Below are 57,671 nucleotides of genomic sequence, written 5' to 3'. Positions count from 1 at the left end.
CACTCGATCGACGAACTCCTCCCCTTCCTCGCCGAACTTCGCGCCCTGAGCGAGCGTGAGGTCGGCTACACCGAGGCGATAGCGGCGCTCGATGCGTGCTTCGGCGAGGGGACGGATGGCGCGCGCGACCTGCTAGCCCGTGCGGTGGAGGGCTCGCCGGACGCTCGCCTGACGCTGTGCCGGGCGCACGGTGACTTCGTGCCATGGAACATGCAGCTGCGTGGCGATCAGCTGTGGCTATGGGACTGGAATCGCGCCATGGATAGCGCGCCGTGGCCCTTCGACGCGATCCACTACTGCTTTCAGTCGCGGCGACATCGTGATGGCGAAACGCCAGAACAGGCTCTGCGCGGCACAGAGGAAGATCTCGCGCGGCTGGCGGAACGCCTAGGCGTGTCGGGCTCGGAGACTGAGGTGCGCCGAACGCTGATGGTGTACACGGCCTACCGGCTGGCCAACGAGCACCGTATCGAGAACGTCGGCGACGACACACGCTGGCTCGCGGCGCACGTCGGGAAGTGAGGCTCGGTCCTCCGCAGGCAGACCCCTGTTTCGCACAGAGGGGACGTACTCCCGTTCGGGATTCTCGGGAACTAGGGTGTACGTGGCCCCATTAAGGTCCCTGAACCCACATGAGCACCAGTAAACGGCGGAACCATGGGATAATTCGCCGCGAGCCGGGGAGGGCCATTGTCAAGCAAGGGGGAGCACCGAGTGTCATCGTTGAAGCGCGCGCTGGCTTGGGTGCTCGCGTGCGCTTCCGCCTCGTGCGCAGTGGTTCTGATGGTCTTGGGAGGTCCGCCCGCACCTGACTTGGTTTCCGCGACCGCCGGCCACTTGGAGAATCGTCTCGAGTGGTGCGCTGTCTCAGGGGCTTCCCGCTACGTCGTGTACCGTGCCGGACCGGGCGAGAAGGCGTTTCGCAAGGCGGCCGTGACGTCCTCGACGCACTACGTCGACCCAGTGCCAGAGACGGCCCTTGGGGTCTACCGCTACCGAGTCGCCGCAGCTTCAGGCGTATTGGTCGGCGACCGGGGCCCGGTGGTCAGAAACGACGACATCTGGATCACGAAGCTGGCCTCAGCGTCCTCGCCCACCGAGATCATCGCGGCGAACGGTGAGGTGCTCCTGCGCGTGCCTGCACGTGCACTCGCGAGCGCCACACGCCTCACGATCGAGGAGCGTGTAGCGGGGTCGACAGGCTGCTCCTCGACGGCTTTCATGACGCCCGCCCTCGACTTCGGACCTGACGGAACCGTGTTCCGGAAGCCCGTCGAGCTGGAGATCGCCTACCGCGTCAACGGCGGGGAGCTGTTCGAAGAGAACTGGCTTGCGCGAACCGCGCGCCTCCACCTGAGGAATGAAACCGGCTCAAGATGGGACCGCCTCGGCGTCGACGTGACCCTCGACACAGAGCGCGACGTTGCAATGGCCCAGCTCGACCACTTCTCAACGTACGCCGTAGGCTACACTTCGATGCCGCACGGGCGGTACACGGAGGGCTCTCGCTCATGCAAGGCGTGCCACAGCTCCCACGATGCCATGGCGAGTCCCGCGCTGGCACGCGCGAGGTTCGATGAGTGCTTCTATTGCCACGGGAACGCGAGTGCATCGAGCCCTCCGGCCGGCGCCCACGGTTCGAACGTCCAAGCTGAGTTCATCGCCTGCGACGACCAGGCGCCGGACGTGTTCGACGACTCGTGGCACCCCTTCGTCGAGGAGACGCTCGACTGCGGCAGCTGTCACGAGGTCCACAACGACCCGTCCGTGAACCCCAAGCTCCTCTTCAACTGGCAGTCCGATGGCTCGAAGACATATCCGACCGCCGCGGCCGGTGGAGCCAAGAATCCCTTCTGTTTCGGGTGTCATGGATCGTTCCGCAACGCCTACATCTCCGATTCGCTCTACTACTCCAAGTCCGGGGGCGACCACCAGACCATCTACACCGGCCCCCATGCCGACTTGGCGTGGACGCCATCGGCGACGGTCGACGCCACGTGCCAGATCACCCCGTCCAGTGGCAGCGGCATCCAATGCCTTGTGTGCCACCAGCGTCACGGCGCGAAAGGGGCCGACTACCTGAATGCCTACGCCCTCGGAGCCGGCGCCCAGGACGCGGAACTGTGCTACCGATGCCACGGCTCGTCTGGAGATGCGAACACGTGGAACGGGCGCTTCATCGAGCGCGAATTCGCCCGCGCGAGCTCGCACGACATCTCCGGCACGACAGGAGCCGCGCTGTACTGTGCGAGCTGCCACAACTCACACACCGTCACGACGGGCACCGCCGAGTGGTCGCTTGGGCGCATGAGCGATCCGGACAATACCGTTAACACGCCGGCTAGCGTCGGGCAGTTCTGTTTGCGGTGCCACGACGGCAGTCCTCCGTCCAAGACACTGAACACCACGACCGTTGTGCCGTACACCGTGATTTTCCCGTCGGTTACCGCCACCTTCTTCCCGGGCTGGGACAAGTCCCCGATGACGACCGGCGGCCACTACGCCGTCTCGGGTGCAGGCGACACGAGTGTCGGCTGCGACAACTGCCACGATCCGCACGGCTCTGACAACGCGCGGCTTACGGCGTTCTCAGGTGGGCACTTCCCGCCCGTGTCGCGCCAGAACAGCGCGATCAGCCGCGAAGAGCGTCTGTGCTTCGGGTGCCACGGCTCCCGGAGCTCGTGGACCTCGTGCGACACGGGATGCCACGCATACATGCCTGACATCCAGACCGTCACGAATCAGGTGCCGGGCACCCAGCCGGACTGGTACAGTCGCCGGGTCGGCGGCGACACGGACATCACATACTCGGTCGCAGTTTCGGATATCGACAACGACGGGGATCTCGACATCGTGTCCGGGTCGAGGACTGGCGAGGTCTACGTCTATAAGAACTCCGCAAGCGGCTCTGTGTGGACCACGGTCACCGCGTTCACAAGCACCCTTCAGATCACCTCGGTCGCAATCGGTGACATCGACAACGACGGCGACCGGGACATAGTTCTCGGCGTGAGCGGCTCTGGGGCCAGCGTGCTGTGGTTGGACAACACGGCTGGCGACGGCAGCGCATGGTCGTCGAATGTTGTCATAACGTCCGGCTCAGGCGTTTCGGCCCACAGCGTCGCCGTGAGCGACTTCGATCGCGACGGGGACCTTGACATCGTCTCGGGACGGAATGACGGCAATATCCTCGTGCACAGCAACGCCGGAAACGGCGCAGCGTGGAACCACACCCTGGTGCACTCGGCCGGAGGCGCCATCCGAAGTCTTGCGGTGGGCGCGATCGACGGGGACATCGACATAGACATCGCGTCGGTAGGAGACGATCAGCGGGTGCGCTGGCACAGCAACCCCGCGATCGGTGGAGGCGGCTGGTCGACCGTGACGGTCGCCTATCCGCAGATCAGCCTGTGGTCCGTGGCCATTGGGGACATCAACGGTAGCGGCGACAACGATATCGTGGTCGGAGGGGGTTGGAAGGGGACCTCGCCCCAAGGCTACCCGATCTACTGGTACGACAACACAGCCGGTGACGGTAGCACCTGGACGACGCAGACGGTGGGGTGGGGCCCCGGCCAGAACAACTCGGCGGCTGTCGCCGATATCGACGACGATGGCGACCTGGATGTCATCTACGCCTCAGGGTCGCAAGTCAGCTGGAACGAGAACGCATCCGGCGACGGCTTGGTGTGGGCAGGCCATGCGATTTCTTCTCCGGGTGGCACGGTATACGGAGTGCGCGCGGCCGATATCGACGCGGATGGGTACACCGATGTCGTATCTGGGTCAGGCACATGGGGATCGGTCGGGCATACGCACGTTCACGAGAACCGTGTGTTCGACCTCAAGACCGGCGTGCATCCCATAGGCACGTACAGCAACCGCCACTCCGACGTGGAGACCGCGGGCGCCTTCGGCGTGGGCAACCGGCACGTCGAGTGCGTCGACTGCCACGAGGTGCACACGACCCGGCGCGGCAACCATGTGCCCGGAGAGAGCACCGCCGGGGCGGTCTTCTGGGGCAGCACCGGCGTGCGACCTTCGTCGTGGCCAGCCGCATGGACGACCCCCACAGGCTACGTGGCTGAGAAGTTCGACGGCCAGTCGACCGACTACGAGGCCTATGTCTGCTTCAAGTGCCACAGCGGTTACACCACGCTCCCTACGACGGGCGGGTCCGGTGGGTACGGCGCCACGGATGCCGCACGGGAGTTCAACCCCAACAACGCCTCCTACCACGCGGTGGTCGGTACGAGCAAGGCCAGCTCGGCCGGCGGCTACCTCAACGGCTGGACCCCCACGTCGCGAATGACGTGCTCCGACTGTCACACCACGAACCTCACCGGCGGTGCCCCCAAGGGGCCGCACGGCTCGGCATACCCGTTCATCCTGAAGGGCTCGTGGAGCGCAACGGTCACTCCGGACAACTACACGACATCGCTCTGCGGGATGTGCCACGACCTGAGCACGACCGGTTTCGCCAAGCCGGGAGGAGCGGATCCGAATCTCCACTTCTCGACGACGGGCGCGGGAGGTCTGCGACACCGCTACACCCCTTGCGTCTACTGTCACAGCCAGATTCCGCACGGCTTCAACCGCGCCCACATGGTCGTCTACTCCACGGAGGCGACCCCCTATTCGCAAGCAAGCGCGACCTACGGCATCACGAGCTACGCGCACCCCGCAAGCGGCAACTACAGCAAGGCGAGCTGCGGTACCGCCTCGACCGAGTGTCATTAGCCTCCAGCCCGTGCTCCGAACGCCACAGCAGGGGTTAGCGTCGGTCCGGCACCGCCTGCCCGAATGGGCCTTTGGACATCGACGAGATTGATGCGCCTACAGCAACCCTAGCCGAGGGGATCGGCATCACGGGAGTTCGCTTCCATGACCTCAGGCACGGACACGCCACGATGCTGCTGCGGCAGGGATTCGCCCCACACGTCGTCTCGCGCCGTCTGGGGCACTCAGACCCTGCGACCACCCTGCGCATCTATGCGGGCGTTCTACCTGGCCAGGAACGGGAAGCCGCGGATGCATTTGCGGAATCGCTCAGACGGGCGTCTGAGGGATGAACCGGCTCACTCCTCGCCGTCATCCACATTCGCCCTTTCCTGCTTTGCAGGCTGCCGCGGACTTTCGACTTCGCATCCACCACGATTCCGAGCCCAACACTCCGTCACTCGCGTTGAACCAAATAGCCGCACGATAGGGCGCTTCGCGCGGCTCGAGAGGCAGAGCTGCCGCGTGCGGTGGTGTAGTACCCTCACAGAAAGTTGTCGCGGCGAGCGGGGGACCAATGCTAGCGTCGAGAGTGGGCATCGCGGGCTTCTACTCGTGTTCTTTCGAGACCGTTGCCGCTACTCAGCTTTGGTACGGTGCGCATTTCGCGAACGAAGAGGGAGCCGACTTCCTTTCCGACTTCTTGATCGTTGCAGACACGCTCATTGTGCGAGCCTTTTCGCTCCTGCGAGAGAACGACCCAGATGTTGAGTGTCCAAACAACGACTGGCGTGTGTTCCTGTTGGGGTGGATCGACGACCTGCTGATTGAGACCAAGGGACGCATCTCCGGCGCGACCGCTCCAAAGCTGACGAAACGTGATCTCGTCAGTCAGCAAGAGGCGCTCGAGCAACTGCTTGCGAAGATACGGGGCACCGCGGCTTCGGGCTTCGACATGAAGGCCATCGCGGATTCCCCGGTCAATTTGAACAAAGTGCGTAGGCGCGAGCCCGATGCGTTTTCCGGGCAGCTGTTCGGCTTCCAACTTCTTCCTCTAAGCGAGAAGCCTCACGACGTCTACTTCCAGACAAAGACAGAGCTTGAGTTCTTCCGCCGCCTGATCGCGAATCGTGTTGAGTGCCTCCTGCAGATCGCGCATCTCCTCAAGGAAGCAGAATCACAGAGAACCGGCCAGTGGCATGGCTTTGATTTCTGCCTGGACGACCGGGGGCCTGATGATGAACGTGCGCTGACTTCCGAGTTCACCAAGCTTCGAGAGCTGGCGCTCATGACGGCCTCCGGCGACCTCGATTGGATTGACGCTGAAGACGAGCTCTTCGACCGGATGTTTGATGAGCGCTGGGACGACGGCTGGGGCTAGTCTTCGTCGGCAGGCAGGTACTTCGCATTGCGCCATCTTCACTGAGTACCACTCGCGGGCGGCTTGGGGAATGCCCGGCAGTCGTCCACGATCCGCCCCGACCTTGCTGCGTCCGCCGACAGCCGCGAGGGGCCAGCGTCAGTTCGATCCCCGGGGAATTCTATGTGCCTCTGTTGCTCAAAAAGAGCCCGTGCGGGCCACGTGGCTACTGGATGGCTATTCTGCTCGGTCGGGAGCGGGCAGTGGGCGCACCGACGATTCGTTGTTTACGCAGGTAGGCCCCCCGTTTCGAACAGAGGGGCCTACGTCGTTTGTGGTGCCCCCAAGGGAATTCGAATCCTGATTGTGTTGGTGACTATTGGGACTCGTTGGTATAGCGGAGCTGCGGTGAGTCCCAATAGGTGCCAACAAGTACCATGTATTTGGGCACCAAATCGGAGCTCTCGGCTAGCCGACTTGCCCTGAGTTCGGCGGCACGGTCGCCTCCACGCGATAGCCCATGGCCCGATAACCTCGAAGCCTCTTCTCCCACATGCGCGCAAGCACCGGCAAGAGCGGGTCGACGTAGTCGTAGATGACCACCTCGCTCTTCTCGTCGTGCAGGCGATGGAGCCTGCCCGCATACTGCTGCAGCGTCCCGCGCCACGAAATCGGCATCGCCAGGAAGAGCGTGTCGAGACGCGCGTCGTCGAAGCCCTCACCCACAAGGCGTCCCGTCGCAACGAGCACGCTCGGCTCGCCTTCGGGCACGGCCGCCATGCTCTCTGCTAGAGCGGCCCGCTTCTTCACCCCTATGCCGCTTGAAAGCGCGAAGACGTGGGGCGTCTGCTCAGCGAGCAGGCTCGCGAGCAGGTCGCGGTGCGCCGTGCGCTCGGTCAGCACGAGCGCCGAGCGGCCCTCCGAGGCTGCGGCTACCACATCCTCTACGATCAGAGCGTTGCGGGTCTCATCGCCCGCAAGCAGGCGATAGACCTCTTGGATTCCGTCTGCGGCCAGAGCCGCGACACCGAATCCAGTCTCGCGCGGCCGAACTATGTGCTCGAACGGCCGGGCTGCGGCTTGGCGTTTCAGATCGGTCTTGAACCGTACAGGCCCGCACTGCATCGTGATTATCGGATGATGGCCGTCCTTGCGAATCGGCGTGGCCGTGAGTCCGAGCACGAAGCGTGCGCGCGCCTGGCGCAGCACGGCCTCGAAGCTGAACGCAGAAACGTGATGGCACTCGTCGATGATGACCTGCCCGTACTCGGCGACGATGGGGTCGACCGAGCCCTTTCGGACCAGCGACTGCAGCACAGCGATGTCGATGGTCCCGGTCGGCTTGCGCTTGCCACCGCCGATGACGCCGATCGATCCCAGCGGAACATCGAGGAATGTGGAGAGCCGCTCTCACCACTGCTCCATGAGCCCGCGACGATGGACGAGAACGAGCGTGCTCACGCCGCGCTTGGCAATCACGTTGGCGGCCACCACGGTCTTGCCGAAGGCCGTCCCCGCGCTCAAGACACCGTCGTCGTGCCCCAATACAGCCTTGACGGCTTTCCGTTGTTCTGGCCGGAGGGTGCCCGAGAACCTTGCGAGCAGCAGCAAACCTTCGGTGCGCTCGTCTGTGACCTCGAGTTCGGAGGCGTAGCCCTCGATCACCTCTCGCAGGTCATCGAGGCATCCTCTCGGCAGCGCGAGATGCGCGTCAAACTCCTGGGCGCACGAGATGATTCGCGGCTTGTCCCACGTGGGCAGGCGCATGGCCTGTGCGCGGTGGAACTCAGGGTTCTCGAAGGCGGCGAGCCGGGCAATCTGGTCGAGAAGCGAGTCGGGAAGTCCAGCCTTCTCTACGAAGATGAGGTTCGCGCGCACGGCTCGGACGACCGCCGGAACATGCCCGATCAGCTCTGGACGCACGCGGGGTGGAGGGACCGGCAGCGCCCACGGTGTGTCGCCGCCACCGCCAGCCGGGTAGCTCCGGACACCGAGCGGGCTTCCATCCGCGACAAGCCGCGACAATGCGGCATCGACGACGGATCGTTCAAGTCGCACCACAGAGCTCAGATAGGCCCACTGGTCAGAGTACTGCCGCAGCTGCTCGTCGACGAAGACCGAACGTCCGGCCGATCGGGGTTCATGCTGGAGTGGCAAAGCGATGAGGTTGCCGAATCCTCCGCGCGGCATCGTGTCCTGGCTGGGGAAGAGCCGATCATATGAACGGAGCGACAGAGCGTGTCTACCGCGCGCAGCCTGCGTCAGCAGCGCTGTGCCCAGACGACGCGCCAGCGCCGCGGGCACCGGCTCGGCGAAGAAGAACCACGCGTGGGCACCACCCCCAGACCGCGACACCTCGACATGGCATTCGACACCGGAGGCGGACGCGGCCGAACGGAGCGCGGTCACATCGCCGCGCCAGCCCTCGTCGTCGAAATCGATCGCGAGGAAGTGGCAGGTCTCGTCCTCGAGCATGGCATAGATGCCAACCGTGCTGCGCCCGGTGAGATGATCTTCGATGGTCGACGCGCTGAGCGCCTCCAACTCTCGATCGGCACAATCGGCACACTTCACGCGCGGCTTGTCGCACAGTCCCGATCGCCACTCATTGGCACAGGCGGGCGCGTAGCCACTCCCGCCCGAGCGGCTCTCCCAGCGCCTGGCGAACACATCGGCGCGCCCGCGAAAGAGAGACTGGAACAGCTCGATCTTGGCGGCCGACGACGAACCCGTGATTCCGGAGATTCGAGCGATATCCGGCTGCATTGCAGTCGCGGCATCCCGTGCCTCGAGCCCCAGCATCTCCTTGAGCCGCGCGTTCTCTTCGGCAAGCAGGAGGTTCTGCCGTCGGAGCGCCTCGAGTTCGTCCGGCTGAAGCCGATCGTTCACAGGTACAGTCCCGCCGCCGCGATCGTCATTTCTCGCGACCAAGCGCTTTCCACGGCTCGCCGGGAAGGCGGGCGATGAGACGGCCGTGCACGAGTGACGCCGCAACTTCGACGTCGTATCCCTCGGGGTCGCGAAGCAGCGGAATCACGTCAGTGCGGAAATCGGGAGACGCCAGCTTCCCCGCCATGTTCGCCTCGAACTCGGCGCGCGAGATCGAACTCTCCGTTCGCGCAAGGTACTCGCCGAGACAGTCGATGATGCGCGCCTCGTCGGGGTCGAGGGTGGTCAGCCCGAGCCATAGGTCGTAGAGGTCGCGGCCCTTCCGCCGCTGGAAAAGCGCCCGCATCTTGGTGGCAAGCAGCTCTTCGAGCGTGAATGTGGTGATCAGCTCATCGGCAGAGTGCCACGGGCTGGCTACGGCGAACGGCACATGCTGAAGCCCGTCGACACTGAAGTGCTCCCGGGTGTTGATCTCGACCTTGACCCGCATCAACTGCACCGGCAGCGTGGTCGTCTCGAAGCGGTAGAGCAGTTTGGCGCTGGCGGGGCCCTGCCTCCATGCGGGCTCCCCCAACCAAGGATCGAGCGCCTCGCGAAGCTCCGCCAGCACAGGGCCGATCGGACCCGCCTCGACCTGTACGAGATCAAGATCCTCGGAGTAGCGGCCCGGAGGCTCGAAGTGAAGCTTGTGCAGTGCGGTCCCGCCTCGAAAGGCGAGCGCACGGCGCAAGGATGGCCGCGCGAAGATCGCGGTGAGAGCTCTCGACAGAACCAGGTCCTGCTCGACCTGCTCGTCTTGTGGCCATGGCGCAGAAGCTCTCCACGCCGTGATTTGGGCCCGCGGAATCACAGGTCGATCTCCACTTCCAGATTCGGGATCACACGCCAAGGGCTAACGACATCGGCTTCAACGCCAGACGCACTGGGAGCGAGCACAACGGGCCGATACCGCTTGGAGCCAAGGACTCGGAGCAACGGGTCGGCGAGCCGTGGCTGGCCCGTTCGGTCCAAGAGGTAGCCGAGGCGCTGGATCTCGGGAGTCTTGCGCAGCTGCGCAACGAAACACAGGGCCTCCGGCTCTAGGCGCTCAGCGAGTTCGAGCAGCACCGTGGCGACATTGCTCCAGCCACCGCAGGCCGCCGAGAAGCGCACGAGATCGAATGCCGTCGATTCAGGCGTGGACACGAGCATGGTCCCCGTCTCCGTCTGAACCTGGGTGGCGGGCGTCTCCACGACCTGACGACTCATGTGGAAGGTGATGTGCGCGCGTCCGGCCACGCCCTCGCGGGTGGGACGGTCGGTGACGACCTGAAACGTCATCGGCTGCTGATGAGAAGCGCCGTGGATGGCCGCTGCGGATAGCAAGCCCACGTAGTAGGGCTGGCCGAGAAAGCTCATCAGTCCGTCGATGAACCACGAAGGTGGTGGCGAGCCAGCCGTGATGTACTCGGTAGGCACGATCACGTAGAACCCGCGGCGCGGAGCCACTATGCGACCGCGCTTCTTGAGCCGGCGCAGGGCGTTGTCGACCGCTATCTCGGACATCGGGAGTGCGGCTCGCGCGTCCGCGTGAGAGAACGTGTAGGTCCCCGTTGCCTGAAGCTGGCCGACGAACGCCGAGACGTCTTCAGGGGCTGTCACTTCTTGAATCGCCATTTCACTTTCATAAGGTAGCGCTCAACGCTGCTTTACGCAAGTATATTGGCATTTTCAGAAGGAAGTTGAGACCTCGAGAGGGCACGATTTGGTGCTGGATTTCAAGCACGCGACAGGGATTCGCAAACCTCTGACCTGCGGTTTTATGGTGCCCCCAAGGGAATTCGTATCCTAATTGCGCTTGTGACTATTCAATAGTCACCATGTATTTGGGCGACAAATCCGGGGCGTGCTGCCCGTACGATTCCGAACCCCGCGAGTGCGCTGGAATGCTTGGCGTACAGACCGCCGAGCGCAGCGTCTGCGAGCCGTCGTCAGAGTCCGAGATATCTGCCGTTGACGATGATCGTCACGACCAACTCTTGCCCGGCACCCATTTCTGACTGAACGGCTGTCCGGCTGCCGCTGCGGCGGCAGGCAGCATGATGAATCCGTTGATGTCGTCGACGACCTCGACGAGACTGTCGGGCGCTTCGATTCCCGACACTCGGAGTCGTGATACGAAGGCCGCCCACTGCGTCATCCTCTCCGGACGCTTCGCATAGTCGTCGGAAAGCACGGCCGGTCGAACAGTGGGCACATCGGTACCGCGCCGCCCGAAGGTCGCCGCAATGCTGTCTACCATCTCGCCGCCGTCGAAGATGACGGAGTGCGAGAGCATCCAGATGTCGTAGTAGTCCTTCATGCGGCTGTTCAGGAGCCCTTTGCTGATCATGGTCTCGAACTTCTCGGCTATCGCAGTCGCGGGCTGGTACGCGAGGATGCGTGGCGCGTCCATGTCCAGCAGCGTCGGGTAATCCACCCATCCGGGCTCAGGTACGGCGATGTCCCCGACGCCGATGTCGAGTTGGAGACGCATCCGTGCGCCCGCCAATCTGGTTTCGACGAGCGCACGCACTCCTGGATACCGATCCTCGATGGTGATGGGTTCGACGGCCACATCGGCGGAGAACTCGACACCGTCGGCTGACTCGACGGCGAGGCACTCCCGCACCATCGCGGCAACGGCCTCGGGCGAGTTCTCGATGCGCCCGAGAAAGTCGATGTCTCTGGTCGGCCGAGCCACCGCACCGTCCCAGACGCGAAGCATCGCCGCGCCCTTGACGATCAAGCAATCCGCCCACTTGGTCTTGGAGAGGCGGTACAAGAAGCGCTCCATCGCGTAGTACTGGAGCACCTGGTTGAAGTCGAGGCCAATCTCGTCGGCCTTGTTCCTCAGGCGGGCACGGACCGATGCGGGGAGGTTCGTCGGGGTATCGGTGGTCACAGGAGTGCCGCCATGTAGGGAGAGATGACGGACTCGACCTTGTCGATACGCGCGAATTCCATGATCTCTGAAGGCGTGGCGGCCCGCTTCCTCACGACTTCCTGAAGTGCCTCCATCGCGATGTCGAAGCCGATCCTGTTGCGGTACTTGAAGCAGTCGGCCACGGTCTTGGCGACCCCATACACGCGAAACTGCGCCCCCGCCATCGAGTGCTCCTCCACGCCGGCCCGAAACGCTGCGTCGCTCATGCTGAACACCTGCACCCGCGGGTAGCTGAACTTGGGAGGCGTCACGTTGCGTGGCAGTGCGATCTGCACGGCACTTGGTATCTGCGTGCCGATGCCGTGATACTCCAGAGCGCTCACGAGGCACAGGACTGCTTTGGGGCTGCGGCGCATGACCGCAGCGACATCCGGACTCTCAGGAAGCGGCGCCGAGGCGAGAATGAACACGCCCCTGCTCAGGGTCTCAAGCTTCCCGTGATCCCTCATCCAGTACAGGGTTCGCCGGTGTATGCCGGCCTCGAGCGCTTCACCCGTGCGCATGACTCCTTCATGCGCGGCGAAGATGGCCTCGGCTACAGCAAGCGCGTTGTCACTTGGCTCTCTCATGGGACATATAGTACAGCACTTGGACTCAACTGCTATTTTATTTGTCCCATATCGGATCACGCAGGGGCGCGTAGCGCTGCTCAACCAAGTAGAATTTGCGTCTCAGAAGCAAGCTGAGAGCAACGGGAGCATCGTGTGCGATCAGGCACCAAATCGGGCAACAAATCGGAGGCCGTACCCCCTCTGACCTGAGGATTTGTGGTGCCCCCAAGGGAATTCGAATCCCTGTTGCCGCCTTGAAAGGGCGGAGTCCTTGGCCACTAGACGATGGGGGCGATATGTGGTGGGCCGTGTAGGTTTCGAACCTACGACCTTGGGATTAAAAGTCCCCTGCTCTACCAACTGAGCTAACGGCCCGGTCTGAACCTACGGGCATCGGCCCGGCTCTCGCGTTCAGGCGCGGAGCAGACGATAGTCTAGCCGCCGCATCGGGGTCGGTCAACGCACGCACATTCGGTGATAGCATAGCCGCGGGAAGGAGGGTGATCCGTGCTCGAGACTATCTTGGCCGCGCCCGAGGCGATCGCCGTGTTCATCGCGTGCGTCGCCGCAGGGCTGCTCGCCGATTACCTGCTTATGCGTGTCGTCACCGCGCGGGCCAAGGCGGCTGGCTCCTCGACGCTTGCCCAGCTTGCGGCGGGCCTGCGCGGAGCCCCCACCGCCATCGGTGCGCTCGTTGGCCTGTGGGCGCTCGAGCGCATGCTGCAGCTCGATCCCGCGATGCGGCGCACGTTCGACCGCGCCTTCGTCTCGCTGGCGATCGTCGTCGTCACCGCGTTCTCTGCCCGCATCGCCAGCCGCGTCGTGCGCGCAGTCACCGAACGCGAGGATGTGCCCCTGCCCAGCGGCTCGATCTTCGTGAACCTGACGCGTGCGGCCATCTGGCTCATCGGAATCATCTCGCTGCTCGGCACGCTGGGCGTGTCGGTCGCCCCGCTGGTCACCGCGCTGGGCGTCGGCGGTCTGGCGGTAGGCCTGGCGCTGCAGCCGACCCTCGAGAACGTCTTCAGCGGCGTCCAGTTGCTCGCATCTCGCCAGATCAAGCCCGGCGACTTCATCCGCCTTGAAACGGGTGAAGAGGGCACCGTGCTCGATGTCACGTGGCGCAACACCCTCGTGCAGCAACCCACCAACGACATCGCCATCGTGCCGAACTCGGTGCTGGCGCGCGCCACCGTGGTCAACTACTCCACCGTGGGCGAGTTCGTGCTGGTCGTGCCCGTGGCGTTCGCTTCAGCCGGTGACCCCGACGCGGTCGAGCGCATTGCGCTCGAAGTGGCACGCGAGGTCATCGCCGAGTGCGAGGGTGCTGTGAAGTGCTCAGAGCCGGGGGCGCGCTTCGCCGATCTCACACCGCCGGCCGCCGTGCTCAACGTGTCGCTGCGCTGCCGGACCTACCCCGAGCGCATCGGCGTGCGCCACGAGTTCATCAGACGACTCGCGCGCCGCTTCTCCGAGGAGGGCATCCAGGCGCCGCCGGTGCCGTTCTCTACGGCGAAGCGTCGGTAGGGCACGCTGCTCGCACGTCTTCCGGGCCGCCGAACGTCGCCTCGACCTCGTGCGCGACGCGCTCCCCCACGGCACCACCGCGACCGCGCGCAGCCACGAACCCCCCGTACGCGTTGCTGAACCAGACCTCGTCCGCCGCATCGAGGTCGGTCAACGTCAGCTCGCGTTCCTCCGCGACCACGCCGAGCGCTGCCGCCACATCGAAGACGAGCTCGCGACACACCCCGCCCACCGCCGGCGGCGCCACCGGAGTAGCAAGCCTGCCGTCGCGCACAAGCCACACCGATGCCGTTGAGCCGTCGATGAGCGCGCCGCCGCCCGTGTGCAGCACCGCCTGATCGGCGCCCGCGAGCCGGGCGCTGCGGTGCGCTCGGTCCCAATAGCGACGGCTTGCCGGCTTGGCTGCGCCCCTCGGCAGCTCGGGAGGCGCCTCGACCTCGATGGCCGCGAAGCGCACTCCCTCTTCAACCGCGAGCGAGGACGGCTCGTGCGTGAGCCCGGCACTCACCGCTCCGTCCGGCGTCACCGTCACGCCGAGACGCGCAGGCTCGACGAGCGCGTCAGGCGTTGCGAGCTGATCCGCCACCGCCACCCGCACGTCAGCGAGCACGCTGGGCCCCGCGCCACCGCGCGCGAGGCGCGCTAGGTGCCGGTCCAGCAGCGGCACGCTCGCCCCTACGACCCGCATCGTCTCGCGCAACGCGGTTTCCGGAGCCGTGTCTCCGGTGACCGGCGAGGCCTTGAGCAGCACTTCCAGGTATTCCGCCGCGGGGTCCGAGTCATGGGTGATTCCAGCGCCCGACCCCCACGACGCGCGACCGGAGTCCCCCAGGCCCTCGAGCGTGCGAATAAGCACCGACGAATCGAGTTCGCCGGGCATCGCAACGATCAGCGCACCGCAATAGACACGGCGAGCACCCGCCTCGAGCTCATCGATGAGCCGCATCGCCGCTCGCTTCGGCGCCCCGGTGACCGATCCACACGGGAAGCACGCCTCGAGCACGTCGACGACCGTCGCGTCGGCCCGTAGCGTGCCGCGCACGGTGGACACGAGTTGGTGGCAGTAGGGCGTCGTGACCACCTCGTACAGAGGCTCGACGTGAACGCTACCCGGTATGCAGCACACGCCGAGGTCGTTGCGCTCCATGTCGACCACCATGACGTGCTCTGCTCGCTCCTTGGGGTCGGACGCGAGCTCCGCCGCCAAGTCCGCGTCTGCCTGCGGAGTAGCACCCCGAGGTCGCGTGCCCTTGATCGGCTGGATCTCGACGCTGAGCGCTGCCGACGCATCGAGGCCCTCGCGTCGCACACGCACGAAACGCTCGGGCGAGACACTCGCGATCCACGGCGTCTGACCCGGCAGTCCGACCACCAACGCACCCATGTCCGCCGCGCACCGAGACTGCAGGGTCACGAAGGCCGTGTCGGGGCAGTCCGCACGAAGAACGCCTTCCAGTCGTGCGGTCAGGTTGAGGACGTACACGTCACCAGCGGCGATCCGATCGCGAACAGCATTTACCCCGGACCGAAACGCGCGGGGCGATGTGTCCCAGCCAGCGTCGTCGAGCGCACAGACTGCCTCGGGCTCAGGCACCCGCGCACCCCGCTGCGGCTCACCCCAGCGGGCGAACTTCACGACCGTGCACGAGCCGGCATATCCGGCCAGCACGGCGGTGAGCCCGGTGCCGTTGCCGGCGAACTCAGCGCCGAGCGCGGCAGCCGCCTCGGCCAGCGAGACCCCTGCCCGCACGTCGATCGGCTCCTCGGCGATGATCGAGCGACCGCCAAACCACCCACGAGGGGAAGCGGGATCCAGCCACAGCCGCGGTCCGCTACTTCCGGTGCCTCGCGTCATCCAGACCCCCTCTCCGGGGGTCGCCGGCTGCCGCGCAGACCTCGAGCGAATCCGGGAACGACCTGAACGCGTCGCTTGCAGCCACCGCATGACCTCCACGATCTGGCCGTTCGCATAGATTGCCTCGATGAGGGCCGCGGGCACGGTGCGGTTGCATGCCGTTCACCAGCGACAGCGAGCAGCATGTGCTGTGGGTCCCGTTGAGCGTCGATTATTGGCGAGGGGCGCCCTCATCCCTCGGCTGACTCCTGCGTCACAGCCGGAGCGGGACGGCCCACGTGGAAGCCCTGGGCGTAGTCCAGACCAAGCGAAGTGACCACCTCGAGGGTCTCCTTGTCCTCGACGCATTCGGCAAGCACCTCGACGCCCAAGCCGACGCACATCTCGCGGATACCCTTCACGAGGCAACGGTCCTCCTCGCTTTGCGCGAGCCCCCGCACATAGCTTCCGTCGATCTTGAGGCAGTCGATGGGCAGGTGCTTCAAGTAGTAGAACGAGGAGAAGCCCGTCCCGAAGTCGTCGAGCGAGAAGCGGCACCCCAGCTCCTTCAAGCTCCGGATGAACCACTGCGCCCGCGAGATGTCGGATATCGCCGCGGTCTCGGTGATCTCGAAACCCAGCCTGCTTGGATCGATGCCCGAGCGGTCAAGCTCCCGTGCGACGAGTCCCACGAGGTCACGGTCCCCGAAGGCCTTCGCCGAGAAGTTGACCTCCAGCGCGTGCATGACCGGGTCGTTCCTCTCGAGGATCGTTATGGCACGCCGCAGCATCCAGCGGTCGATCTCGGTGATGAGCCCCAGCCGCTCAGCGACCGGCAGGAAGTCCGACGGCGGGTACAGACCCTCATCCTCGCGCTGCATCCGAACGAGCAGCTCGTGGCGGGCGACCTCTCCGCTTCGCAGGTCGAGGATCGGCTGGGCGTAGACGACGAACGCGTCATTCTCGAGTGCGGAAGTGATCCGTTCGTTCCACTGCATCCGGGACACGTGCAGCTGCTCGTCGCGCCCGTCGGCGCGGCTCACCCACACCATCGAACGGCCGCCCTCCTTCGCGTGGTACATCGCAGCGTCCGCGTTCGACAAGACCTCCTGCACCGTCGACCCGTTCTCGGGGAAGAAGACGACGCCGACGCTCGCACCCAATCTCAGTGAGTGATCGCCGACCGCGAAGGTGTGAGCAACAATCGACGACAGGATCCTCTCTGCTGCGGCCTCCGCCTCATCACGAGTCACTCTGGGCAACAGGACGGCGAACTCGTCACCGCCCACCCGTGCCAGCGCGTTCGAATCGCGCGTGGCGCGCGACAACACGGCTGAAAGCCTTTGGAGCACCTCGTCACCGGCGGCATGCCCCAGCGTGTCGTTGACGTCCTTGAAGTCATCGAGGTCCAGCCAGACCACCGCACCGTGCTGACCCCCTCGCATCGCCTCGGCCAGCTCAAGCTCGAGGGCCGTCTCGAACGAGCGGCGGTTGGCGAGCCCCGTGAGCGCGTCGTGGGTGGCCAGGTGGACGAGTTGCACCTCGTAGCGTTGCCGCTCCGTCACATCGCGGGCGATCCACTGGGTACCCACCACGATGCCGTCGACATCCGCGAACGGTGCCGCGCGCAGTTCCACCGGCACCGGATTCCTGCCGGTCGCGATCAACTGCGCCTCGACCGTCCATGTCTTGCCCTGCTCAGGTGCCCCGCCCAGGTGCCTCTCGACATCACGTGCCGAACCAGCGGTGATCAGGTCGACGAACGGCGTTCCCACGAGCTCGGCTCGGGGGCGCCCGGTCAGTCCGACGGCCCGCTCGTTCACAAGCGTGATGCATCCCTCGAGGTCCACCGAGAAGACCGCGTCGGCCAGACGCTCGAGGAGTTCACGATGGCGGGCATCGGAGAGGTGCAGATCATGCGTACGTTGCTCGACCCGGACTTCAAGATCGTCGCGGGAACGGCGAAGCTCGTCCTCGGCCGACTCGAGCGACAGGAGCATGCCGTTCACGCTTTCGGCCAACTGGCCCAACTCGCCGCCGACCGTGTAATCGATCCGTCGTGAACTGTCACCGTGGGACCCGATCGCGCGCACCTGTCTTGAGATGCGGGACAGCGGATCGATCACCGACCGGTCGATCACCAGAAACATCGCCAGTGTGGCCAGCAGACACGCCAGAGCAAGGGAACCACCCGACATCGCGATCGCCGGCTGCATGCTCGCCCGGGCATTTCTTGGCAGTACCAGCTGAAGCTGGACGAGCGGCTCTCCGTAGACATCCTCCACGAGCAGGTTCGACCACATCGTCTTCGTGTCGGGGTACTCCCACCATACGGCCCTGATGTGGTCGGGGGTCTCGCCCTTGGCCTGCGGCGCCTCCGTCGGCGGATCGACGACATTCATGTCGTGCCCTGCCGCGTCCGATATCCGCTCGACCTCCGGCTCATCCAGGTAGCGTCCCAGCACGAGCGTCCCTGATGGGACCGCCGAAGCTTCACTTGAGATGATCGAATTCGCGGAGACTAAGGCGATGCCACCGGGAAGCCGCATGAGGCCCTTGACCGCCCCGCTGGAGCCCGCGGGCGTGCGGAGCATGCGGGCCGACTCGATCTCGCGGACCAGTCCATCAGCGGCTGGGACCCTCGCGCCCGCATCGAGATCGAACGAGTCGTGATGCGCGGCCTGACCGCCCTCGTCGATGAGGACGACGAAGTCCGCTCCGTGGAGCACGAGCGCGGATTCGCCGAAGTCGTCGGCGAGGAGAACGGGATCGCGCTCGATCATGAAGCGGTGAGTCGTGTCGTTCACCGCCAGCAGCGCAGCCATGTTCTCGATACGCTTGAGCTCGTCCGCGAGCGCCCTTGCTGCACGCTGAGCACATCGCTTGGCACTACTCTCCTCGAGCTCAACGTAGCGAGAGGTCAGTACCCCGACCGCGCCCGCGAACAGGACGGCGAAGGCGACGACCATGGTAAGGCCGACCACCAATATCGTCCTCGTACGAAGACTCACGTCACCCCCCGAACCCCACACCGGGCTCTCCCTGCCCGTACATAATACAGGATTAACCGAGCGTTCCCCGCCGGTGGTCCCCGAACCACCCGCGCTTAGACGCGGGCGCCAGCGTGAGATGGGGCTCGGTCACAGCACCGGGCAGTCCGCTAGTGCCTGAAGTGGCGGTGCCCGGTGAAGACCAGCGCCACGCCCAGCTCGTCGGCCTTCGCGACGACCTCGGCGTCCCGTACCGAGCCACCTGGCTGGATGACAGCGGTCACGCCGGCTGCCGCGCAGACCTCGAGCGAGTCCGGGAACGGCATGAACGCGTCGCTCGCGGCTACCGCCCCGACGGCCTTCTCGCCGGCCGCCTCGCACGCGATGCGCGCGGAGTTCACGCGGTTCATCTGCCCCGCGCCCACGCCGACGCTCACGAAGTCCTTGGCCAGCAGGATCGCGTTGCTCTTCACGCTCTTGCACACGCGCCACGCGAACAGGAGCTGCTCCATCTCCTCGGGCGTCGGCTGACGCTTCGTGGGGACGGTGAACGTCGCCGGATCCTCCACGACCGTGTCGCTCTCCTGCACGAGCATGCCACCCTCGACAGCGCGGCTCTCGTAGTGACCGCCGACGGCGCGCACTCCGCCCGTCTTGAGCACGCGGATGTTCGGCTTCTGGGCGAGCAGCTCGAGCGCGCTGTCCTCGAAGTCGGGAGCGATCATGACCTCCACGAACTGGCCGTTCGCATAGATCGCCTCGATGAGGGCCGCGGGCACGGTGCGGTTGAATGCCATCACGCCGCCGAACGCGCTGATCGGGTCGGCGTCGTGTGCGCGCTGATACGCCGCTACGATGTCCTCGCCGATCGCGGTACCACACGGATTCGTATGCTTGACGATGACCACCGCGGGCTGCTGGGAGAACTCGCGCACAGCGGTCCAGCACGCGTCGGTATCGAGGATGTTGTTGTAGCTGAGCTCCTTGCCCTGTAGCTGCTCGGCGTGCGCAAGCGTATGCGGTCTGGCGTCCATGAAGCGGTAGAACGCCGCGTCCTGGTGCGGGTTCTCGCCATAGCGAAGGTCCTGGACCTTCTCGAGGCGGAATCGCACCTCGTGCGGGAACTCGGTGGCGCGGTAGTCCGATAGGTACATCCAGATAGCGGAGTCGTAGGCGCTCGTGGTGCGGAACACCTCGGTGGCGAACGCACGCCGCGTCTCAAGCGTCGTCGCACCGCCGTTGGCGCGCATCTCCGCCAGCACGCTCTCATAGCATCCGGGGTCGGTCACGACCGTGACGGACGCGAAGTTCTTCGCCGCGCTGCGCAGCATCGAGGGGCCGCCGATGTCGATGTTCTCGATGGCGTCTTCCTCGGTGACTCCGGGCTTGGCGATGGTGGCCTCGAAGGCGTACAGATTCACGCACACGAGGTCGATCATGCCGATGCCGTGCTCGTCGGCGGCGGCCATGTGGGCCGGCACGTCGCGCCGGGCGAGCAGGCCACCGTGCACCCGCGGGTGCAACGTCTTGACGCGGCCGTCCATCATCTCCGGAAAGCCGGTGAGGTCATCGATGGGGCGAACGGGCACGCCGGCTTCCGCGAGGGCCTTGGCGGTGCCGCCGGTCGAGACGATCTCGACGCCGAACTCGGTGGACAGCGTTCGACAGAACTCGACGACGCCGGACTTGTCGGTCACCGAGACGAGTGCGCGGCGGATGACGGATTCAGACATGAAGACGACCCCCTGGAAGCGACGACACGGGCGAGAAGTGCCGACATTGTAGCGTGACGTCCGCAGCGCGCGCCGACTGTTACTCGCATACTCGAGCTGTGGCACAAACCGGCCCCGCTCGCGCTGGGCGAACGGGGCCGGGCTCATGAACCTGGTGCGCGTGGTGGTGCTACTTCAGAATCTGCTTCCACTCCCCGCCCTCGACGCGGTACGCCGAGATGATCTGCTGCTTGTTGTCGCCGTTGGAATCGAACTCAACCACACCGGTGACGCCATCCGCGAGGGTTCCCGTGCGAATCGCATCAAGCGTGTTGAACCGGTTCGCATCAGTGGCCAATGCGGCGTTGATGATGATGCGCGCAGCGTCGTAGGCGTAGGAGTCGTAGGCCTCCGGTGCCGCGCCGAACTTCTCCTCGTACTTGGCCAGGAACTCGGCGCCCTTCGGCTGCTGCTCCAGCGGCAGTCCAAGCGCGGTGGCGATGTCGCCCTCAGCGTTCTTCGCGCCGGCGATCTTGATGTACTCGGGCGTGAAGAGCATGTCGCCGCCCATGACCGGTACGTTAAGCCCGGCCTCCTTCATCTGCTTGGTGATGAGAGCGCCTTCGGTGTGCGCACCGGCGTAGTAGACGGCGTCAGGGGCAAGGCCCTTGATCTTGGTCACCAGGGCCGAGAAGTCGACCTCCTTGGGCTGGATGCGCTCGGTCGCCACGACCTCACCGCCAGCCCCCCTGAAGGCCTTCTCGAACTCGCCCGCCAGACCCTGGCCGTACGGGGTCGCGTCGTCGATGACGGCGACCGTCTTGAAGCCGAGCTCATTCGCGAGCGTGGCGGCGAACCCACCCTGGGCGTCGTCCTTGGCCACGATGCGGTTCACGTTGGTGAGCCCGGTGGCGGTCAGCTGCGGGTTCGAGGACACCGTGACCATGGCAAGCTTCACAGCCTCGTAGACCGGCGCTGCCGGAATCGAGCAGCCGGAGTTGAAGTGTCCGACCACGCCGATGACGCTATCGTCGCCGGCGAGTGCGTTGGCCACGTTGACCGCCTGCTTCGGATCGCCCGCGTCGTCCCCCGCGCGAATCTCAAACGTCATGCCCTTGGCCTTGGCTTCTTCGGACGCATTGGCCTCATCGATGGCCAGCTGCACAGCGCGCTGCATGCCCTGTCCGTAGACCGCGTTGTCGCCGGTCAACGGAGCAGCGAAACCGATCTTGACGGTCGTGGCCTCGGCAGCCGGATCCTCGCCCGTTGCGGGCTCCTGCGGCGCAGCACAGCCGATAACCCCGAATGCGAGCACGGCGGCAAGCGCCAGTGCGAGAGCTGTGCGAGTCGAAATCGACATGCGAGCTCCTTCCCCTTGTTGGATGAGACTACCCCGCATGATTGCGGCGCAGGTTGTGAATATATCAGGGTGTCTATGCGTCGGGAAGCCGCGTACGCCCGCGCGTACGGCCACGGGTGAATCGCCACGCAAGCCAGGCGAAGAAGCCCATGACGCCCAGCACCAGGATCGGGATGAAGATGGCGAGCGCTGTCGAGACGACCGAGACGACATCTTCGACGGTGCTTGCCGCCGGCGCCCCGGTCCCTCCCGTCGTGGCGTTGATGATCGGGCGGGCACTGGCCTTGGCCACATGTACTCCGCCAGCAAGGATGACCCCGAGCGCCACCATGACGATGGGGTAGTTCTCGCCAGCCTGCCCGCTCGCCGCAACCGCGACCACCGCGCCGGCCGCAGGCCGAACGACCGTCTGGATCGCATCGTTCACATGATCGACGGCCGGAATCTTGTCGGCGAACACCTCGACCAGGAGCAGCACCGAGACGAGTGCGATCACCCACCACTGGCCGAGGGTGTCCCACGGCTGCGCAAGCGAGAGGACCCCGAAGCGCTGTGCCAGAGCCAGACCCAGGAGCGGGATGTAGGCGTTCAGCCCGGCGGGCAGGGCCAGTCCTATCGCGGTGAGGATGTCCACCTCACGCCTCCGGCATCGGTGGATCGATGTGGACCTTGCGTCCTTCAACCCGCACGCGACCCTGCGCGATGAGTTGCAGGGCTGCCGGATACAAGCGGTGCTCGACCTCGTGGATCTTGGCCTCGAGTGACTCGACCGTATCGTCTTCAGCGATGGCTACGGCCTCCTGGGCGATGATCGGCCCTCGATCGAAGACCTCATCGGCGAAGTGCACCGTGACACCGGTGACTTTGACGCCGTGCTCAAACGCGTCGCTGATGCCGTGGGCGCCCGGGAAGCTCGGGAGGAGTGCGGGGTGTAGATTCACCACCCGCAGAGGATAGGCATCGAGCACCTCGACCCCCAGCAGCCGCATGTAACCCGCCATCACGACCAGGTCCACACCGCGGGCCTTGAGTTCGTCTCGGATGGCTGCGTTGAAGCCGGATGCGTCGGGACACGCGCTGCGGTCCACCCAAACCACCTCGATGCCGTGCCGGCGCGCGCGCTCCAGACCGTACGCGTCCTCCCTGCTGGAGATCACTACCGCGACAGCCGCATTCAGCTCGCCGGCCTCGCTTGCATCGATGATCGCCTGGAGGTTGGAGCCGGAACCCGAAATCAGGACGCCGAGTCGCAGTTGGCTCACCGGTACCTCACGCGCCCCTCGCCCGCGACGATCTCGCCGATCTCGTAGACCGTCTCGCCGGCTGCGCGCAGCGCCACCGCGATGTCAGCAGCATCCTTGGAATCCACAACGAGCGCAAAACCGATGCCCATGTTGAAGGTCCGGTACGCCTCATCCTCGGGCAGTCCCGCGGCCTCGACGACCGTCTCGATAACGCGGGGCACGCGCCACGACCCGCGGTGCACGAGTGCATCGACGCCCTGTGGCAGACAGCGGTCCAGATTCTCGGTGATGCCGCCGCCGGTGATGTGAGCCATCGCCTTGACCCGCGTACCGGAGGCGAGCAGATCGAGCACCGACCGCACGTAGATGCGGGTCGGGTCGAGCAACGCCTCGCCGAGAGTCCTGCCGCCCAGGTCCACGCGCGTGACCAAGAGCTCCGCCTCCCGTCCGGTGACAAGCGCACGCCGCACGAGCGAGAAGCCGTTGCTGTGCAGGCCGCTTGACGCGAGCCCGAGTATCACGTCTCCCGGCGCGACCGTCGTGCCGTCGATGGCCTTCGGTCGGTCGACCACGCCCACGCAGAAGCCCGATAGGTCGTAGTCGCCGGGCTCCATAACGTCGGGATGCTCGGCCATCTCGCCACCGACCAGCGCACAGCCAGCCTGTCGGCAACCCTCGGCGATGCCCGCCACGACGGACTCCACAAGCTGCGAGTCCAGCCGGCCGATAGCGATGTAATCCAAGAAGAAGAGCGGCTCGGCACCCATCACGAGGATGTCGTTCACGCACATCGCCACCAGGTCGATGCCGACGGTTTCGTGCTTCCCCAGCAGCTGTGCCAGCACCAGCTTCGTGCCCACACCATCGGTACCCGAGACGAGCACCGGGTCGTCCATCCCCTTGAGAGCCGCGGCCGAGAACATGCCGCCGAAGCCACCGATGTCCCCGATGACCTCGGGGCGATAGGTGCTCCGGACGCTCTCACGTATCCGATCGACGGCGCGTGCGCCCTCGGCGGTATCGACGCCTGCTTCCCGGTACGTGATGGGCTGGCGAGGCTCGTCGCTCATGAAGGGCTCCCGGTCGAGGTTGCGCGACACCCGTCGGTCGCGTCGCGAGGCGATTCTATCAGTCGGACGGCGTATGCGGTCCGGCGGCTACGGCGACGGGACCGTGGGCCGTGTGGGCACGAACCCACCGCTCTCGGTAGCTCCGGCACGCGCAGGGAGCGAGTCAACGTACAGTGCGGACAGCACGAACAGCTTCGCCACGTTCGCCATGTCGTCCGGCTCGACGGGTGTCGTGGGCTCCTTCGTGCGCGTCGAGAACGCGAGGTTCTCGCTGTCGGTCAGCCCGGCCATATAGATGATGTCGTCGTCGGCGTACAGGTCGATCGCCCCGCCCTTCGTGAGCAGCGTGGGCGTGCGCTCAAAGGCGCTGCGCCCGAAATGGATGACCGAACCAAGGTCGAGGTCGACCAGATCGGCGACCGTCGGCATGATGTCGACGAAGCCCAGCGCGGTGTTCTCCACTCGACCGCGCGTCTGTCCGGGAACGTGCACCAGCAGTGGCACGCTGTAGAAGTCCGCGCGGTTGTACGGGCGGCCGTAGAGCGATTCGCGCAGGTGTCGCTCCACTTCAGAGGCAGCGGGCAGCTTCATGCCCCAGTGGTCCCCGTACACCACAACGATCGAGTTCTCGAGCAGGCCGGCGCGCTCGAGCCCCACGAAGAAGCGACCTATCTCATCGTCCACGTACGACTGAGCCTTCAGGTAGCGACCCGTCTCGGTCTCGGCCACATCAGCCGGCAACCGCAACGTACTGCGCTCGGCGACCCCTTCGAAGGGATGGTGGCCCGAAAGGGTCACCAGCTGCGCGTAGAACGGACCCGCCGCAGCCGCCCGCTCAAGTTCAGGGAGCGCCTTGTCAAACAGCACGCGGTCGCTCGCGCCGTAGCCGGTCACGTCCGCGCGACCGAAGAAGTCATCGTCGTAGTAGCGGTCGAACCCGAGTGCCGGGTACAGCTGGATGCGATTCCAGAATCGGACATCGTTCGTGTGCATCGTGAACGTGTCATAACCGCGGGCCGCGAGCAGGCGCGGCAGCGACGGTATCTCCTTCTCGCCGTATGCGACCGGCGTCGGCGACTCGATGGCCGGGTAGAGCGAGGTGTTGGCAACGAACTCGGCATCAGCCGTGTTGGCCTTGCCGATCTGGGCGATGGTGTTGGGGAAGTACCAGCTGCGAGCCGCGAAGCGCTCCAGATTCGGCATGACCGGCTGACCGTTCACGCGCGCGCCGAGCAGGCCCGTCTGCAGCGCTTCCACCTGCACGACGATGACGTTGACCCCGGCAAACGAGCCCCGCTCAGGCGCCCCGGGAACGCGCCCCAGCCACTGGCGACGAGACAGCTCATCGATCCTGCGCTGGAGGTCACTGCTGCCGCCGACGGCAGCGTACTGCGCCGAGGCCGCGGGCTGAGGTATCAGGGTCGAGACCTCGTACATCAGCACGCCCCACCGATACGCCACGGCCCGGCCATCAACGGGCTGCGGCAGTCGCGATGCCAGCGTGGCGACGGCGATCGTGCCGGCCAACGCCACGACTCCGAGGATGGCGGCTGCGCGTCGTACTCTCGCCGAGACATCCGGCAGGGACCTGCGCGCAGCGAAGGCGGCGATGACCGGGAGGTCGATGACGAACAAGAGGTCACTCAGACGCAGCATCTCACCCGTGCTGTCGGCCGCATCGCCGAGCTGACCCACAACGGTGAATATCAGCAGACTGGGAACCTGGTCGAAGTACCGGGTGTAGATGACCGTCGCGAACAGAAGGAACGAGACCACCGCGTCGATGAGCAGGAGCGTCCAGCGCGACGCCCGCGGCGGCAGCGCAGATGCGAGTGCCACCGCGGCGAGCAGCAGAAGCAGGTCGCCTGCGACTCCGGTGCCCCCAACGTGCCCGAGCGTCATCCACCGAGCCAGCAGCACCTTGCCTATCATCAGCGCAAGCACCGCGAGCGAGAACCAAACGTAGGGCGCCTTGCGCACTACCCGCAGCTCTCTAGCGCGAGTTTGCCATCGCGCACGCTGACCGGAATCTCAATCGGGTACTTGCCGTCGAAGCACGCGAGGCAGAAGCGGTCCTTGGGTTGCCCGGTAGCCGAGACGAGACCATCAAGCGACAGGTATGCGAGCGAGTCCGCACCGATGTGCTCGCGAATCTGCTCCACCGTGTGCGAGCAACCGATGAGCTGCTCCTGCGTGTCGGTATCGATGCCGTAGAAGCACGGCCACACCACCGGCGGCGAGGTGATCCGCATGTGAACCTCGGTGGCGCCGGCCTCGCGCAGCAGTGCGACGAGCTTCTGGGTCGTGTTGCCGCGCACGATGGAGTCATCGACCACGATGAGACGCTTGCCCTTGATCGCGTGCTTGAGCGGATTGAGCTTCAGGCGTATCCCCTGCTGCCGAAGCATCTGAGACGGCGAGATGAAGGTGCGCCCGACGTAGCGGTTCTTGGCGAGCCCCTCGCCGAAGGGAATGCCGCTACCCTGGGCGTATCCCACCGCGGCAGGTACACCCGAGTCGGGCACGCCGATGACCAGATCGGCTTCGACGGCGGCCTCCTGAGAAAGCGCCTCACCCATGCGGTGGCGTGCTTCGTAGAGCGAGCAGTCATACATCTCTGAGTCGGGCCTGGCGAAGTAGACGAACTCGAAGATGCACAGCGACGGCTGCTCCGGCACCACGGCCTGCTGCGCCTCCACCCCGTTCGCCGAGATCTTGATCGACTCCCCGGGTGCGACGTCACGGACGAACCGCGCGCCGACGATGTCGAGCGCGCACGTCTCGCTCGCCACGACCCAGCCGGCGTCATCCGGCAGCGCACCGAGCACAAGCGGCCGCACGCCATGCGGGTCCCGAAACGCGTAGAGCGCTTCCTCGGTGACCAGAACGACCGCATAGGCTCCGCTGATCAGCTTCATCGTCTCGCGGATACCGTCTCGGATGTGGTGGTACTGCTGAGTGAACGTCCCGATGAGCGTCGCGATGACTTCGGAGTCGGTGGTCGAGCGGAAGCGGATCCCGCGCCCGTGCAACTCGTCTCGCAGTACGCGGGTGTTCACGAGGTTGCCGTTGTGGGCCAGCGCGATGACCTGCCGCCCGATGGTCGACAGATGCGGCTGAGCGTTCTCCCAGCTCAACGAGGAGCCGGTCGTCGAGTAGCGCGTGTGCCCGATGGCGACGTCGCCGGTCAGGGAGTCGAGATCGCTCTCCTTGAAGACCCGGGAGACAAGCCCGTGGTTCTTGGTGACGGTGACGGTCTCATGGTCGCCCACGGCGATTCCGGCGCTCTCCTGACCGCGGTGCTGCAGGGCGTGCAGACCGAAGTAGGTCAGGCGCGCGACATCCTCGTCGGGAGCGAACACGCCGAATACGCCGCAGGCTTCTTCGGGATGCTCCGGCGGGTCTGCGAGCAGTCGTTCGTCGGACGGATCGGGACACATGAAGCGGGTCCTCGCAGCGGCTGGGAAGGGGTGTGGACGCGTGAAGGATAGCATGGATGCGTGTCTGAATAGGGTCCGGCGTCCCCAGCAGACGATATGTGACGAATATCACCGGCGAGTCAATGGTGAGTCCCTGAGTGCCGATAGAGCTGAGGACACGCCCTATCGCGCCACCGAAAGCGAGCACGGTCCCGATGAGCTCTCCTCGCCGCAGATTCGCCACGATCACACTGGCCCTGGCCCTCGTGCTGGTGGCGCCGTCAGTGGCCCTGGCTGAGGAGGCGCCCTCCGGGTCACCCCTCGCGCCCGTGCTGGAACGGACGCTCGACAAAGGCGTCCCGTCGATGACGGGCCAGGTCAAGAAGGTTGCCATCGGCTCGACCGGAGCCACCATCACGCTTGCGGCCGGCGACGAGATCCTCGTCGACCTGTCAGAGCTGGCCGGCGCGCGGGGCGGAACGAACTACCTCGGGCTGGGCATGCTGCTCTTCGGGCTCTCCGTGCTCACCCGCCTGCTGGCGACCCTGGGCCGCCTCACGCGACCGTTCACCCGCATGCGGCCGAGGGGGTGGGACCAGTGACGCCCGAGGAACGGCTCGACACGCAGCTGCGCGAACTCGTCGAGCTTGCCGCACTGGTGAACTCCACGCTGGACCCGCGCGAGATCCGTCGCAGCGCGGTCGAAGCATCGACGCGGCTGGTGGGTGCCGAGCGCGCAAGCCTGCTGCTGCTGGAGTCTCGCCGCAAGCAGCTGTACTTCGAGGTCGCGTTGGGCGACGAAACCGACACCCTGAAGCGCGTGCGCATGGTCCCCGGCGAGGGCATAGCAGGCAGCGTCCTTGCCACCTGCACACCCGAGATCATCGCCGACGTTCAGGCCGACGCCCGCCACCTTGGCCTTGCTGACACCGACACGGGCTACGTCACGCGCACCATGCTAGCCATCCCCCTTTCGTGTCACGGCGAACCGGTCGGTGTGCTCGAGATCATCAACAAGCGGGGCGGCCACTTCACGGCCGCCGATCTCGAGCTGGGGGTAGCCCTGGGCAATCACATCGCCGTCGCCGTGGAGAATGCCCGCCTGTACGAAAGGTTGCGCAAAGGGTACCTGGAGGCGTGGGTATACGCGGCGCTCCTGGCTGCCTTGCTGGTGGGACTGGGCGGCTGGCTGCTGGCCGTCACTTCCTAGAATCCTCGCGATGGCGCGAGCCCCGTGCGTCTAGAGCCCGAGGAGCGCGTCCGTTGCCTGCCGTAGCATCGCAGGCCCGGCCGCCCTCAGGACGACCTGCGAGTTAGCGGGCGTGTCCGCTTCAGACGGAACGTCGCTCGTGAACAGCACGATCGGCGCGGAGGTGTTGCGCCGAACGTCGAGCGCCGAATAGCCGTCACCCAGACCATTGCCGCTGACGACCAGCCTGAGGCCCCCCTGCTTCAGCAACGGCTCCGCTTCGATGAACGAGTGACACTCGACGACCGATGCCCCCGGATACGACTGCCTGAGGGAGTTGGCGGCCAACGTAGCGAACACCGGGGAGTCGTCGACGACGAGGAAGCGCTCCCCCACATCGCCGCGGGGCTGAGCACCATGTAGGCCGGAAGCGCGGTAGTCGGAGATAGAGCCGTCAGGCAGCAGGTCCATCGGCACAGAGCGGCCCTCAGCCATGAGCGCCCACAGCGAGCACTCCGCGTGACGACCACCCTTGCAGTACGGGTACGCCGATGCGTACTTGACCCGCTTGACGAGGCTCGGTTCGATTGTGGTGAAGAAGGCGCACGAAGCGCCCTTGGGGCATACGCTCATCGCCTGTGCTCCTATGCCGGTAGGGGCAGCCGCCAGTCGCGGCGTGGTCTTCGGGGAGCAACTACCGCGCCGTTCGTGCTTCAGGCGGCTAGCGTGGCGCCAGACGAACCGTGGTGCCCGAAACCGCGACGCGCGTGCCACGCGCGGCTGAGGTCCGCTTGATGATGCCGATGATGCGATCCGCCGTAGCGCCCTTCGCGGGAACGGGCTTGCCGTAAGCGCCGATGTAGATGGGCTCGGCCGTGGCGCGCACCACGCCCTTAGGAGTGAGCGTCGCGTGCAGAATCATCGTGTCACGCCCACCCTCACTTCCCGGCGAGAACACGAAGTTGGCGAGCGAGTAGGCGATCAGGCGCCCCTTGTAGTACTCGACACCCTGGATGCGATGGGGGTGATGGGACAGCACAACGTCAGCACCCGCATCAATTGCGGCACGACCGTCGCGCACCTGACGGGAGGTCGGGTAGTACTCCTTCTCGACGCCCCAGTGGAACGAGACGATCACGTAGTCTGAGCGGGTCGAAGCCGATCGGATGGCCCTTTTGACCGCCGCGGTGTCCATGGTATAGAGCGTCCCTGAACGGCTCGGCGTCGCCGCAAAGGTGCTCGGGCCAATCTGCGAGAACGACAGGAACGCGATCTTGGCGCCCTTGCGCGTGATGGTCGCGGGTCGCCAGGCGGCCGCGCGATTCACTCCGGCTCCCGCGTAGGCTATGCGGGCCCTGCCCAGGTTGGCGAACGTGTCGCGAAGCGCAAGATCGCCATAGTCGCGCGCGTGGTTATTGCCGAGGGCGAGCAGATCGAATCCGGCCCAACGCAGGCCGTCGACCGCGCGGGGGTCACCCCGGAACGTGAAGGCCTTTCCCGGCACCGGAGTGCCTCGGTTCGAGAGGGCGCACTCAAGGTTGCCGACGGTGACATCGGCCTTGTTCAGGCGCGACGCGACAGCGGCGAAGGGCGCCTTGCCACCCGAGGACTGAATGAGCCGTTTCGGCGCACTGTCGAAGAGGAGGTCGCCGACCGCGGTTATGGTGATGGTCGGTGGCCGCGAGACCGTGGCCGCTGCGGCAACCGGCGCCGCCGGCGCAACGCCCGGCTGAGCCAGCATCGCCGCGCAGACGAACAACCCCGCGGCAGCTCCGACCATGACCAACGCTTCGCGCCCACGCATCGCCATCTACCTTCGAACCTGCTGCTCGGGGTTCATACGCGCCCTTCCGCTCGCTAAAAATCATCCACTCGCTACCTCCCCCGTCAGTAGGGCCCGGTAGCTTCGCGGTTGACGCTATCATGAGCTGTCCCATCCCGTCCTATGATGTCGAGTAGGTGTTGGATGCGCAAGGTCGCCGCCGCTCAGAACGTGAGCCGGATGTGCTTCGTCTGCGGGCTGGAGAACCCCGGCGGGCTGTCAGCGCGGTTCTTCGAAACCGACGACGGCTCCCTGATCGGCGAGTTCTCGCCCTGCGAGCACCATCAGGGCTATCCCGGCAGGCTGCACGGCGGGGTCGCCACGACGATCCTCGACGAGACCATGGGTCGCGCCATCAGCATCAGTGACCCGAGCGCGTGGGGGGTGACGGTCGACCTCGCCGTTCGGTTCCGCAGGCCGGTGCCGCTCGACTCTCCGGTGCGTGCCGTCGCCCGCATCACCGCCGACCGCGGCCGCATCTTCGAAGGCGAAGGCGAGATCGTCCTGGCCGACGGCACGGTCGCCGTGTCAGCGACGGGCCGCTACCTCCGTCAGGACATCACGAAGATCGCGCAGGGCGACTTCGATCAGGAGTGGTTCTCCGACCCGCGGGATCTGCCCGACGCCATCGATATCTGACCGGATGGGCGCAGCAGCTCACATCACTCGGCGAAACCGAACGCTTTGAGCGCCTGCTTCCGAAGCTCGTCCGCCCTGTTGGCCGCCTCCTCGATGGCCTTTTGCTGCTCTGCCACCCGGCCTTCGGCCCACGTGGGATCGCTGACGATGGCGGGTGTACCGGTCTTCTCGGCCTTGCTATCGAGAGCCGCCTGCTGCTCAACGAGCTTGTTGTAGCTGGAAAGGCGTCCGGCCCTACCCTCGTCGGCCATCTTCACGATAATCTCGGCCTGCTGCTTTCTCAGCTTCGCGTAGGCAACCACCTCGAGAAGCCCAGCCTCCGGCTCGAGTTTGTCCGCAGCGGTGAAGATGGTGATGCCGGCCGCATACGCTCGGGCGGCAGCGCGTGCCTTCGCCTTCATCGTGGTGAAGTCCTTGCGGTTAGCCGCGGTGATGGCAGAGTCGAGAGCCTCGTTGCCCACCCCGATACTCTTGCCCCCACGCTCCACCTCACCGGAGAGCCGCATGATGACGCTGACGGTGCCCAGGATGGTCTCCACGCCGTCGACCGCCTCGGTTGCAGCGTCGAGCGAACCGAGATACGCGGTCCTGCCCTCGGACTCCTCAAGCGGCTCGATTACGGCACGCGCAGCTGCGAGATCGTCTCGCGTTGCCCGCATCTGCTGACTCACCTTCGCCTCCGAGTCGGAGTTGCCGTCCTCAAGAAAGGCGCTGAGATCTGCGGTCGATGCCTCAAGCTCTGCGGTGGCTTCATCGAGATGCGCCTCGGCGCTCTCGACGGCCTTGCGGGTGTTCGCCTGGTCACCGAACACACTGATGACAACCGTGCCGATGCACGCCACGACCATGCACGCGATGACGGCCAGCACGACGGCGATGATGACGCCGGTGTTGCGCTTCTTGGCCGGAGGCGGCGTGGGCGCATAGCCCGGCTGGGGGGACTGCGTGTAGCCCTGTGGTGCCGCGGGGTTCGGCGGCGGCGGTGCCGGAGCGCCGGGCTCCGTGGGCTCGACGTAGCCTGGGGGCGGCCGGTACGGTCCTTGGTCAGTCATCCCTGCCTCCATTCACTGCCGGACGGCAATACGCCTGGCTCCGACTCAGTACTTCGCGCTGCCGGGACGCAAAACGACCTTGAGCACCCAACCGTGACGAGCACACACCGCTTCGACTATTCGCCGCGTCTGTCCGTAGTCCCACGACGCGTCCATCGCAACGCCGTTGGGGCCGACAACGACCTGCTTGGTCGTACCCGACCGCATCGCTCCGAACGTGGAGTAGGTCTCGGTCTCGACTCCGCCGAAGCTCAATCCCGAACCCTTCTCCTTGAGGATCTCGAAGAAGTACAGCACACGCTCAGGTTCGACCGCCTTCATGTGCGCGGAGTACTCGATCGACTTCTTGCCCGTCCCCCAGGCGGCGCGGGCCACTTCGTTATCGAGAGCGATGTCCGTGTCGGTACCGTAGCGCGCGGTGTAGGCCGGGTAGCCCTCCATCGTGGCGAGGATGTCTGCGAGCAACTCCAGCCGGGTTCCTGGCTGGCCACCCTGCGCCGGAGCGGCGACCACGGGCTGCGGCTCGGGCGCCACCACGGCAGCGACCGGTGCGGCGCGGACGAGCGAGTACGCCCAAGCGCGCGTCTCGGGATTCACCCACGCCAGCAGCTGCTGCGCATCCCAGGCGAGCACGTGCTCCGCTGGCACCTCGGTGCCGCTCGCGAAGAGCAGGCCCTCACGCCACTCGATGTGTCCGGTGACTCCGCCCTCTGTGAGATAACTCGCGATGATCACGTCTACTCCCTCCAGAAGCGATTCTATCTCTTGTGCGCGCCGTCACGAATATAACGGCATCGCTCTTGCGGAGATACGCGCGTCTGCCGATATGCGGAGTACCAACGAAATTCCCGCTGCCGTCAAAGGAAGCCCCCGACATGAGTCCCCCGTCTCGAGCCTTGACGCGCCTGACAGCGCTGTTTACGGGTGCTCTGCTCTCCGCAGCCCTCGTCTCGGCAACCGCAGCACACGCGGTCGAGCAGCCGATCGTGGGTACTGTGATCTCGATTCGAGCCTACGCGCTGCCTTCGAGCGGCGCCATCCTGACCGACGTCACGCTTGCGACGAGCGACGGCACGCGCACGTTCACCATGCGGGGAGGCACGCTGGGCGCACGCGGAATGCTGACGGAGGAGTTCACCGAACTTGACGTCGCGGATCGCGTCGTCGTGACGACTGAGGATCCGGACGCACCGGTGCTTGAGCTCACCGATGCACCGATGGTGGTCTCGGGCACGGGCGGCGTCAGCGCTTCTGCAGTCACCGACTACATCTACACCGGCCACAGATGGAACACGTCGGATATGCCGCTGACCTGGAGGTTCAACCCGACCAATGCCCCGTCGGGAGCGCAGACCCCCATCCAAGCTGCGGCGAACACGTGGGAGGCCGACCCCGGCTCAGACATCGACTTCACCTACGGCGGCACCACGAGCTCTGTGCCGGGCAACGGCGACGGCGTCAACTCCATCGGCTGGCGACAGAACGTCAGCGGCGGGAACCTGGCGACGTGCGTCATCTGGTTCTACAACACGCAGGCCACGCTCGGCTACAACCGCATCACCGAGTTCGACATCGACTTCAACCGCTCCTACACCTGGGTGAACGGTTCGGTCGGAGGCGGTTTCGACATCCAGAGCGTGGCCCTCCATGAACTCGGGCACGCGCTGCACCTGAGTGATCTCCACAACGCGACGCCCACCTCCTCGCAGGAAGTGATGAACGGATACATCAGCTCTGGTGAGTTGCAGCGCGTCTTGGGCGCCGGCGATCTTGCTGGAGCGCGCGCCATCTATCCTCCCGCGACCCCGTATCCTCCCGCGACCCCGCCTGATACCACGGCCCCCCGCACCTCGGCCTCTCTCGCACCCGCAGACTGGAGTCAAGGCCCTGTCAGCGTGACGCTCTCGGCCACCGATGACCGATCAGGCGTCGCCGACACCTTCTATCGGTTGGCTTCGGCACCAGCAGCGCTCTACTCCTCGCCGCTTTCCGTGTCCAGCGAAGGCGTGACCGTGATCTCCTACTGGTCGACTGATGCCTCCGGAAACGCAGAGGCTCCTCAGGCCGCCGACGTGCGGATAGATCGGACCGCCCCCACCATCACCTCCGACGCCCTTGATCGCTACATCGGCGAAGCGAACGTGCGGCTGCTTGCGACCGACCCCCTGTCCGGAGTCAGCCGCATCACCTACCGGGTGGACGGGGGACCGCTCATCGAAGTGCCCCGAACGACTGCCACCATCTCTCTGACCGCCATCGGCGACCACCGTATCGATTTCACGGCGGAAGACATCGCTGGCAACACCTCGACCGGTGTGTCGCGCTTCCGGATCGACGCGCGTGACAGCGCAGCGCCGGTGACGTTTGCAAGCGGTATCCCGTCCGGTTGGACCTCCGGCACCGTCACGCTTTCGCTCAGCGCCTCTGACGACGACCTCGCCGCGACCTACATCGGCATCGGTTCGGCGGCGAGCACACGATACACGGGTCCCGTGGTCATCGACACCGAGGGCGAGACGCCGATACGCTTCTGGTCGGTGGACCTGGCGGGTAACGTAGAGTCCGCCACTGTCGTGTTCGTGCGTATCGACCGAACCAAGCCGAGCGTGCCGAGCACGGCGGCGCCGATCTACAAGGGCTCGGCGCTGGTGACTCTGACCGCGTCGGACGAGCTGTCAGGCGTCGAACGCATCATGTGGAGAATCGACCAGCAGGACTGGCAGCACGCCGCGACGGCGACCGCGGGAATCCTCACCACGCAGCCCGGTCGACGGTCCGTGTCGTACCAGGCTATCGATGCGGCAGGCAACGTGCTCGAAGGCTCGGTTGGGTTCACGGTGATGACGCCCGCACGACTGTCCATCGCTCCTGCCGCTCCGGTGAGTGTCACTCGCAGGCGGGGCGTCGCGCAGGTGACGCTCTCCGGCGTGGCCCGGCGCCCCGACGGCAGCCGGATCGCGCGCGCAAGCGTCATCCTCGAGAAGAGCGTCAACGGAAGCCGCTGGAGCTACGTGACGCGTGTGGGATCCTCGACAACCGGCTCGTTCGCCAGGAGGCTGACCTTCCGCAGCGCGGGGACGACCTACTGGCGCTGGCGCGTGACATCGAGCACGACGCTCGGCCACGACTCAGCCACCTCCCGCTCACTACGCATACGGGTTCGCTAGCTAGGCCATCCCGCCGGACGGACGCGCACGCAGTAGGGTGCGGCATCCTCTGAAAGTTCGGACTGAGCGCGCATGAGCACAAGAAAACCGCCCAATCTGGGTATAAGACTGGGGGGCAAAACGGGGCGGGAAGCCTATTTGTGCTTCCCTCAAGGGGGTGAGTCAGGTGAATAGAAAGGTACTGATCGGTATTGTCGTGTGCGCGGTTCTCTTGGCGAGCGTCGGAGTTGCGTTCGCTGCACTGACGAGCTACGGACCCGTGCGGGTCGTTTCAGCCGACAGGTTCTCGTCCAACGGGGATAGCATCGTCGGGTGGTTCTGGCTGCGCGACACGCAACTGAAGAACACGGCAACGTGGCACTTCTCGGCACTGCCGACTACGGCGGCCTCAGCGAAGAACTCGCGCGTGATTCTTCGCTTCGACCCACTCGTCACCAACAAGGCGGGCGGGGGCAGCGGCTACGACGCCAACGTGCTCGTGACCTACAAGGGACGCAGCGGCGCCACCTACCGCCGTCTCGTGACCATGCGCAATCTGCATCCCGAGATGAAGGATCCGCGGGACACCGGCGGTTGGGGATACCAAGCTCAGGGGTGGATGAGCGTACCGCTCAGCCACATTCCCGCAAGCGGCGAGCTGACCGTCACCGTTTCGCGGCATCGGGCCACCAAGACCCACGTTGCGGCCAATCAAGGAGCCTGCACCGTGGAGTATCTGATCCGTTAGCTCCCGCACGTGCCTCTCGGGCGCACCCAGGCGGCACCGACGCCGGATGGCGACGGTGCCGCCTTATCTTCCGATGTGGTAGAACTGGCTTCATGTCAGAAGCCCACATCTACCTCAACGGACAGATCGTCCCGCTCGAGCAGGCGGCCATCTCCCCGCTCGACATCGGGCTGCTGCGCGGCTTCGCCGTCTTCGACCTGCTGCGCACGGTAGGAGGACGGCCGTTCCTGCTGGCCGAGCACCTCGAACGACTACGCGCGTCGGCCGCCCGACTCGGTCTCACCGTCCCCGCCACCGATGCTGACATCGAGCAGGTCATCGTTTCACTGCTCGAGCTCAACGATCACGACGAGGCCACGGTGCGACTCGTGCTCACGGGCGGCGTGTCGCCGGACGGCATGAAGTACGACCGCGAACGCCCGACGTTCATGATCCTCACACACGACCTCCATGAGCCCCCTGCCGAAATCTACGAGCGCGGTGCCCGGCTCGTGCTCCATGAGCACACCCGCGAGTTCCCTCAGGCCAAGACCACCAACTACCTGACGATGCTCGCCCACCGCGACGCCGTGAACGCCTCGGGAGCCCTCGACCTGCTGTACCACGCCGGGGGCGTCGTCAGCGAGGCGGCGAGCGCCAGCGTGTACTTCGTCAAGGACGGCTGCATCCACGCGCCCGCACAGGGAGTGCTCCGCGGCACGATCGGCGAGCTGGTGCTCGGCCTGGCCGAGGGGCGACACGCGATCGTCCACGATGAGATCAGCGTCACTGCGGCGCTCGACGCCGACGAGGTGTTCCTTACGTCGACGACGCGCGGCGTGGTGCCGATCGTGAAGCTCGATGACATCACGATCGGTGAAGGCTCCCCGGGTCCCGTCACCCGCGACCTGATGCAGTTGTACGCCGAAACGGCCGTGTCAGGTCTCTGAGCCGCCGCGGCCTGCCCCTTCGCTCACCGCTCGCTCGTAGGCGCCGGGTAGCGGGCAGGTGTTGGGCCCGTCCACGAGCTCGCGACACTCCCTGTCGATCCCTTTGAGCGTCCCCTCGAAGACGAAGTGATGAAACGGCAAGACGAAGTACCAGTACGCGCGGCCGAGCAGTCCCTTCGCATCGAAGATGGCCGTCTGACGCACCAGCGTGCCCTCATCATCGGGCTCCAGCTCGTACTGCAGCCATCCCTCGCCGGGCATCCTCATCTCGGCGCGGAGCCGCAGCAGACGCGGAGCCTCGACGCGCTCCACCAGCCACCACTCGAGGTAGTCGCCCTCGATCAGCGCGTACTGGTCTCGACGTCCGCGCCGGTGACCGGGGCCGCCCAGCAGCAGGTCGACGAACCCGCGAATGTCCCACAGCGTGTCGAACGCATACCACCCGCGCTCTCCTCCGATGCAGGCGATGGGATCGAACGCCGCCTCGGGCGGACAGTGTGCGCGAATCGTCCGCGAGTCGATGTAGCGCCCTTCGCGCACCAGAGAGACGGGTTCGGTTCGGCCCCGAAACTCCTCAGCCCAGCATGTCTGCTCAAATACCGTGTTCTCGGAGGCGAACGCAAGCCGCAGCGCCTCTTCTGCGCCCATCGGCGTAATCTGAGGGAAGTCGCGCGCGGCGCGGTCATCGGTCACGACCGTCGGGTAGCGCAGAGACTCTGCGAGCTGCCGCCCCACGGTGGCCTGCTTCGGCGTGAAGAGATAGAGCCACCAGCCCGACAGCCCGGGCGACAGCACGGGGACGGGAATCACGAGTCTCTTGAGTCCGCGGTGCCGCGCATACATCCGGAGAAGATCGCCGTAGCTCACGATCTCCGACCCGCCGATCTCGTAGACCGTCAGCGGCTCGTCGGGTTCGGGAGAGTCGATCGCGGCGACGAGATAGGCAACCACGTCCGAGATGGCGATGGGCTGCGCCGCCATTCGAACCCAGCGCGGCGTGGTCATCAGCGGGATCTTCTCCGTGAGGTTGCGGATCATCTCAAACGACGTAGAGCCCGACCCCACGACGATCGACGCGCGAAACTCGAGCACGGGTATGCCGCTCTCGGCGAGAAGACGGCCGACCTCCTGTCGGCTCGCCAGGTGCTCGGACAGCACCTCCTGCGCATCGCCGAGTCCGCCAAGGTAGATGATGCGTCGCACCCCTGCCGCGCAAGCGGCCTCGGCAAAGATCCGGGCCGCCGCCCGGTCGCGCTCGGCATAGCCGGCTCCCGTGTCCAGCGTGTGCACCAGGTAGTACGCGGTTTCGACGCCCTCGAGAGACGCACGCACGGCGTCGGCGTCGAGAGCATCGGCCTTGACGATCTGAGCGCCTGTGATGCGGACCCGCTCAGGGCGACGAGCAGACCCTCGAACGGGCCTACCCTGCGCGACGAGCTGCGCAAGGACGTGCGATCCGATGTAGCCGCTCGCTGCGCTGACCAGAATCACTGGCGCTCCCCTGATTGGCCTGCCCGTGGACTACCGAGAACACCCTGTGTATTCCCTTGCATAGCGGTTCGCGGCCCCGGACAGAGAATCGTCCGAGGCCGCTCGCCGAAGAAGGGGATCTGAGAATAATCTCAAGAAGTCACACGGAGATGGTCGCACCACTTCGCGCGCGCTCGACCATGGGCAGGTCCATTTCAACGATATGGTGCACGAGCCAGTCGTACGCGAACGCGCATACGTCCAGATACTCCAGATCGCCGGCGCGCTTGGCGAGTACGGCGATGTCGGCGCACAGACCCTCATGGGCTCGGCGGTGATTCTCCGCGTCGCTCTCCCCAGTCGCACGCATGAAGGCCCCTTCGGTGGCGAAGTGCCGCTTCGCGTAGCGCGCGAAACCAGCGAGCATCTCGAGGGGGGTGAGCGGCGTACCGCCCGCGAGTGTCGTTGAGTAGACCTCGTTGACGATCGCGAAAAGGACCTGATGATCGAAGTCGATGGCGCGGTCGCCTGATTCGAATCTTGCTTCCCACCGCAACGGCCCCGTCATCATGCGCCTCCCGTCCATCCTCGTCGTATCCGTCCTGTGCACCAGTTATCGCACTCCCGCAGCACGATGGGCATAGGGCATTCCCCGATTCTCAGGGCGGGTATGCCTGAGGCGCGTATCGCACGAACGAAGGTGCCAGCGGGCGCACCCCTTGCGGACCACGGCCGATGTCCGCAGACTGAGGGCAGTTGGAAGCGAGTGAGAGGATCCGCCGTATGCTGTCGGCCCCGAGACGCGTCTGGCTGGTCGCGTTCGCGCTGGGCCTTCTTGCCCTCAGCATTCCGACCGGCAGTGCTGTCGCCGCGCCGAAGCCCCCTGCGGTGAAGGTTCCTGCGGCCCAGCTCGTCACCGTCGATGGCGCGCCGCTGTGGTCACGCGACTCAGCAGGCGCCCGACCGGTTGCGAGCACCATCAAGCTGCTCAACGCGCTCGTCGTCCGCGAGCGCGCCTCGCTCGATGAGACCGTTACCGTCGCTGCCCGCGCCGCAGCCGTGAGCGAGGGTGGGATCGGCATCGTGGCCGGCCAGAAGCTCACCGTGGGGCAGCTGCTGGACATGATGCTCATCGCATCGGCCAATGACGCCGCCTCCGCCCTCGCCATCCACGTCTCCGGCAGCGAGCGGCGTCACGTGGAGCGAATGAACGCGAAGGCCAAGCAGATCGGCCTCACGGGAACGGTGGCCGTGGACCCGCACGGGCTCGGCAAGAAAGAGCGCTCCACCCCGCGCGATCTCACCGTGCTCGGTCGGCGGACCATGGCCGACTCGACACTGCGCCGCATCGTCGCGAAGAAGAAGGTGGCGCTGCCGCGTCCGGGCAAGAAGCCGCTCTGGGTTCCCTCGACAAACCACCTCCTCGGCTCCTACGGAGGAATCAGCGGCGTGAAGACCGGCTACACGCGGCCGGCCGGCTACTGCCTCGTCGCCTCCGCCAAGCGCGGTGGTGTGGAGCTTGTCGGCGTCGTGCTGGACGCCCCGACGCTCGACGGACGCTTCCGCGAGATGCGCCGCCTTCTCGACTGGGGGTTTGCGCACACGCGGGTCCGCACCCTCGTCACGAGCGATACCACCATGGCGGTGTCGTGGTCGGCCGAGGCTTTCGACTCCACGATCGTCGCGCGACCGGCCTGGACCGTGCGGCGTGCCTTGCTGGATGGCAACCCACTTCCGAAGCGCGTCATCCGACCGGCGGCAGGCGTGACGCCCCCGGTTGCGGTGGGCAAGCGCGTGGGCATGCTTGACCTGAAGGTTGGCAGCGTCGTCCTCGCGTCCGTCCCGCTCATCGCAGCGTCTGACCCGTCGAACAATCCTACCGAGACGCCAACCGTCGCGGGAGGCACCAGACAGTAGCCGCTCTCCGCAAGGAGGCCTGCGCGCGACGCGGATAGCTCGGGCAAGGTATCCTGTGCTCTGCCATGAACCACACAACCACACTCGCTCGGCGACTCTCGCTGACCCTCCTCCTCGCGACGCTCCTGAGCGCTGCGTGTGCAACCGCGGCGTTCGGGGCCCCCTCGGCAGCCGAGGTGGCCACCAGCCGCCAAGCCCTCGATAGGGCGCTTGCCGAGCGTAGTGCCGCCGAAGCGCGTGCAGCGCGACTCTCCAAATCGGTGGCCGCGGCAACCGGCCGCCTCGACGAAGCCATGGCCTCGCAGCAGGCCGCCCAGAAGCGGCTACGTTCGCATGCGAACGCCGCCTACCGCTCGGGTCAGATCTCCATCCTGGCAATGCTCTTCGGATCGGTCGACTTCGCTGACTTCTCGTCGCGCTGGGCTCTGCTCACCCGCATCAACGAGGACGAGGCCCGCTCGGTGCGCCGGTTCAAAGCAGCCCGGGCAAAGGCTCGCGCCACGGCGAAGCAACTCCTCGCCCTGCAGCAGGCACACTCACGCGAACTCAGGGGGATTGAGCGGCAGGCTCGCCAGGCCAAAGCGGAACTCGCCAGTGACCAGGCTGCGTACCAGGAGTACCAGCGTCGTGCGACCCCCCGACCTGCGTCGAGCGGCAACCGAGACGTGCGACGTCCCTCGCCCTCGGTCCCGCAGGTGGCCGGGAACGGCGCGTGGGGTACCGGCGTCGCATCGCACTATGGGCGCAACTTCACCGGCCGCGGAGCAAGCGGCAAGCGCATCGGTCCTGACTCCATGATGGTTGCGCACAAGACCCTGCCGTTCGGAACGCTCGTGGAGTTCCGGTACAAAGGCCGGACCGCGGTCGCCAGCGTTGAGGATCGCGGCCCCTTCACCCCCGGGCGTGACTGGGACCTCGGGCCGGGTGTCATCCGTATCCTCGGCTTCAACGGGGTGCACAAGGTCAGCTACCGCATCGTCGGACGGTAGGGCGAGCGCTCAGCGAGCCCTCGGCGGCGCTGGCCAGAAGATGCTCGTCCTGGCTCGGTACGCGTCCCACTCCTCCTCGCCGATATGGCGCTTCTCCAGAAGCGGCACGCCGGAGACGTAGCGCAGGAGGAGCGTCATGGCGAGCGGCCCAAGCAGCGCGAGCGCGCCTCCGGCGACCGGGAGGGCCAGAAGGCCGAGGCCCCACCAGGCGATCGCATCGCCCGCGTGGTTCGGGTGGCGCGACCAGGCCCACACCCCGGTAACGAGCGGCCGTCCCTTATGCGACGGATCGGCGAGCCAGCGCCCGAGCTGCACGTCGGCCGTGGCCTCGAGCAAGAATCCCCCAACGAAGACGGCCACCGCGACCAGATCGGCAACGTCCAACGGTACTGAAGGTGCGGCCGCCATAACCGTGAGGGGCGCAGCGACGAGCCCCATCAGCGCACCCTGCAGCCAGAACACGACCGGCAGACTGCGCAGCGCCCACGACCCAGAGGCGCCCTCGCGCATCGCGGCGTAGCGCGCATCCTCGCGCCCCCCTGCGCGAAATCCCCTGCGGGCGATGTGCACCGCGAGCCGGACGCCCCACACGGACACGAGCACCGCGGCAAGTATGCCCCGGGCGCTCGGCACGGCAGGCACCAGAAGCGCACCCCACCAGGCGAGCACGACGAACCCGAGGCCCCACGCGACGTCCGCAACGTCGGTACGCGTGAACGCGACAGAAGCCACCCACCAGCCGCTCATGTAGACGAGCGCGATGGCGAGTGCCTGGGCAGCGACGACTGCGAGATCGGCGGCTATCGCGTCACCTCACGGTCACGTACCTGGTGCCCGACCACTTCGCAAGGTGATCGGTGTCCTCAGGCGCATACGCGCGCAGCTTCCACGTGCCCTTCGTCGAGAGGCGGATCCTCGCCACGTACTTCGTGTACGAAGAGTAGTCATAGGCGCGTGCGTTGATGTAACCGTACGGCTTCCACGCGGTCGCCGAAATCTTCCTCCAGCGGTAGATGCGCACGGGGTAGCTGCCCGCGGTGTGTCGGGGCTTCAAGTGCCCCGTGACGTTGTAGGTCAAACTGCGCGACATCCTGCTCGGCGCAACCGGAGTGGACAACAGTCCCAGTGCCGTCTTGACCGGTGCCGGGTCGACCTCGAACGTGAACGTATACGCGGAATCGCCGTAGCTGAACGTGAAGACCCTGAACAGGTAGTCACCGGACCGGGTAGCCGTGTAGTCGAACCCCTTGCGGTCGTTTGCCTCTTCCGCGACGTGCGATTGACGTCCGTCGGTGGTACCCGGCGGATACAACCGCAGGTAGATGCTGTCGCCAGCCGACGTGACGGTGAGCGTCGCACTCACGCTGTCGCCCTTGTTGAGCGGGATTCGGAACCACTGGTAGGGCCTTGACCACTGGTTGCCGACGCCTGACTGCGGGCTCACCGCAAGAGGCGGATCGGCAGGGACCGTGTTGTCGTCGGCGACGGCCGACACGGGCGCCCCGAGGCTGAGCGCCAGACAGACCGCGAATGTGAGCAGGATTCTCCCAAGGTGCCGACGTTGCCGCGCATATACCGCGATGTGGATCATGGCCGCCTCCTCCTCCCAAGGACAGCTTGACTCCCCTGTGGGCCTTCATTCCCACAAGGGACCGCAGATGTACCACCGCGTCTGCGAGATCGAAGGCATGGTCGTCCGATCCCCGTTCTCGCCACGTTCACACGATGCGCGGAGCACCTTCTCTCCGGCTTCGCGAGACGTTCATTGCGCGGGGCCATAGTCATCCCATCGAGGGATCAGCCCTCGCGAACATTCAGGAGGTGCCTTTCGATGAAGCTCCGCTCGAAGAAGGTCATCAGCGCACTCGCCGTCATGTCGCTCGCAGGCGCCTTGGCGCTGCCATCGGTCGCACTCGCCCGCTACGACACGGCGCCCCGCGCCGCCCTCGCGACGGTGCCGGCCACGACGCCCGTAGTCGCCGACGCCCAACTGGCTGCTGACCTCTCGTTCATGCGCGAGGAGGAGAAGCTCGCCCACGATGTCTACACTGCGCTGTACGAGAAGTGGGGTGCTCGCGTGTTCACGAACATCGCGGCGAGCGAACAGCGTCATACCGACACGATCGCTCTTCTGCTTGAGCGCTACGGCGTCGACGACCCCAGTGAAGGCAAGGGGATAGGCGAGTTCAGCGACCCCGAGCTCCAGAAGCTGCACGATGACCTCGTCGCGCGCGGGTCGGTCTCGCTCACCGAGGCGCTCAAGGTCGGCAAGCTCATCGAGGAAGTCGACATCGCCGACCTCGACGAGCGTATCGCTCGCACGACGCAAGCCGACGTACTCGCCGTCTACAAGAACCTGCGCGCCGGGTCAGTGAACCATCTGCGCGCCTTCAACGCCCAGCTCTCCGGCACGACCGGTGGAGCGGCGCGCGGACGTCGCGTGCGCTAACTGCGCCCGCGCCCGCGTGGCGCGTCGATCAGTGTCCCGCACGACAGAAAGGCCCCCGGGGAGAAACCGGGGGCCTTTGCGTGGAGAAGCGCGGCTCGTGCAAGGCTACTTCGACAGCTGCTTCAGGGTGGCCGAAACCGCCTCGATGAACGTCGCGAAGAACCGCTCGAACCGACCGATCTCGTCGTTGCTCTCTGAAGCCGGCATCGAGATGTCGAAGTCCCCACCGGCAAGGCGCACTGAGGCGTCCCGCATGTGCTCGATCATCCCGTCCAGGCGATTGAAGACCAGTCCGTTGAGCATCAGGACGATGACCAGGACGAGGATGACGCCGACGGCCGACAGGATGAGCATGGTCTGGGTACGCGCGGCTGCCAGCTGGCTCTGCAGGGCGCTGATGTCATGCGCGACGACAACGGCGCCGACCCGCTCGCCCATGGTGTTCTTCACGGGGAAAGCACCCGTGACGATGTCGGCTCCACCCTCGATACCGGTCACCACGTCGCCGACATCGCTCAGCCCGCCGATGTCCAGAGTGTCGACGACAGCCTCGCGTGGCGCGTCGCCCGTTGAGTGCGCGGCAACCAGCGCCTCGTACCGATCCCAGTCGTTCGCATCCCCTCGGTTCTCCCGCATCGTCGCCCACTCGGCGGCATCCAGCCTGTCCTTCGAAAGCAGGAGCGTGTACTGATCGCCGGACTGCTCGGACATGATGTCGAGGAACTCCTCTATCTCCTGCCCGGTCTCAACGTAGCCGACTACCTTGCCGGACTCGTCGGCCCAGGGGTGCACGGCCCTCAGAGCGAAGGCGGTCTTCCCCAGGTCCTTGCCGATGCCGTAGGTCCCGGACTCGACGGACGACTTGTACGTGTCACGGGCGTTGACGTCGTCGAACTTATCGGGCGCGTGGACCCGCAGGAAGATCTTCGACTCAGGGGCCGGCAACTCGAAGTACAGATGGGTCATCGCGTAGTTCTCGCGAAGCTGGTTGAAGATCGGCTCAGCGAGAGTGAATAGCTTCTCGCGATCACCCGCGACGAACGCGTCGCGCAGGTCAGTGCGAGAGCGCAGAACATCGTTTGCGGCAGCGAGCTTCTCGGCGTCCTGTTGCTCAAGCGCTGCGAAAGCACTTTGGGCCGTAGCGACCGACGTGGCTGAAGCGCGGTCGATCGCCGTCAGATAGAGGCTTTGCGTCGTCCAGAGCACCGCCGCCCCGGCCAGGACAAACAAGCCGATCACGATCGCGGCGACTTTGAGCTTGATTGACATCAGGGCCTCTTCTTCCTCTAGAACGGCATCTTTCGGCCGAGGACATCCTCGGCCGCGGCGCGCAGGGACGCGAGCTTCGCTGGATCATCGGGAGTGTCCGGCTTGATGATGATGAGGAAGAAGCCGGCCTTCATGCCGATCAGGCCGCGCATCCTATCGACGTCGCCTCCGGATTCGCCCATCAGACCCTCGACGACCTGTACCGCATCGTGCAGCTGTCCCACTGGATTCCCCCCGTAGCTCCCATCGCCCAACTTCATTTATCGTAAGGCTACTCATGAAACTTTAGTGCAACTTTTCCTTACCTCGAATCCAGCGCGCAGCCCTCGGTTTCCGCTATCCTGCCTGACGGCACGCGTCGGCTACCAAGATCGAGCCGCGCACTGGTGGCACCGGGAGGCGCCATGACCTTCAAGACGATCATCGAACCGTTTCGCATCAAAGTGGTCGAGCAGATCAAGATGACCACACCCGAGCAGCGAGAGGAGATGATCCGGGCCGCGGGCTACAACATCTTCGCGCTGCGCTCGGAAGATGTGATCATCGACCTGCTCACCGACTCCGGCACCGGCGCGATGAGCGCCAACCAGTGGGGCGGCGTCATGCGCGGCGACGAGTCCTATGCCGGCAGCCCCAGCTACTTCCACTTCTACGACTCCATCCATGAAGTGACCGGCTTTGAGTTCGTCATCCCTACCCACCAGGGGCGCGCCGCCGAGCGCATCCTGTTCTCCGTGCTGTGCGAAGAGGGCGATGTCGTCCCTAATAACAGCCACTTCGATACGACGCGCGCTAATGTCGAGTTCCGTGGCGCGCTCGCACTCGACCTGCCCTGCGGCGAGCTGGCGGACATGGGCTCCGATGAGCCGTTCAAGGGCAACATGGATGTCGCGCGGCTACGTGCGGCGTTCGCCCAGTACGGCGTCGACCGCATCCCTCTTGTGATGATGACCGTCACCAACAACTCGGGTGGCGGCCAGCCGGTGTCGCTTTCGAACCTGCGCGAGGTCGCTGCAGTCTGTCGCGAGTTCGCGAAGCCTCTCTACCTGGACGCCTGCCGGATCGCAGAGAACGCGAAGTTCATCCAGATGCGCGAGCCGGGATATGCGGACAAGTCTGTGCGAGAGATTGTGCTGGAGATGTGCGCGCTCGCCGAGGGTTGCACGATGAGCGCGAAGAAGGACGCCATCGTCAACATGGGCGGGTTCCTCGCCACGCGCGACTCCGAGGTCCGGCGCCACGCTCAATCGCTGCTCATCCTGACGGAGGGCTTCCCCACCTACGGTGGCTTGTCCGGGCGCGATCTTGAGGCGCTTGCGATCGGCATGCAGGAGGGCGTCGACGAGGACTACCTGCACTACCGCCTGACCTCGACCCGCTACGTAGGCCAGCACCTGCGCGACGCAGGCGTGCCGCTGCTGTGGCCGCCGGGCGGCCACGCCATCTACCTGGATGCGAAGCGCTTCGCTCCGCACCTCGAGCCGACGCAGCTTCCCGGTGTCGCGGTGGCCGTGGAGCTCTACCGATTGGGAGGCGTGCGCGCCTGCGAGATCGGCACCCTCATGTTCGGTCGGCGCGATGAGACCACCGGCGAGGAGCTGGCCGGTCCGCGCGAGCTGGTTCGTCTGGCGATTCCGCGGCGTGTCTACACACAAAGCCACATGGACTACGTGATCGAAGTGGTCGTCAAGGCGTTTGAGGGGCGCGCATCGCTACCCTCCTACCGCATCGTCGAACAGCCGCCGTTCTTGCGGCATTTCTCTGCCAAACTCGAGCCGGTGACCTGACCGCGCACGGATCGAAAGGACCCTCGCATGCCCCGAAACACGCACGTCAGCCCCAACGGACCCGCCGCCCTCGGACCCTACTCGCACGGCGCGTGGGCCGGCGACCTGCTGTACCTGTCCGGTCAGACGCCCATCGATCCGGCGACAAGCCAGCTCGCTCCCGGCGGCGTCACCGAGCAGACCGCGCAGGTCTTCGCCAACCTCAAGGCCGTGGTGACCGATGCGGGCCTGACGATGGATGATGTCATCAAGGTGAATGTCTTCCTCACCGACATGGCGGACTTCGCCGAGATGAATGCCGTGTACGCCGAGCGCTTCACCGCGCCGTACCCGGCGCGCTCGACGGTCGCCGTGGCCGGTCTGCCGCTGGGAGCGCGCGTCGAGATCGAGCTCGTGGCGAAGAGGGCCTGACCGCGAGGGATACGCTACGGTTCCGTGCCGAGTTCGGTTGCCGCTCGGACGTGGCAGCGAACACAGTACGTGGGCGAGTGACAGTCCACGCAGTACAGCGCGCCGCGATCCCGGACCTCGACGTAGTGCTGCTTGGCCCAACTGCCCCGGGTAGGCTGGTAGCCCTCGTGGTGGCACATCGTGCACATGTCCGGTCGGTTTCCGTGGCACTGTCCACACGTGTCGCGGCTGAGATCAGCGGCCTGTGCATGGCCGCCGGGACCCTGCGCCCAGCCCTCGGGGTGCGGCATCTCCATGCCATGGCAATCGGTGCAGAACGATTTCTCATGGCACATCTCGCACTGGCGGGGGTCGGTCAGCGCGACCTCACCGTGTCCGCGTTTCCACGCGGCGGGCTCGTGGGACTGTGGAGTCAACTCAAAGCCCGAGGGATGACAGACGCCGCACTCGCCGGATGCCTCAGGCTGTGACGGCTGCCCATGACACGTGTAGCACTGGGACATCAGGGAGAGCGCCGTACTGCGCTCTTCGATGGGGTGGGCGGTGCGTACATGACACGAGATACACGACCCGTTGCGCTCGGCGTGTTCGACGTGGTCGATGAGTATGCGATACCCCGAGGTGGCCTTGCGCTTAGGATCGTGACACTGCAGACAAATCTCGTCAGGCACCGGGGTCGTTGAGAAGCGGCTGCTGTCCACCGGGTCCTGGTAGCCACCTTTCAGGTGTGCCGAGATATCTCGTGCCAGTAACTGCCCCCGGTCGAGGACCCGCAGCGGCGAGGCATACCACTCTCGAACCGGCTGGTGGCACTCCACGCACCGTACGGTGTTGTGCGCGGATCGCGCCCACGAGTCAACACGGGCCCCCATCTCGTGACAGGACCCACACAGTTGCGACGACCCGGTCCCGAGGTCGAGCAGCCCCACCAACACGAACACGCCGAACGCGACAGCGACCACCATGCGTACTCGCCGATTCGCAGCTATCTGACGAAAGCGCGAGCGCCCGGTATCCGGAATCGGTGCGGAAGCGTCGCCCGGGTCCAGCTCGTCACTCATCGGGGCTCACCTGCCCGGTCGACTCAACACGTGCTTCGAGGTTCAGTGTGGGCACTTCTCCGTGGCACCGCACGCAGAACTTCCCGTCATGACACGCCTCGCAGCTACGTTGCTTGGCAACCGCGTCGCGATGAACGGCGCGCCAGTCGGTCCCGTGAGAGCGCGGGCGAGAACGGTGACAGTCGCCGCACCAGTCCTCGGTATAGCTGTGGCAACCCTCGCAGTCAGGATCATCGCCGCGCTCGGCATGCACCACCAGCCAGTCGGCGCCCTGGTGACTCTTGGGCGCCGCCTTCTCCGTGTGGCACGCGGTGCATGCATCCTTCGCCGTGTCGCCATCGTGGCATCGCATGCACCCGTCCATGGACGGGGTGTGTACACCGGCGGCGTTCTTCTCATGCACGAGGTAGTCGTGGCACTCCACGCACTCCATCTTGAGAATAGTGACGTGCGCTCGGTGCGGAATCTGCAGGTCGCCCTCGGGAGAGACCGACCGCAGGTCGTTGTGACAAACCAAGCACGCCTCGTTGCCCGGTGTTTCGAACAGATCCGGCTCGCGGTCGCTGAAGGCCAGCGAGAGGTAGAACTCGCCGATCAGGCGCGCGCGGTAGACCGCCCGGGGAAGAGCACGCGGCGGCACGTGGCACCCATCGCACCCCGCCTCAAGGTGGGTGGAGACCGCCCACGGACCGTACTTCTCTGCCATGACCGGGTAGCGCTTGAAGAACTCAGGCTGCGCCGTCAGATAGGCCGGCACCCCGAAGAGGATCACCACCACAACCGCCACCACGGCGAGCCAGATGAAGGTCCGCTTCCGCTCGCCCATCAGTGACACTCCTCGCAAAACGGCTTGCCGTGGCAGACCAAGCAGCCGTCGCCACGGATCTTCGCGTGCGGCGCGTGCCCCTTCTTCCAGTTGCCCGCGTGCGACGCAGGCCGCTGTGCATGGCAGTCGGCACAGTAGTTCGGGGTCCAATCGTGGCACTCGCCGCACTCCTGCGACTCGGCGGCCGCGCCGTGTTGGCGGAGCCAATCCGCCTGTCTGTGAGATGCAGGCGTGCCCTTGCGGGTATGGCAGTCGACGCACTCGTCGCCCGCGGCGTCCCCGTCATGGCAGCGCTCGAGGCACCCTTCCATCTCGGGTCGGTTGAACCCACGACGATTGAACGAGTGCACGAGGTTCTCATGGCAGTCAGTGCACTCGATTCCCAGCACCTCGACGTGCGCCCGATGCGGAATCAGCAGATCACCGCCGGGGCCGACCTTGCGATAGGTCGTGTGGCACTTCTGGCAGGCCGCACGGCTCGGGGCGCTGAGCAGGTTCGTATCGCTCGGTCCTGTGAGCAGCTGCGCATAGAAGGCAGGCACCGCGTCTCGCGCGAACGACAGCGCACCTCCCGCGCCCGGCTCGACGTGACACTCGATGCACGAGATGCGCGAGTGCGTCGACGTCTCCCAGTGACGCATGCGTGCGCCCAGCTCCGGATAGCGCTCGTAGTAGCGCGGCTGCAGCACCGAGACGATCGGCACCACCAAAGCCACGATCATGAGCAGCGCGACCGCCCCGAGCACCCATGCGATCGGACGGCGGAACATGCGCCCGGAGCGGGGCTCGCCCACCTACTCCATCTCCTTGAACTGGTCGTGGCAGTCCTTGCACCACGGCTCCTCGTGACAAGCCAGACAGCCCGGGTCGTCGACGAGCTTCGTGCGCTTGCTGTGCCGCCCGATCCACGTGTCCGTCGTGCCGTGAAACGCGGGGCGCTCGCGGTGGCATTCGTCACACTCACCGCTGGACTGGTGGCACTTGAGGCACTTCGTTTCGTCCAGAAGCGCCTGTGGCCCGTGGAAGCGCGGTGTCCAGTCGTCCCGGACGTGGAGCTCCTCGATCGCCTTCATGCCGATCTCGATAGGCTGACCGGTGAACTCAGGCCGCTCGCCGGTGGTGTGGCACTGCTGGCACTGATCCACCTGGTGACAAGACTCCACGCACGCGCTCTGTCCGCTCGCCCTCACGACGTCGGGGTGGGCCTCCTGCCATTCATCGCCGGATTCATGCAAAACGTGGTGGCAGTCGAAGCACTGGTCCGTCGTCTTGGTGCCGACGTGACACCCGTAGGCGACACACACCCCCGAGAACGGCATCTCCTTGTGCTTATCGATGTAGGTCTCCAGGTGCGCGGTCCATTTGTGGCAGCTCACACACTCGCGCTTCTCCTCGGCCACCCGAAGGTGCGCGGGATGCGGAATCTTGTCCGTCCGGTTGAGCTCGGTGCTCCACTCGTCTTCATGACACGACAAGCACCTTTCGGACTTCGGCGGGCCGAACGCGAAGTACCGGGGTACTGGTTCGCTCGTCACCAGACTTCGATAGAAGTCGCCCACGAGCGCCGCGCCGTTGGCCAGGGGTTCTGTCTCGTGACAGTCGCGACAGCCGATGCCTTCATGCGCCGAGTCCTCGAGGTTCACATACCGGCGCTCGAGCAGGTGGTAGCGCTCGAAGAACTGCGCCGTCGAGGTGACCAGCAGCGGAATCGCCACCGCAGCGACCATGATGGCCACGACGGCGATCACGCCGAAGGTGATCGTGCGCCGGCTCCTTGCATCACCTGGCTGACGAGTCGGGCTCTCGCTCACCGGACGCTCACCCGGCCTCAAGCGAGCCGACCGCCACTGCATCGGTGTGGGCCGCACGGTGCTCGGCCTCATGCTCTTCTTCAGGTACGCGCAAAGGCAGGACCTTGGCAGCCACCGTCATCATGAGAACGCCGAGCGCCGCCAGTCCCAGTGCGATGAGCACCTCGACGAGGCTGGGAACGTAGGGCGGCGCGTACTGCCCGAGCGGGTTGACGACGAATCCCATGGACATCAGGGAGTAGCGCTTGAGGAAGATGGCGACCACGTACAGGGCCGCGGCCGTGATCTGAATCGCCGGCATATGCCTGTTCTTCCGACTTGCCAACAGGGCGAATGCGATGATGCCCATGACGAGCACCGGCAAGAAGAACTTCGCGTACTCACCCGTGAGGAAGTGCGAGAAGCGGATCGTGTGCCCGGGTTTGGCCGCCGTGGGCCAGTAGATCGTGAGCATCTCCACGACCAGCAAGAAGAGGTCGATGATGATCACCGTGGCGAGTAGAGTCGCCAGGCTCCGGAACATGCTCGAAGTGAGCTCCAGCACGCGGTAGTGCTGCATGATGTAGGCGACAATGAGCAACAGCGCGATACCCGACGCGGTCGCCGACGTGAGGAAGATCGGCACCATGACCGCGGAGTTCCACAGTTCGCGGGACTTGTTGAGCGCCAGCACGAACGCTGTCGTGGTGTGCAGGTAGATGGCGAATGGCAGGGCGATGAGCGTCATTCTGAACGCCAGCTTCTCGCCACCCTTCCCCGTGATGAGGATCCACAGGTCGATGAAGCAAATGATCATGTAGATGTTGGCGGCACTACCGGTGTAGACGAATGGTGACGTGGGGTTGGGTGTCAGCAGCATCCAGACAGCCCGCGCGGGGCGCTCCATATCGGTGATGATGCCAAGCAGCGCCAGCATGACGAGGACCCCCGCCTGCAGCACCGCCACGCGTGAGAGCGGCTTGAACTGCTCGGCCCCGAACAGGTGGACGCTCGCGTAGACGACGAGCCCGCCGGCGGACAGCCCGACGTAGTACATATAGTTCGCGAACCACAGCCCCCACGGGTAGTCGTCCCGCATCGCCATGACGGAACCGCCCTCCGTGAGCGCGGCCCCCCACGCCATCACACCGAGGGCGACCAGGGAGAACAGCAGCGACACAAAGGCCCAGTAGCGGGGGCCTGCCACGCGCAGAGAGCCCAGATCGAAGTCCACTCCGATGAAGCGCTTCACGCCCGGGCGGGTTGTTGAGACGATGGCCATGTCACATCACCCCACGTACCAGATCATCGGTTCGGTGCCGAACTCCTCCTTGAGCCGCCACACGCGGCGGGTCTTGAGCAGGATCGACACCTCACTTTCGGGGTCGTTCAGGTCGCCGAACTTGCGCGCACCGACGGGACAGGCCTCCGTGCAAACCGTGGTCTGACCGTTGCGGGTCCGCTGTATGCAGAACGTGCACTTCTCCACCACTCCCGCCTTCTCTTCGAGCGGGACCTTCGGGTTCACTTCGGCCTTGGGCACTTCGGGCTCGACCCAGTTGAAGTGACGCGCATCGTACGGACAGGTCACCATGCAGTTGCGACAGGCGATGCACTTCTCGTAGTCGATGACCACGATGCCGTCGGGCTCCTTCCACGTCGCGATGACCGGGCAGCCGTAGACGCAGGTCGGCTTCGCGCACTGCATGCACTGGACCGGCATGTACCACTTGTCGGGCCTTCCGGCCTCTTCGTAGTCGAGCACGCCGTGCTCGACGTCCACCTTGCCCAGCTCCATCTCGAGCACCTGGATGTAAGTGAAACCCGCGTTGCGACCGATGTTGTTCTCTTTCACGCACGCGTAGACGCAGCGCCGGCAACCGATGCAGGCTTTCACATCGATGACCATGCCCCACTTCTGATCACCCGCCGGCTCCGCGTAGTGAACGGGCTTGCCGGGGTAGTTGACCGATTGATTCGCTTCGGCGAGGTATCCGATGCCGCCCCCGGGCTCCGGCTCCCCGGAAACGGACTCGCTCGCGTTTGCCGCGGTCGCCGCCACGGTCGCGATCGCAGGGACCGTGCCTGCGGCGAGAAGGCCGGCTGCGGACCCGATGCCCTCAAGGAAGCGGCGTCTCGATACGGTGCACCCCTCCGGGAGTGGCTGCTCGGCGAGTCGGCGTGGATTGCTGTCGTGGCTCATCTCTGTGGCCTTCCCATCACGAGGAATCCGATAATCGAAATCACGATGATCGCGCCGATGGTCGTCGCAATGGAGAGCCACAGGGGGGTGTACACGGGCGGCTTAACGGGCGGACCGGCCATCGGCTTGAAGGGCTCGCGGTCCGAGACGGCCCTGACTTCCATACCGGTACCCTGGAAGGGCGGCAGAGCGGCTACATAGATCCAGGAGGGTGTATGTGGGTCGTGGCACCCGGCCGCAGAGCACTTCTCGGCGTTCTTGCCGTGAACGCCCACCTGCCACTCTCGGTACTGCTGGAAGTGACAGCGCTGGCACACGCGCGAGACATCGCCGGTCACATCCACCCGGGTCCCGTCAGCTGTGAGCAACTTGCCCGGGTCTTTCGTCGGCTCGTCATGGCAGACGAGACACGCGGCCTCACCGTCGCCGAGGATGTCGTGCTCCTCCAAGACGATCTCGTGCTTCTCGAAACCGTTAGGAAGCTCTGGCGAGGGTGTGCCGTCCGCACCAAGGGTGACCGGGTGGCACCGATTACAGGGCTGGAAGGCCGGCTCGCCCGTGGCCGCGGCGCCAGCATGCGCGCTCGTCGTGAAGGCCACCAGCAGGCCCACCGTGATCGCCATCGTGGCCAACGCTGCGCCGTGGCGTCTGCGTAACCAGCCTCTCCGATGGTGGGGCTTCGTATCGGATCGCACAGTGTCTATGGCGCTCACACCACCTTCAGGTCGGCGGGCCTTCACCCATCGGACTGACAGTATCAGCCAATAAGACCTGCACCGTTCGTACCCGATTGTCGTAGTGTTAGGGTTCGGTTAGCGGAAATTCGCTTCGTGTGGGCTATGCTTGGTTCGCGTGAAGACCGCGTCTGCGAGGGAGCGTCCACGTGAAGAAGATCCTGGTCGTCGACGACGAGGAATCGATCCTCAAGATCGTCGACTACGCCCTCACCGAAGCCGGCTATGAGGTTCACACGGCGATGGATGGGCCCGGTGCCGAACTCCTCTTCGAGGAGATCCGCCCAAGCCTTGTCATTCTCGATGTGATGCTCCCGGGCAAGTCCGGGCTCGATATCGCAAAGGATATGCGCGCTGTATCCGGCGTGCCCATCATCATGCTGTCCGCGCGCGGAGACGAGGTCGACCGCATCCTTGGCCTCGAGTTCGGGGCGGACGACTACGTGACGAAACCCTTTTCGCCCAGAGAACTGGTGAGCCGCGTCAAGGCCATCTTGCGACGCGTAGAATCCGAGCCCTCTGGCAAGGCGTGCATCGAGGTCGGCGAGCTCACCATCGACACGCTGTCGCGCCAGGTGAAGTTCGCCGGCCAACCGCTGCACCTCACGACGTCGGAGTACGGGATACTTCTCCACCTGGCCAAGCACCCCGGGACCGCCTACTCGCGTCAGGCCATTCTCGCGGCGCTCTGGGACGAGTCACCCGTGGGAGACGAACGCGCCATCGACGTCCACATACATAACATCCGCGAGAAGATCGAGGCGGACCCGAAGAGCCCCTCCTACCTGCTCACCGTTCGCGGCTACGGATACCGCCTCAGGGAGTCCTGACCCGATGGCACCTCGCAGCAGGGGCTCTATCCGTCTGTGGCAGACCGGGTCGTTCATAGCGGTCGTCGTCGTCGCGATGTTGATTCTGTCAGGCTCGCTTTCCGCGGGCCTGAAGAGAACGCTCACCGTGCAGGTCGAAACGGGCGAACTCAGAAACGCAGCGGCGCTGACGCAGCGTCTGGCTCCGGATTTCCAGCCAGGAACGTCGGGCATGGCCAACGTCAAGACGACGGTTCGGGAGTACCGGAACATCTACGGGGGCGGCGTCTGGGTCTATGACAGCGAGGGCGACTTGGTCGAATCCGCCTTCGATGCCGCACCGATCGAGCCGGTGCTGGAGGCCGCTCGGCTGAGCGGATCGCAGGAGAACGCATCGTATGCCGCAAGCGACCTGCGAAGGGACGGCTGGGTCGTCGCGTCCAAACCATTGACGAGCAAAGACGGCGAGGTCCTCGGGGTGGTGGTGACTTCAAGTGCCGTCGAGCGCCCGGTTGCCATTCTGGCGGCGGTGCGTGACCGACTGTGGATCAGTTTCTGGGTCTCGCTCGCGGTTGCGGGTCTTCTCGGCTTCGCGTTCTCCGAACTCATCAGCGGCCGCATCCGCGCCATGTCCGCCGCGGCAGCGGCTATCGCGGCCGGCGACTTCGAGCAGCGGCTGCCCACGACGCTTGTGCCTGACGAGATTCGGGATCTTGCGCTGTCCTACAACTCCATGGCAACCACCCTCGGTGATGCGTTCGGTGCTCTCCAAGACAGCCAACGACAGATCTCGGCCGTGGTCGAATCGATGGCCGAGGGCCTACTGGCTCTCGACGGTCGCGGCGTCGTGCGCGTGGCAAACCCGGAGGCGTTGCGGCTTCTGGGGCTCACCGACCGTGAGGTCGTGGGCGCGGCCATCGCCACCGCGATCGATGCTCCGGAGATCGCCGACCTACTACGCGACGGCCTGGCCGGCCATCAGTCCGTCCGTTCGATCGAGCTGGGCTCCAGCGTGGTACTCCTCCACTGCACCCCACTGCTCGACTCCGAGGGCACAAGTGAAGGTGCCGTCCTTCTGCTGGCAGACATCACCGAACAGCGGCGTATCGAGGACGCACAGCGGCGCTTCGTCGCGGACGCAAGTCATGAGATGCGCACGCCCGTCGCCGCACTCAAGGGAATGCTCGAACTGCTCGAAGATGGAGCGAAGAACGTCCCCGAGGTCAGAGACGATTTCATCAAGACCATGCAGCTCGAGGCCGACAGGCTCAGCAGGCTCGTCGCCGATCTTCTGACGCTCGCCAAGCTCGAAGCGGGCAACCTCCAGCTCGAACCCGTCTCGCTCCAGGCGGAGGACCTCGTGTCAGACGTCGCCCGGGTGATGACCACACTCGCCGAGCAAGCCGGCGTCGCCCTGGTGACCGACACGGCCGCGGATCTGTCGGTGGACGCCGACAGAGACCGGGTGGTCCAGGTCCTTCTGAGCTTCACCGACAACGCCCTCAAGCACTCACCGCGCGGCACCCGCGTCACGCTGAGTGCACGCGCGCTGGGGGAGAACGTCCGTTTCGAGGTGGCTGACCAAGGCCCCGGAATCTCCCCCGACGAGGCGGCACGTGTCTTCGAGCGTTTCTACCGGGCCGACACATCGCGCTCCGGAGGAGGCGGGACGGGTCTCGGCCTCGCGATCGCGAAGGAGATCGTCGAGGCGCACGGCTCCCATATCGAGGTGAGCTCCACGCCAGGCGACGGAACCGTGTTCGCCTTCTCGCTCGCACGCATACAGAACCCTAACAACACGAAAACGTGATGCGAACCTACAACTGCTGCAGCAAGCGCATATTCATACCAGCAGCAGTTGGCGGACCGGAGAATCGGTCCTGGCACTTGGAGGTTGAGCGTCATGTCTCTCGCCCTAGCAGCCGTCCTCATCATCGGAACCTTTGTGGCCGCGATCGGTGTCGCGATCGGCGTACCCGTTGTCTTGGCATTGATGGCGTACGACCTCTCCTCACACCGGGCCAGCCGTCGGGTGACCACCGCCGTCCGCACAGAGCATGAGTCCGCCGTGCGAATCGGCGTCGAGCGTGGCGTGGCACGAGCGTTCGTCATCGCGGGAGGCGCGTTCTGGTCGATAGCAGCCTTCGCCGGCGCGTACTCGTTCAGCGAGTCCGGCGCGACAAGCGCGCTCTTCGCGGCTCTCATCCCGCTCACCCTGGTGGCAGCGACACTCATCATCGGCTGGTACTACGAGCGCGTGACGGCCGTCTTGCTCGCGCTCGCATCGTTCGCCGTCGTTGCCTGGGGCATCATCTACCAGTTCGAGCCCGGCGTGTGGGGTCTCATGACCTTCGCGCTCCTCGGACCGATGATCACCGCAGCGACGCTGTTCTGGCTCGCACGTCGCGACCAGGAAGCGTTCGAGCGCGCCACCTCGACCCGTCCCGACCTCGCCTTCGTGCTCGCGGCCCGCAGCTCCATCAACTGACTCCGATAGATACGACTCGCCTCTCAAGCGACGCCCGCCCGAGACATCGGTGCGGGCGTCGCTCTGTTCTGTGTCACACTCGTGCCGCGGGCATGTTCCTTGAGCCTAGGGCCGCTGTGACCGTCGGGGCCGAGCGGCCGAACGCCCGAACGCCCTCGTCAATGAGCGCGTAAGGTTTCGGGGGGCGGGAGCCCCGGACCGTCTTGAGGAATAGAACGGGTTTCCTTCTACTCTTGGTGTGTCTAAGACCCAGAGAAGAAAGGAAACCCGCATGCAAGATGATACCGCTGTGCTGATGTCGGC

At 65.5% G+C, this 57,671-nt stretch carries 51 protein-coding genes and 2 tRNA genes (1 of these 53 running past the window's edge); 19 read left to right on the top strand and 34 right to left on the bottom strand.

Annotated features, from left to right (window positions below; all coding sequences use genetic code 11):
- From U1E26_06395 to U1E26_06380, 4 genes are all read left to right on the top strand, one after another.
- Positions 1-522: the final stretch of a hypothetical protein gene (locus U1E26_06395; GenBank protein ID MDZ4169268.1), read on the top strand. The gene continues 534 nt to the left of window position 1, outside the view; only the last 522 of its 1,056 coding nucleotides appear in the window; the start codon falls outside the window, past its left edge; it ends in the stop codon at positions 520-522.
- Between the two features lie 192 nt (positions 523-714).
- Positions 715-4,740 (top strand): FG-GAP-like repeat-containing protein, encoded by a 4,026-nt coding sequence (locus U1E26_06390; GenBank protein MDZ4169267.1) that lies wholly within the window; start codon positions 715-717, stop codon positions 4,738-4,740.
- Positions 4,741-4,811: 71 nt separating this feature from the next.
- Positions 4,812-5,072 carry a tyrosine-type recombinase/integrase gene (locus tag U1E26_06385; GenBank protein ID MDZ4169266.1) on the top strand — a complete coding sequence of 87 codons (261 nt, stop codon included), beginning with the start codon at positions 4,812-4,814 and terminating at the stop codon, positions 5,070-5,072.
- Between the two features lie 239 nt (positions 5,073-5,311).
- Positions 5,312-6,100, top strand: coding sequence for a hypothetical protein (locus U1E26_06380; GenBank protein ID MDZ4169265.1), 789 nt, complete (start codon positions 5,312-5,314; stop codon positions 6,098-6,100).
- 447 nt (positions 6,101-6,547) lie between these two features.
- On the opposite strand, the gene U1E26_06375 is transcribed toward U1E26_06380, so the two are convergent.
- The 8 genes from U1E26_06375 to U1E26_06340 form a co-directional block, all read right to left on the bottom strand.
- On the bottom strand, positions 6,548-7,396 hold the full coding sequence (locus tag U1E26_06375; GenBank protein ID MDZ4169264.1) for a DEAD/DEAH box helicase family protein: 849 nt from the start codon (positions 7,394-7,396) through the stop codon (positions 6,548-6,550).
- A 93-nt stretch (positions 7,397-7,489) separates the two neighbouring features.
- Positions 7,490-8,968: a hypothetical protein gene (locus tag U1E26_06370; protein MDZ4169263.1), complete on the bottom strand. Its 1,479-nt coding sequence runs from the start codon at positions 8,966-8,968 to the stop codon at positions 7,490-7,492.
- 25 nt (positions 8,969-8,993) lie between these two features.
- Entirely contained in the window at positions 8,994-9,818 is an 825-nt protein-coding gene (locus tag U1E26_06365; protein MDZ4169262.1) for a nucleotidyl transferase AbiEii/AbiGii toxin family protein, read from the bottom strand.
- On the bottom strand, positions 9,815-10,624 hold the full coding sequence (locus tag U1E26_06360; protein ID MDZ4169261.1) for a type IV toxin-antitoxin system AbiEi family antitoxin: 810 nt from the start codon (positions 10,622-10,624) through the stop codon (positions 9,815-9,817). Before U1E26_06360 ends, U1E26_06365 begins: the two co-directional genes overlap by 4 nt.
- Positions 10,625-10,973: 349 nt before the next feature.
- Positions 10,974-11,891, bottom strand: a complete 918-nt coding sequence (locus tag U1E26_06355) for a nucleotidyl transferase AbiEii/AbiGii toxin family protein (GenBank protein MDZ4169260.1) — start codon at positions 11,889-11,891, stop codon at positions 10,974-10,976.
- Positions 11,888-12,502 carry a type IV toxin-antitoxin system AbiEi family antitoxin domain-containing protein gene (locus U1E26_06350; GenBank protein ID MDZ4169259.1) on the bottom strand — a complete coding sequence of 205 codons (615 nt, stop codon included), beginning with the start codon at positions 12,500-12,502 and terminating at the stop codon, positions 11,888-11,890. Before U1E26_06350 ends, U1E26_06355 begins: the two co-directional genes overlap by 4 nt.
- A 199-nt stretch (positions 12,503-12,701) precedes the next feature.
- Positions 12,702-12,777: transfer RNA gene (locus U1E26_06345), tRNA-Glu, on the bottom strand.
- A gap of 6 nt (positions 12,778-12,783) precedes the next feature.
- Positions 12,784-12,859: transfer RNA gene (locus tag U1E26_06340), tRNA-Lys, on the bottom strand.
- A gap of 132 nt (positions 12,860-12,991) precedes the next feature.
- On the opposite strand from U1E26_06340, the gene U1E26_06335 reads away from it, so the two are divergent.
- Positions 12,992-14,011 (top strand): mechanosensitive ion channel family protein, encoded by a 1,020-nt coding sequence (locus U1E26_06335; protein MDZ4169258.1) that lies wholly within the window; start codon positions 12,992-12,994, stop codon positions 14,009-14,011.
- Here U1E26_06335 and U1E26_06330 read toward each other — a convergent pair.
- The 9 genes from U1E26_06330 to purF form a co-directional block, all read right to left on the bottom strand.
- The gene (locus U1E26_06330) at positions 13,992-15,866 is read right to left on the bottom strand and encodes a bifunctional anthranilate synthase component I family protein/class IV aminotransferase (protein ID MDZ4169257.1); all 1,875 of its coding nucleotides are present in this window, start codon (positions 15,864-15,866) and stop codon (positions 13,992-13,994) included. The two genes, U1E26_06335 and U1E26_06330, sit on opposite strands and share 20 nt — an antisense overlap.
- Before the next feature lie 230 nt (positions 15,867-16,096).
- On the bottom strand, positions 16,097-18,829 hold the full coding sequence (locus U1E26_06325) for an EAL domain-containing protein (protein MDZ4169256.1): 2,733 nt from the start codon (positions 18,827-18,829) through the stop codon (positions 16,097-16,099).
- Positions 18,830-19,005: 176 nt separating this feature from the next.
- Complete coding sequence (gene purH, locus U1E26_06320) at positions 19,006-20,568, bottom strand: bifunctional phosphoribosylaminoimidazolecarboxamide formyltransferase/IMP cyclohydrolase (protein MDZ4169255.1); 1,563 nt, start codon at positions 20,566-20,568, stop codon at positions 19,006-19,008.
- A 169-nt stretch (positions 20,569-20,737) separates the two neighbouring features.
- Positions 20,738-21,907 carry a branched-chain amino acid ABC transporter substrate-binding protein gene (locus U1E26_06315; protein MDZ4169254.1) on the bottom strand — a complete coding sequence of 390 codons (1,170 nt, stop codon included), beginning with the start codon at positions 21,905-21,907 and terminating at the stop codon, positions 20,738-20,740.
- Between the two features lie 73 nt (positions 21,908-21,980).
- Positions 21,981-22,541 carry a DUF4126 domain-containing protein gene (locus U1E26_06310; GenBank protein ID MDZ4169253.1) on the bottom strand — a complete coding sequence of 187 codons (561 nt, stop codon included), beginning with the start codon at positions 22,539-22,541 and terminating at the stop codon, positions 21,981-21,983.
- A gap of 1 nt (position 22,542) precedes the next feature.
- Positions 22,543-23,169 (bottom strand): phosphoribosylglycinamide formyltransferase, encoded by a 627-nt coding sequence (purN, locus tag U1E26_06305; protein ID MDZ4169252.1) that lies wholly within the window; start codon positions 23,167-23,169, stop codon positions 22,543-22,545.
- Positions 23,166-24,221 carry a phosphoribosylformylglycinamidine cyclo-ligase gene (purM, locus tag U1E26_06300; GenBank protein ID MDZ4169251.1) on the bottom strand — a complete coding sequence of 352 codons (1,056 nt, stop codon included), beginning with the start codon at positions 24,219-24,221 and terminating at the stop codon, positions 23,166-23,168. The genes purN and purM overlap by 4 nt, the downstream gene beginning before the upstream one ends.
- A gap of 87 nt (positions 24,222-24,308) precedes the next feature.
- On the bottom strand, positions 24,309-26,201 hold the full coding sequence (locus U1E26_06295; protein MDZ4169250.1) for an LTA synthase family protein: 1,893 nt from the start codon (positions 26,199-26,201) through the stop codon (positions 24,309-24,311).
- Positions 26,201-27,661 carry an amidophosphoribosyltransferase gene (purF, locus tag U1E26_06290; protein MDZ4169249.1) on the bottom strand — a complete coding sequence of 487 codons (1,461 nt, stop codon included), beginning with the start codon at positions 27,659-27,661 and terminating at the stop codon, positions 26,201-26,203. The genes U1E26_06295 and purF overlap by 1 nt, the downstream gene beginning before the upstream one ends.
- Before the next feature lie 194 nt (positions 27,662-27,855).
- On the opposite strand from purF, the gene U1E26_06285 reads away from it, so the two are divergent.
- Complete coding sequence (locus U1E26_06285; GenBank protein ID MDZ4169248.1) at positions 27,856-28,242, top strand: hypothetical protein; 387 nt, start codon at positions 27,856-27,858, stop codon at positions 28,240-28,242.
- Complete coding sequence (locus U1E26_06280) at positions 28,239-28,850, top strand: GAF domain-containing protein (GenBank protein ID MDZ4169247.1); 612 nt, start codon at positions 28,239-28,241, stop codon at positions 28,848-28,850. The genes U1E26_06285 and U1E26_06280 overlap by 4 nt, the downstream gene beginning before the upstream one ends.
- A gap of 30 nt (positions 28,851-28,880) precedes the next feature.
- Here the strand turns inward: U1E26_06280 and U1E26_06275 are convergent, their stop codons facing one another.
- Together U1E26_06275 and U1E26_06270 are read right to left on the bottom strand one after the other, a co-directional pair.
- A complete protein-coding gene (locus U1E26_06275) occupies positions 28,881-29,462 on the bottom strand; it encodes a hypothetical protein (protein ID MDZ4169246.1) in 582 nt (193 codons plus the stop codon).
- Positions 29,463-29,550: 88 nt separating this feature from the next.
- Entirely contained in the window at positions 29,551-30,639 is a 1,089-nt protein-coding gene (locus U1E26_06270; protein ID MDZ4169245.1) for a CapA family protein, read from the bottom strand.
- 156 nt (positions 30,640-30,795) lie between these two features.
- Here U1E26_06270 and U1E26_06265 point away from each other — a divergent pair, with 156 nt between their 5' ends.
- Complete coding sequence (locus tag U1E26_06265; protein MDZ4169244.1) at positions 30,796-31,290, top strand: PaaI family thioesterase; 495 nt, start codon at positions 30,796-30,798, stop codon at positions 31,288-31,290.
- Positions 31,291-31,313: 23 nt separating this feature from the next.
- On the opposite strand, the gene U1E26_06260 is transcribed toward U1E26_06265, so the two are convergent.
- Positions 31,314-32,342: a hypothetical protein gene (locus U1E26_06260; GenBank protein MDZ4169243.1), complete on the bottom strand. Its 1,029-nt coding sequence runs from the start codon at positions 32,340-32,342 to the stop codon at positions 31,314-31,316.
- Positions 32,343-32,387: 45 nt separating this feature from the next.
- On the bottom strand, positions 32,388-33,077 hold the full coding sequence (locus U1E26_06255; protein ID MDZ4169242.1) for a hypothetical protein: 690 nt from the start codon (positions 33,075-33,077) through the stop codon (positions 32,388-32,390).
- A 140-nt stretch (positions 33,078-33,217) separates the two neighbouring features.
- Here U1E26_06255 and U1E26_06250 point away from each other — a divergent pair, with 140 nt between their 5' ends.
- The 3 genes from U1E26_06250 to U1E26_06240 all read left to right on the top strand — a co-directional run bounded on the left by U1E26_06250 (position 33,218) and on the right by U1E26_06240 (position 37,165).
- Positions 33,218-35,509, top strand: coding sequence for a hypothetical protein (locus U1E26_06250; protein MDZ4169241.1), 2,292 nt, complete (start codon positions 33,218-33,220; stop codon positions 35,507-35,509).
- Between the two features lie 166 nt (positions 35,510-35,675).
- The gene (locus U1E26_06245; GenBank protein ID MDZ4169240.1) at positions 35,676-36,236 is read left to right on the top strand and encodes a hypothetical protein; all 561 of its coding nucleotides are present in this window, start codon (positions 35,676-35,678) and stop codon (positions 36,234-36,236) included.
- Positions 36,237-36,328: 92 nt separating this feature from the next.
- A complete protein-coding gene (locus U1E26_06240; protein MDZ4169239.1) occupies positions 36,329-37,165 on the top strand; it encodes an aminotransferase class IV in 837 nt (278 codons plus the stop codon).
- Here the strand turns inward: U1E26_06240 and U1E26_06235 are convergent.
- Together U1E26_06235 and U1E26_06230 are read right to left on the bottom strand one after the other, a co-directional pair.
- Entirely contained in the window at positions 37,154-38,656 is a 1,503-nt protein-coding gene (locus tag U1E26_06235; protein ID MDZ4169238.1) for an SDR family oxidoreductase, read from the bottom strand. The two genes, U1E26_06240 and U1E26_06235, sit on opposite strands and share 12 nt — an antisense overlap.
- A 139-nt stretch (positions 38,657-38,795) precedes the next feature.
- On the bottom strand, positions 38,796-39,206 hold the full coding sequence (locus tag U1E26_06230; GenBank protein MDZ4169237.1) for a hemerythrin domain-containing protein: 411 nt from the start codon (positions 39,204-39,206) through the stop codon (positions 38,796-38,798).
- 212 nt (positions 39,207-39,418) lie between these two features.
- Between U1E26_06230 and U1E26_06225 the strand changes: the two genes are divergently transcribed.
- Both U1E26_06225 and U1E26_06220 read left to right on the top strand, forming a co-directional pair.
- On the top strand, positions 39,419-40,552 hold the full coding sequence (locus tag U1E26_06225; protein ID MDZ4169236.1) for a serine hydrolase: 1,134 nt from the start codon (positions 39,419-39,421) through the stop codon (positions 40,550-40,552).
- Positions 40,553-40,617: 65 nt separating this feature from the next.
- A complete protein-coding gene (locus U1E26_06220) occupies positions 40,618-41,541 on the top strand; it encodes a septal ring lytic transglycosylase RlpA family protein (protein ID MDZ4169235.1) in 924 nt (307 codons plus the stop codon).
- A 9-nt stretch (positions 41,542-41,550) separates the two neighbouring features.
- Here the strand turns inward: U1E26_06220 and U1E26_06215 are convergent, their stop codons facing one another.
- Together U1E26_06215 and U1E26_06210 are read right to left on the bottom strand one after the other, a co-directional pair.
- Entirely contained in the window at positions 41,551-42,273 is a 723-nt protein-coding gene (locus U1E26_06215) for a DUF1295 domain-containing protein (GenBank protein MDZ4169234.1), read from the bottom strand.
- A gap of 76 nt (positions 42,274-42,349) precedes the next feature.
- A complete protein-coding gene (locus tag U1E26_06210) occupies positions 42,350-43,132 on the bottom strand; it encodes a hypothetical protein (protein ID MDZ4169233.1) in 783 nt (260 codons plus the stop codon).
- Positions 43,133-43,372: 240 nt separating this feature from the next.
- On the opposite strand from U1E26_06210, the gene U1E26_06205 reads away from it, so the two are divergent.
- Positions 43,373-43,990 (top strand): DUF2202 domain-containing protein, encoded by a 618-nt coding sequence (locus tag U1E26_06205; GenBank protein ID MDZ4169232.1) that lies wholly within the window; start codon positions 43,373-43,375, stop codon positions 43,988-43,990.
- Positions 43,991-44,095: 105 nt separating this feature from the next.
- Here U1E26_06205 and U1E26_06200 read toward each other — a convergent pair whose 3' ends face one another.
- Positions 44,096-45,259 carry a cache domain-containing protein gene (locus U1E26_06200; protein ID MDZ4169231.1) on the bottom strand — a complete coding sequence of 388 codons (1,164 nt, stop codon included), beginning with the start codon at positions 45,257-45,259 and terminating at the stop codon, positions 44,096-44,098.
- A 17-nt stretch (positions 45,260-45,276) separates the two neighbouring features.
- The gene (locus U1E26_06195; protein MDZ4169230.1) at positions 45,277-45,483 is read right to left on the bottom strand and encodes a hypothetical protein; all 207 of its coding nucleotides are present in this window, start codon (positions 45,481-45,483) and stop codon (positions 45,277-45,279) included.
- A 180-nt stretch (positions 45,484-45,663) separates the two neighbouring features.
- On the opposite strand from U1E26_06195, the gene U1E26_06190 reads away from it, so the two are divergent.
- Positions 45,664-47,046, top strand: coding sequence for a tryptophanase (locus U1E26_06190; GenBank protein MDZ4169229.1), 1,383 nt, complete (start codon positions 45,664-45,666; stop codon positions 47,044-47,046).
- Between the two features lie 27 nt (positions 47,047-47,073).
- Complete coding sequence (locus U1E26_06185; GenBank protein ID MDZ4169228.1) at positions 47,074-47,457, top strand: Rid family detoxifying hydrolase; 384 nt, start codon at positions 47,074-47,076, stop codon at positions 47,455-47,457.
- A 14-nt stretch (positions 47,458-47,471) separates the two neighbouring features.
- Here the strand turns inward: U1E26_06185 and U1E26_06180 are convergent, their stop codons facing one another.
- The 7 genes from U1E26_06180 to U1E26_06150 are packed head-to-tail and all read right to left on the bottom strand — an operon-like array spanning position 47,472 to position 53,969.
- Positions 47,472-48,518 (bottom strand): NapC/NirT family cytochrome c, encoded by a 1,047-nt coding sequence (locus U1E26_06180; GenBank protein ID MDZ4169227.1) that lies wholly within the window; start codon positions 48,516-48,518, stop codon positions 47,472-47,474.
- A complete protein-coding gene (locus U1E26_06175) occupies positions 48,511-49,344 on the bottom strand; it encodes a hypothetical protein (GenBank protein MDZ4169226.1) in 834 nt (277 codons plus the stop codon). The genes U1E26_06180 and U1E26_06175 overlap by 8 nt, the downstream gene beginning before the upstream one ends.
- On the bottom strand, positions 49,344-50,138 hold the full coding sequence (locus U1E26_06170; protein ID MDZ4169225.1) for a cytochrome c3 family protein: 795 nt from the start codon (positions 50,136-50,138) through the stop codon (positions 49,344-49,346). Before U1E26_06170 ends, U1E26_06175 begins: the two co-directional genes overlap by 1 nt.
- Positions 50,139-51,155 (bottom strand): hypothetical protein, encoded by a 1,017-nt coding sequence (locus U1E26_06165; protein ID MDZ4169224.1) that lies wholly within the window; start codon positions 51,153-51,155, stop codon positions 50,139-50,141.
- Between the two features lie 7 nt (positions 51,156-51,162).
- Positions 51,163-52,416: an NrfD/PsrC family molybdoenzyme membrane anchor subunit gene (gene nrfD, locus U1E26_06160; GenBank protein MDZ4169223.1), complete on the bottom strand. Its 1,254-nt coding sequence runs from the start codon at positions 52,414-52,416 to the stop codon at positions 51,163-51,165.
- A 6-nt stretch (positions 52,417-52,422) separates the two neighbouring features.
- The gene (locus U1E26_06155) at positions 52,423-53,337 is read right to left on the bottom strand and encodes a 4Fe-4S dicluster domain-containing protein (protein ID MDZ4169222.1); all 915 of its coding nucleotides are present in this window, start codon (positions 53,335-53,337) and stop codon (positions 52,423-52,425) included.
- Entirely contained in the window at positions 53,334-53,969 is a 636-nt protein-coding gene (locus U1E26_06150) for a hypothetical protein (GenBank protein ID MDZ4169221.1), read from the bottom strand. Before U1E26_06150 ends, U1E26_06155 begins: the two co-directional genes overlap by 4 nt.
- A gap of 251 nt (positions 53,970-54,220) precedes the next feature.
- Here U1E26_06150 and U1E26_06145 point away from each other — a divergent pair, with 251 nt between their 5' ends.
- The 3 genes from U1E26_06145 to U1E26_06135 all read left to right on the top strand — a co-directional run bounded on the left by U1E26_06145 (position 54,221) and on the right by U1E26_06135 (position 57,368).
- Positions 54,221-54,901: a response regulator transcription factor gene (locus tag U1E26_06145; protein ID MDZ4169220.1), complete on the top strand. Its 681-nt coding sequence runs from the start codon at positions 54,221-54,223 to the stop codon at positions 54,899-54,901.
- Positions 54,902-54,905: 4 nt separating this feature from the next.
- Positions 54,906-56,690 carry an ATP-binding protein gene (locus U1E26_06140; protein ID MDZ4169219.1) on the top strand — a complete coding sequence of 595 codons (1,785 nt, stop codon included), beginning with the start codon at positions 54,906-54,908 and terminating at the stop codon, positions 56,688-56,690.
- Positions 56,691-56,783: 93 nt separating this feature from the next.
- Positions 56,784-57,368, top strand: a complete 585-nt coding sequence (locus U1E26_06135) for a hypothetical protein (GenBank protein MDZ4169218.1) — start codon at positions 56,784-56,786, stop codon at positions 57,366-57,368.
- Positions 57,369-57,671 lie beyond the last annotated feature (303 nt).

Source organism: Coriobacteriia bacterium (assembly GCA_034370385.1).
Classification (GTDB): Bacteria; Actinomycetota; Coriobacteriia; order Anaerosomatales; family PHET01; genus JAXMKZ01.
Note: the sequence above shows the minus strand (reverse complement) of the source record. Positions and strands in the feature narration are given on the sequence as shown.

Bases quoted from the DNA above. Each gene is read 5' to 3' on its own strand.
- U1E26_06360 (MDZ4169261.1), bottom strand. From the start codon at position 10,624: ATGGCGATTCAAGAAGTGACAGCCCCTGAAGACGTCTCGGCGTTCGTC.
- U1E26_06350 (MDZ4169259.1), bottom strand. From the start codon at position 12,502: ATGAGAGAGCCAAGTGACAACGCGCTTGCTGTAGCCGAGGCCATCTTC.
- U1E26_06330 (MDZ4169257.1), bottom strand. From the start codon at position 15,866: ATGACGCGAGGCACCGGAAGTAGCGGACCGCGGCTGTGGCTGGATCCC.
- purH (MDZ4169255.1), bottom strand. From the start codon at position 20,568: ATGTCTGAATCCGTCATCCGCCGCGCACTCGTCTCGGTGACCGACAAG.
- U1E26_06315 (MDZ4169254.1), bottom strand. From the start codon at position 21,907: ATGTCGATTTCGACTCGCACAGCTCTCGCACTGGCGCTTGCCGCCGTG.
- purM (MDZ4169251.1), bottom strand. From the start codon at position 24,221: ATGAGCGACGAGCCTCGCCAGCCCATCACGTACCGGGAAGCAGGCGTC.
- purF (MDZ4169249.1), bottom strand. From the start codon at position 27,661: ATGTGTCCCGATCCGTCCGACGAACGACTGCTCGCAGACCCGCCGGAG.
- U1E26_06285 (MDZ4169248.1), top strand. From the start codon at position 27,856: ATGAGCTCTCCTCGCCGCAGATTCGCCACGATCACACTGGCCCTGGCC.
- U1E26_06275 (MDZ4169246.1), bottom strand. From the start codon at position 29,462: ATGAGCGTATGCCCCAAGGGCGCTTCGTGCGCCTTCTTCACCACAATC.
- U1E26_06270 (MDZ4169245.1), bottom strand. From the start codon at position 30,639: ATGGCGATGCGTGGGCGCGAAGCGTTGGTCATGGTCGGAGCTGCCGCG.
- U1E26_06265 (MDZ4169244.1), top strand. From the start codon at position 30,796: ATGCGCAAGGTCGCCGCCGCTCAGAACGTGAGCCGGATGTGCTTCGTC.
- U1E26_06260 (MDZ4169243.1), bottom strand. From the start codon at position 32,342: ATGACTGACCAAGGACCGTACCGGCCGCCCCCAGGCTACGTCGAGCCC.
- U1E26_06250 (MDZ4169241.1), top strand. From the start codon at position 33,218: ATGAGTCCCCCGTCTCGAGCCTTGACGCGCCTGACAGCGCTGTTTACG.
- U1E26_06240 (MDZ4169239.1), top strand. From the start codon at position 36,329: ATGTCAGAAGCCCACATCTACCTCAACGGACAGATCGTCCCGCTCGAG.
- U1E26_06230 (MDZ4169237.1), bottom strand. From the start codon at position 39,206: ATGATGACGGGGCCGTTGCGGTGGGAAGCAAGATTCGAATCAGGCGAC.
- U1E26_06225 (MDZ4169236.1), top strand. From the start codon at position 39,419: ATGCTGTCGGCCCCGAGACGCGTCTGGCTGGTCGCGTTCGCGCTGGGC.
- U1E26_06220 (MDZ4169235.1), top strand. From the start codon at position 40,618: ATGAACCACACAACCACACTCGCTCGGCGACTCTCGCTGACCCTCCTC.
- U1E26_06210 (MDZ4169233.1), bottom strand. From the start codon at position 43,132: ATGATCCACATCGCGGTATATGCGCGGCAACGTCGGCACCTTGGGAGA.
- U1E26_06205 (MDZ4169232.1), top strand. From the start codon at position 43,373: ATGAAGCTCCGCTCGAAGAAGGTCATCAGCGCACTCGCCGTCATGTCG.
- U1E26_06200 (MDZ4169231.1), bottom strand. From the start codon at position 45,259: ATGTCAATCAAGCTCAAAGTCGCCGCGATCGTGATCGGCTTGTTTGTC.
- U1E26_06190 (MDZ4169229.1), top strand. From the start codon at position 45,664: ATGACCTTCAAGACGATCATCGAACCGTTTCGCATCAAAGTGGTCGAG.
- U1E26_06185 (MDZ4169228.1), top strand. From the start codon at position 47,074: ATGCCCCGAAACACGCACGTCAGCCCCAACGGACCCGCCGCCCTCGGA.
- U1E26_06180 (MDZ4169227.1), bottom strand. From the start codon at position 48,518: ATGAGTGACGAGCTGGACCCGGGCGACGCTTCCGCACCGATTCCGGAT.
- U1E26_06175 (MDZ4169226.1), bottom strand. From the start codon at position 49,344: ATGGGCGAGCGGAAGCGGACCTTCATCTGGCTCGCCGTGGTGGCGGTT.
- nrfD (MDZ4169223.1), bottom strand. From the start codon at position 52,416: ATGGCCATCGTCTCAACAACCCGCCCGGGCGTGAAGCGCTTCATCGGA.
- U1E26_06155 (MDZ4169222.1), bottom strand. From the start codon at position 53,337: ATGAGCCACGACAGCAATCCACGCCGACTCGCCGAGCAGCCACTCCCG.
- U1E26_06140 (MDZ4169219.1), top strand. From the start codon at position 54,906: ATGGCACCTCGCAGCAGGGGCTCTATCCGTCTGTGGCAGACCGGGTCG.
- U1E26_06135 (MDZ4169218.1), top strand. From the start codon at position 56,784: ATGTCTCTCGCCCTAGCAGCCGTCCTCATCATCGGAACCTTTGTGGCC.